Source organism: Kitasatospora sp. NPDC001175 (assembly GCF_053598215.1).
Map to the genome: position 1 here is coordinate 173015 of NZ_JBSFJU010000005.1, position 50786 is coordinate 223800.

Annotated in this window: 44 protein-coding genes, 4 tRNA genes and 1 pseudogene (1 of these 49 cut by a window edge); 23 read left to right on the plus strand and 26 right to left on the minus strand. The window is 72.0% G+C overall.

Annotated elements, in window-relative coordinates:
• Nucleotides 1-1115, minus strand: the 5' portion of a protein-coding gene (locus ACWDAK_RS06105; protein ID WP_344634372.1) for an FGGY family carbohydrate kinase. 322 nt of this gene lie to the left of the window's left edge; the window shows 1115 of its 1437 coding nt (coding positions 1-1115); it begins with the start codon at nucleotides 1113-1115; the stop codon falls past the left edge of the window.
• Between the two features lie 223 nt (nucleotides 1116-1338).
• Nucleotides 1339-1623, minus strand: coding sequence for a hypothetical protein (locus tag ACWDAK_RS06110; protein WP_344634371.1), 285 nt, complete (start codon nucleotides 1621-1623; stop codon nucleotides 1339-1341).
• A 300-nt stretch (nucleotides 1624-1923) separates the two neighbouring features.
• Between ACWDAK_RS06110 and ACWDAK_RS06115 the strand changes: the two genes are divergently transcribed.
• A tRNA-Asn gene (locus ACWDAK_RS06115) sits at nucleotides 1924-1996 on the plus strand.
• Between the two features lie 37 nt (nucleotides 1997-2033).
• Nucleotides 2034-2106: transfer RNA gene (locus tag ACWDAK_RS06120), tRNA-Asn, on the plus strand.
• A gap of 170 nt (nucleotides 2107-2276) precedes the next feature.
• Here ACWDAK_RS06120 and ACWDAK_RS06125 read toward each other — a convergent pair.
• Nucleotides 2277-3059 (minus strand): trypsin-like serine peptidase, encoded by a 783-nt coding sequence (locus ACWDAK_RS06125; RefSeq protein WP_344634370.1) that lies wholly within the window; start codon nucleotides 3057-3059, stop codon nucleotides 2277-2279.
• Between the two features lie 76 nt (nucleotides 3060-3135).
• Entirely contained in the window at nucleotides 3136-4011 is an 876-nt protein-coding gene (locus ACWDAK_RS06130) for a trypsin-like serine peptidase (RefSeq protein WP_344634369.1), read from the minus strand.
• Between the two features lie 245 nt (nucleotides 4012-4256).
• Here ACWDAK_RS06130 and ACWDAK_RS06135 point away from each other — a divergent pair.
• Nucleotides 4257-4330 (plus strand) — tRNA-Ile (locus ACWDAK_RS06135).
• A 350-nt stretch (nucleotides 4331-4680) separates the two neighbouring features.
• On the opposite strand, the gene ACWDAK_RS06140 is transcribed toward ACWDAK_RS06135, so the two are convergent.
• Nucleotides 4681-5445, minus strand: a complete 765-nt coding sequence (locus ACWDAK_RS06140) for a polysaccharide deacetylase family protein (RefSeq protein WP_427392906.1) — start codon at nucleotides 5443-5445, stop codon at nucleotides 4681-4683.
• A gap of 288 nt (nucleotides 5446-5733) precedes the next feature.
• Between ACWDAK_RS06140 and ACWDAK_RS06145 the strand changes: the two genes are divergently transcribed.
• The 3 genes from ACWDAK_RS06145 to ACWDAK_RS06155 all read left to right on the plus strand — a co-directional run bounded on the left by ACWDAK_RS06145 (nucleotide 5734) and on the right by ACWDAK_RS06155 (nucleotide 7932).
• A complete protein-coding gene (locus tag ACWDAK_RS06145; RefSeq protein ID WP_344634367.1) occupies nucleotides 5734-6108 on the plus strand; it encodes a hypothetical protein in 375 nt (124 codons plus the stop codon).
• Nucleotides 6109-6255: 147 nt separating this feature from the next.
• Nucleotides 6256-6984: a class F sortase gene (locus tag ACWDAK_RS06150; RefSeq protein WP_427392907.1), complete on the plus strand. Its 729-nt coding sequence runs from the start codon at nucleotides 6256-6258 to the stop codon at nucleotides 6982-6984.
• A 39-nt stretch (nucleotides 6985-7023) separates the two neighbouring features.
• Nucleotides 7024-7932 (plus strand): 1-aminocyclopropane-1-carboxylate deaminase/D-cysteine desulfhydrase, encoded by a 909-nt coding sequence (locus ACWDAK_RS06155; protein WP_427392908.1) that lies wholly within the window; start codon nucleotides 7024-7026, stop codon nucleotides 7930-7932.
• A gap of 41 nt (nucleotides 7933-7973) precedes the next feature.
• Here ACWDAK_RS06155 and ACWDAK_RS06160 read toward each other — a convergent pair whose 3' ends face one another.
• Complete coding sequence (locus ACWDAK_RS06160; RefSeq protein ID WP_344634364.1) at nucleotides 7974-9473, minus strand: LCP family protein; 1500 nt, start codon at nucleotides 9471-9473, stop codon at nucleotides 7974-7976.
• 156 nt (nucleotides 9474-9629) lie between these two features.
• Complete coding sequence (locus ACWDAK_RS06165; protein WP_344634363.1) at nucleotides 9630-10127, minus strand: MarR family winged helix-turn-helix transcriptional regulator; 498 nt, start codon at nucleotides 10125-10127, stop codon at nucleotides 9630-9632.
• A gap of 114 nt (nucleotides 10128-10241) precedes the next feature.
• Between ACWDAK_RS06165 and ACWDAK_RS06170 the strand changes: the two genes are divergently transcribed.
• Nucleotides 10242-11282 carry an NADP-dependent oxidoreductase gene (locus ACWDAK_RS06170; protein WP_427392909.1) on the plus strand — a complete coding sequence of 347 codons (1041 nt, stop codon included), beginning with the start codon at nucleotides 10242-10244 and terminating at the stop codon, nucleotides 11280-11282.
• Nucleotides 11283-11644: 362 nt separating this feature from the next.
• Nucleotides 11645-12139, plus strand: coding sequence for a DUF3145 domain-containing protein (locus tag ACWDAK_RS06175; RefSeq protein WP_344634361.1), 495 nt, complete (start codon nucleotides 11645-11647; stop codon nucleotides 12137-12139).
• 176 nt (nucleotides 12140-12315) lie between these two features.
• On the opposite strand, the gene fabF is transcribed toward ACWDAK_RS06175, so the two are convergent.
• From fabF to ACWDAK_RS06200, 5 genes are all read right to left on the minus strand, one after another.
• Entirely contained in the window at nucleotides 12316-13581 is a 1266-nt protein-coding gene (gene fabF / locus ACWDAK_RS06180; protein WP_344634360.1) for a beta-ketoacyl-ACP synthase II, read from the minus strand.
• 146 nt (nucleotides 13582-13727) lie between these two features.
• Nucleotides 13728-13970: an acyl carrier protein gene (locus ACWDAK_RS06185; protein ID WP_425557505.1), complete on the minus strand. Its 243-nt coding sequence runs from the start codon at nucleotides 13968-13970 to the stop codon at nucleotides 13728-13730.
• 115 nt (nucleotides 13971-14085) lie between these two features.
• Complete coding sequence (locus ACWDAK_RS06190) at nucleotides 14086-15117, minus strand: beta-ketoacyl-ACP synthase III (RefSeq protein ID WP_344634359.1); 1032 nt, start codon at nucleotides 15115-15117, stop codon at nucleotides 14086-14088.
• The gene (locus ACWDAK_RS06195) at nucleotides 15114-16058 is read right to left on the minus strand and encodes an ACP S-malonyltransferase (RefSeq protein WP_344634358.1); all 945 of its coding nucleotides are present in this window, start codon (nucleotides 16056-16058) and stop codon (nucleotides 15114-15116) included. Before ACWDAK_RS06195 ends, ACWDAK_RS06190 begins: the two co-directional genes overlap by 4 nt.
• A gap of 93 nt (nucleotides 16059-16151) precedes the next feature.
• The gene (locus ACWDAK_RS06200) at nucleotides 16152-17327 is read right to left on the minus strand and encodes a PucR family transcriptional regulator (protein ID WP_425557515.1); all 1176 of its coding nucleotides are present in this window, start codon (nucleotides 17325-17327) and stop codon (nucleotides 16152-16154) included.
• Nucleotides 17328-17633: 306 nt separating this feature from the next.
• Between ACWDAK_RS06200 and ACWDAK_RS06205 the strand changes: the two genes are divergently transcribed.
• Nucleotides 17634-18410, plus strand: coding sequence for a pirin family protein (locus tag ACWDAK_RS06205; RefSeq protein WP_344634357.1), 777 nt, complete (start codon nucleotides 17634-17636; stop codon nucleotides 18408-18410).
• A gap of 438 nt (nucleotides 18411-18848) precedes the next feature.
• On the plus strand, nucleotides 18849-20336 hold the full coding sequence (locus ACWDAK_RS06210) for a serine hydrolase domain-containing protein (RefSeq protein ID WP_344634356.1): 1488 nt from the start codon (nucleotides 18849-18851) through the stop codon (nucleotides 20334-20336).
• Between the two features lie 79 nt (nucleotides 20337-20415).
• Here ACWDAK_RS06210 and ACWDAK_RS06215 read toward each other — a convergent pair whose 3' ends face one another.
• Nucleotides 20416-21249: a serine hydrolase domain-containing protein gene (locus tag ACWDAK_RS06215; RefSeq protein ID WP_427392911.1), complete on the minus strand. Its 834-nt coding sequence runs from the start codon at nucleotides 21247-21249 to the stop codon at nucleotides 20416-20418.
• Between the two features lie 109 nt (nucleotides 21250-21358).
• On the opposite strand from ACWDAK_RS06215, the gene ACWDAK_RS06220 reads away from it, so the two are divergent.
• Nucleotides 21359-21904 (plus strand): MerR family transcriptional regulator, encoded by a 546-nt coding sequence (locus ACWDAK_RS06220; RefSeq protein ID WP_427392912.1) that lies wholly within the window; start codon nucleotides 21359-21361, stop codon nucleotides 21902-21904.
• Complete coding sequence (locus ACWDAK_RS06225) at nucleotides 21901-22905, plus strand: aldo/keto reductase (RefSeq protein ID WP_427392913.1); 1005 nt, start codon at nucleotides 21901-21903, stop codon at nucleotides 22903-22905. Before ACWDAK_RS06220 ends, ACWDAK_RS06225 begins: the two co-directional genes overlap by 4 nt.
• A gap of 85 nt (nucleotides 22906-22990) precedes the next feature.
• On the opposite strand, the gene ACWDAK_RS06230 is transcribed toward ACWDAK_RS06225, so the two are convergent.
• From ACWDAK_RS06230 to ACWDAK_RS06260, 7 genes are all read right to left on the minus strand, one after another.
• Nucleotides 22991-24223, minus strand: coding sequence for an alpha/beta hydrolase (locus ACWDAK_RS06230; protein ID WP_427392914.1), 1233 nt, complete (start codon nucleotides 24221-24223; stop codon nucleotides 22991-22993).
• 203 nt (nucleotides 24224-24426) lie between these two features.
• A complete protein-coding gene (locus ACWDAK_RS06235; protein ID WP_427392915.1) occupies nucleotides 24427-24720 on the minus strand; it encodes an MmcQ/YjbR family DNA-binding protein in 294 nt (97 codons plus the stop codon).
• A gap of 56 nt (nucleotides 24721-24776) precedes the next feature.
• The gene (locus ACWDAK_RS06240; protein ID WP_427392916.1) at nucleotides 24777-26024 is read right to left on the minus strand and encodes an acyltransferase family protein; all 1248 of its coding nucleotides are present in this window, start codon (nucleotides 26022-26024) and stop codon (nucleotides 24777-24779) included.
• The gene (locus tag ACWDAK_RS06245) at nucleotides 26014-27168 is read right to left on the minus strand and encodes an alpha/beta hydrolase (protein ID WP_427392917.1); all 1155 of its coding nucleotides are present in this window, start codon (nucleotides 27166-27168) and stop codon (nucleotides 26014-26016) included. The genes ACWDAK_RS06240 and ACWDAK_RS06245 overlap by 11 nt, the downstream gene beginning before the upstream one ends.
• A 302-nt stretch (nucleotides 27169-27470) precedes the next feature.
• A complete protein-coding gene (locus ACWDAK_RS06250; protein WP_344634348.1) occupies nucleotides 27471-28145 on the minus strand; it encodes a response regulator transcription factor in 675 nt (224 codons plus the stop codon).
• A complete protein-coding gene (locus ACWDAK_RS06255; RefSeq protein WP_344634347.1) occupies nucleotides 28142-29473 on the minus strand; it encodes a sensor histidine kinase in 1332 nt (443 codons plus the stop codon). Before ACWDAK_RS06255 ends, ACWDAK_RS06250 begins: the two co-directional genes overlap by 4 nt.
• 112 nt (nucleotides 29474-29585) lie before the next feature.
• Entirely contained in the window at nucleotides 29586-30266 is a 681-nt protein-coding gene (locus ACWDAK_RS06260) for a TetR/AcrR family transcriptional regulator (protein WP_427392918.1), read from the minus strand.
• Nucleotides 30267-30472: 206 nt separating this feature from the next.
• Here ACWDAK_RS06260 and ACWDAK_RS06265 point away from each other — a divergent pair, with 206 nt between their 5' ends.
• On the plus strand, nucleotides 30473-32083 hold the full coding sequence (locus tag ACWDAK_RS06265) for an MFS transporter (protein WP_427392919.1): 1611 nt from the start codon (nucleotides 30473-30475) through the stop codon (nucleotides 32081-32083).
• A gap of 251 nt (nucleotides 32084-32334) precedes the next feature.
• On the opposite strand, the gene ACWDAK_RS06270 is transcribed toward ACWDAK_RS06265, so the two are convergent.
• The gene (locus ACWDAK_RS06270; RefSeq protein WP_344634344.1) at nucleotides 32335-32547 is read right to left on the minus strand and encodes a hypothetical protein; all 213 of its coding nucleotides are present in this window, start codon (nucleotides 32545-32547) and stop codon (nucleotides 32335-32337) included.
• A gap of 169 nt (nucleotides 32548-32716) precedes the next feature.
• Nucleotides 32717-35467 carry a pyruvate dehydrogenase (acetyl-transferring), homodimeric type gene (gene aceE / locus ACWDAK_RS06275; RefSeq protein WP_344634343.1) on the minus strand — a complete coding sequence of 917 codons (2751 nt, stop codon included), beginning with the start codon at nucleotides 35465-35467 and terminating at the stop codon, nucleotides 32717-32719.
• Between the two features lie 530 nt (nucleotides 35468-35997).
• On the opposite strand from aceE, the gene ACWDAK_RS06280 reads away from it, so the two are divergent.
• From ACWDAK_RS06280 to ACWDAK_RS06300, 5 genes are all read left to right on the plus strand, one after another.
• On the plus strand, nucleotides 35998-36435 hold the full coding sequence (locus tag ACWDAK_RS06280; protein ID WP_344634342.1) for a DUF3052 domain-containing protein: 438 nt from the start codon (nucleotides 35998-36000) through the stop codon (nucleotides 36433-36435).
• Between the two features lie 461 nt (nucleotides 36436-36896).
• On the plus strand, nucleotides 36897-37355 hold the full coding sequence (locus tag ACWDAK_RS06285; protein WP_344634341.1) for a peroxiredoxin: 459 nt from the start codon (nucleotides 36897-36899) through the stop codon (nucleotides 37353-37355).
• Between the two features lie 138 nt (nucleotides 37356-37493).
• Nucleotides 37494-38069, plus strand: a complete 576-nt coding sequence (locus ACWDAK_RS06290) for a TerD family protein (protein WP_344634340.1) — start codon at nucleotides 37494-37496, stop codon at nucleotides 38067-38069.
• Nucleotides 38070-38357: 288 nt separating this feature from the next.
• Nucleotides 38358-38933, plus strand: coding sequence for a TerD family protein (locus ACWDAK_RS06295; RefSeq protein WP_344634339.1), 576 nt, complete (start codon nucleotides 38358-38360; stop codon nucleotides 38931-38933).
• 37 nt (nucleotides 38934-38970) lie between these two features.
• Complete coding sequence (locus ACWDAK_RS06300; RefSeq protein ID WP_344634338.1) at nucleotides 38971-40050, plus strand: DUF475 domain-containing protein; 1080 nt, start codon at nucleotides 38971-38973, stop codon at nucleotides 40048-40050.
• A gap of 65 nt (nucleotides 40051-40115) precedes the next feature.
• Here the strand turns inward: ACWDAK_RS06300 and ACWDAK_RS06305 are convergent, their stop codons facing one another.
• A complete protein-coding gene (locus tag ACWDAK_RS06305; RefSeq protein WP_344634337.1) occupies nucleotides 40116-41171 on the minus strand; it encodes a DUF2637 domain-containing protein in 1056 nt (351 codons plus the stop codon).
• A gap of 326 nt (nucleotides 41172-41497) precedes the next feature.
• Here ACWDAK_RS06305 and ACWDAK_RS06310 point away from each other — a divergent pair, with 326 nt between their 5' ends.
• Nucleotides 41498-42241, plus strand: a complete 744-nt coding sequence (locus ACWDAK_RS06310; RefSeq protein WP_427392920.1) for a Tellurium resistance — start codon at nucleotides 41498-41500, stop codon at nucleotides 42239-42241.
• 48 nt (nucleotides 42242-42289) lie between these two features.
• Here the strand turns inward: ACWDAK_RS06310 and ACWDAK_RS06315 are convergent, their stop codons facing one another.
• A complete protein-coding gene (locus ACWDAK_RS06315; RefSeq protein ID WP_427392921.1) occupies nucleotides 42290-43381 on the minus strand; it encodes a TerD family protein in 1092 nt (363 codons plus the stop codon).
• A gap of 302 nt (nucleotides 43382-43683) precedes the next feature.
• On the opposite strand from ACWDAK_RS06315, the gene ACWDAK_RS06320 reads away from it, so the two are divergent.
• The 3 genes and pseudogenes from ACWDAK_RS06320 (at nucleotide 43684) to ACWDAK_RS06330 (ending at nucleotide 48594) form a co-directional block, all read left to right on the plus strand.
• Nucleotides 43684-44886 carry an HpcH/HpaI aldolase/citrate lyase family protein gene (locus ACWDAK_RS06320; RefSeq protein WP_427392982.1) on the plus strand — a complete coding sequence of 401 codons (1203 nt, stop codon included), beginning with the start codon at nucleotides 43684-43686 and terminating at the stop codon, nucleotides 44884-44886.
• A 102-nt stretch (nucleotides 44887-44988) separates the two neighbouring features.
• Nucleotides 44989-47544 (plus strand): annotated as a pseudogene (locus ACWDAK_RS06325) (phosphoribosyltransferase); the annotation flags it as partial.
• A gap of 180 nt (nucleotides 47545-47724) precedes the next feature.
• Entirely contained in the window at nucleotides 47725-48594 is an 870-nt protein-coding gene (locus ACWDAK_RS06330) for an HAD family hydrolase (protein ID WP_425557514.1), read from the plus strand.
• Nucleotides 48595-48735: 141 nt separating this feature from the next.
• Here ACWDAK_RS06330 and ACWDAK_RS06335 read toward each other — a convergent pair whose 3' ends face one another.
• The gene (locus ACWDAK_RS06335; protein ID WP_344634334.1) at nucleotides 48736-48951 is read right to left on the minus strand and encodes an FmdB family zinc ribbon protein; all 216 of its coding nucleotides are present in this window, start codon (nucleotides 48949-48951) and stop codon (nucleotides 48736-48738) included.
• Nucleotides 48952-49217: 266 nt separating this feature from the next.
• A complete protein-coding gene (locus tag ACWDAK_RS06340) occupies nucleotides 49218-50414 on the minus strand; it encodes a coiled-coil domain-containing protein (RefSeq protein WP_344634333.1) in 1197 nt (398 codons plus the stop codon).
• A 248-nt stretch (nucleotides 50415-50662) separates the two neighbouring features.
• Between ACWDAK_RS06340 and ACWDAK_RS06345 the strand changes: the two genes are divergently transcribed.
• Nucleotides 50663-50734 (plus strand) — tRNA-Val (locus tag ACWDAK_RS06345).
• Nucleotides 50735-50786 lie beyond the last annotated feature (52 nt).

The window sequence follows — 50786 nt, forward strand, 5'->3', positions numbered from 1 at the left end:
AACGCGTCCGCGATGTTGCAGAGCATGCCTTCGACGGCGGCCCGGGCCAGGTGCTGGGGGGCCATCGACTCGGCCCGGAGCCCGGTCAGGGTGCCGGTGGCGTGCGGCAGTCGGGGCGTCCGCTCGCCGTCCAGGTACGGCAGGAGCACCAGCCCGTACGAGCCGGGGGAGGACTGCAGGGCCAGCTCGCTCAGCCCGGCCAGGTCGCAGCCGAGCATGGCGGCCATCGAACGCAACACCTGGGCAGCGTTGAGGGTGCCGGCCATCGGCAGGTGCCGGCCGGTGGCGTCGGCGTACGAGGAAACGGCTCCGGAGGTGTCCACCACGGCCTGGTCGTGGACCGCGAAGATGGTGCCGTTGCCGCCGAGTGAGACCACGGCGTCACCCGGGAGCAGGCCCAGGCCCAGGGCGGCGGCCATGTTGTCGCCGGTGCCGGCCGAGATCAGCAGGCCCTCGGGGGTGTGTCCGGCGGGTTCGGCGGGACCGAGCACATCGGGCACCCGCAGTTCGTGGCCGAGGGCGAGCTTGATGAGGTCCTGGCGGTACTCGCCGGTGAGCGGTGACCAGTAGCCGGTGCCGGAGGCGTCGCCCCGGTCGGTGGTCCGGCGCTTGGAATGGCGGCCGAGCAGCTGCCAGGTCAGCCAGTCGTGCGGGAGCAGCACCTCGGCGATCCGCTTCGCCGAGGCGGGCTCGAACTCGGCCAGCCAGCGCAGCTTGGCGATGGTGTAGGTCGGCAGCGGGACCGAGCCGATCGCCTCCACCCACGGGGTGGGGCCGCCGAGCGCGTCGATCAGCGCGGCGGCGGCACCGGCCGAACGGGGGTCGTTCCACAACAGTGCGGGGCGGACCAGGACACCGCCGGCGTCCAGGCCGATCAAACCGTGCTGCTGGGCCGAGACACCGATCGCCCGGACGCCCTCCAGCAGCCCGCCGGTGGCCGCCTCGCCGAGCGAGTGCAGCCAGTTCTGCGGATCGGTCTCGGTGGTTCTGGCGTCCGCGCCCTCGGGCAGCGGATGGGGTGCCCGGCCGTCCCGCAGTACGGCGCCGGTCTCGGCGTCGCACGCGACGATCCTGGTGCGAGTGGTGGAGCTGTCGATCCCCGCGACGATAGCCATGCCGAGATCATGCCTCAGCGGCTACCCCGTCCGGAGCCTGCCCACCCAAGTGTTGCCCACTCGGCGTGGTCCGCCGGCCGCGGACCGGCCCCTCGGGGCGGCCGGTGGCCGCTCGGTGGTGTGCGGACCGGATGAGAGGCCGGCGGGTGGTGCGACTCACACGGGCGGGTCCACGCGGACACGGACGCCTCCCGCTGCCGGCTTCGCGGGCCCGCCGGCCGCGCTACGGCCGGACGGTGCCCCAGCTGTCGTCCTCGACGCGATGCCGGTTCAGGTACGGGACCCGGTCGGTGAGGGCGTCGGGCAGCCGGTCACCGACCCGCTCGGCCACCGCGCCCGCGGCCTTCCCGGCCACTGCGCCGGCCTGCTGCCTGGCCTTGCAGGCCACGTCCTGGACCCGGGGGTTCTGGGCGATCTGCCTGGCCGTCTTGGCGATCTGCTCGTAGCGCTGCCGTCCGGCGCGTGCGCCCAGGACGTACCCGAGCCCGACCCCCACGACCAACGTCACCTTCCACATGCTCGGCCTCCACCCTTCCTCGCGGTTCCTGCCGCGTTGCCCTACCCGTCCTGCCCGGCGGCGAACCGCGCGGGCGATGGCGGGTCCGGGCCAGCCGTGCCCGCCGTGCACCAGCATCCCCCGGTGGTCCGTACCGCCGCGCGCCGGGCGCGTCGGAGCGGGTAGCGCGCCGGGTACCGGGAGGGGTGCGCGGTATCGATTGGCGGACCACCCCCCTGAGTGCGCTAATGTATGTCCCGCAGCGAGCGCCGAGAGGTCCGGGGGAGTCCGGAAGTCAAGGCGGAAGCTCATTCCCCCATAGCTCAATTGGCAGAGCAGCCGACTGTTAATCGGCAGGTTATTGGTTCGAGTCCAATTGGGGGAGCTCGGACGGCCCACCAAGGCAGTCCTGCTGTGGACATTCCCCCATAGCTCAATTGGCAGAGCAGCCGACTGTTAATCGGCAGGTTATTGGTTCGAGTCCAATTGGGGGAGCTTCACCGTCAGTTGAGGTGAGTAGCGCAGAGCGAGGGCCCTCCGGTCGCCGGGGGGCTTTCGTGTTGTCCCGGGACCCCGCCGGATGGCGGACCGCCCCTCACCGAGCCGGTTCGCTCCCCGGGCGGAGCTCGAAGCCCTCTCTCGGGCCGGACCGGGATCCGGTCCGGCTACCCGGTGGCCTTCCGGTACAGATTCGCGACCCGCTGGTCGAAGGTGATGCTGTACGAGGTCTGGTCGGTGTCCCCGCCCTGCTGGTAGCCGCCGATCACGCCTATCACCTTGCCGGCCGCGGTCAGCCAGGGGCTGCCGCTGGTGCCGTTGGTGTAGCCGCCGCAGTCGAAGCGCTCCTGGGTGTCGGTGAACTTCTTGGTGGGGGCGGTGCAGGTGATCGGGTCCTGGTGGTCGTTCGGGTAGCCGGTGACCGAGACCGGGACGTCGAAGCCCTGGTCGGTGCTGATCGGGTTGCCGCCGAGGGCGTCCTCGATCTGCTTGCCGTTCACGGGGGCCACCGTGACGAAGGCGACGTCGTACTCCGGATCCTCGTCGCTGGTCCAGTGCGGGTCCGTGGTGATCGACTCGAGCGTCCAAGCGCCGTAGGGGGCACGGCCGTTGCGGTAGCCGGGGGCGAAGACCATGTTGTCGAGCCGGCCGAGTTCGCTGGTGTAGACGCAGTGCGCCGCGGTGACCAGCAGGTTGCGGTGCGGGCTGTCCACGACGCTGGCGGTGCAGGCCCGTTGGCCGTCCAGGTCGCCGACGAAGAGCGCGCCGATCCGGTTGTTGAGCTCGCCGTCGGGGGCGGGCCGGGAGGAGGGGATGTTGCCGTTGTCCTCGGGGGCTATACCGGCGCTGGGCGTGCAGCCCGTGGCGGCCAGCAGTACGGCCAGCAGCGCGGCAGGCCCGCCGGGACCTCGCCGAGCGATCGTGCTGCCGGACTGCCGTACACGTGCCATGAACCGGTCTTTCTCGCCAGGGCCCGCCGTCGTGAGGCCTCGGGAGCAAGATCTACCAGGCGAGGAGCCCGATGCGCTAGCCGGTGGCCCGATCGTAGAGGGACCTGACCTGCGGACCGAAATAGCTGGTGTACGAGACGTCGGGGGTGTTCCCGCCCTGCTGGTAGCCGCCGATCACACCGACGATGGTGCCGGTTCCGCTGGCGGCGTCGGGTTCGGTGATCCACGGGCTGCCGCTGGTACCGCCGGTGTAGGCGGGGCACTCGATCCGGAGCTGGGTGGGGCTCTGCTCGGTGGTGTTGTTGGCGCAGGTGATCGGGGCGTCGCCGCTGCTGGGGTAGCCGGTGATCCGGACCGGCAGCTGGTATCCCTTGCCGATCCCCAGGGTGCTGGCGCCGAGCACCTGCTGGATCTGCATGCCGCTCTGCGGCTGGACGATCGCGAAGGCCACGTCCATGTCCTCGTTCCCGCTGTCCTTCCAGCTCTGGTCGACGGTGATCGACACCAGCGGCCACACCCCGTTGGGCGCCTCGCCGTTGCGGTAGCCGGGGACGAAGACCAGGTCGCTGCGCTGGCCGGTCGTCGGGTCGTAGACGCAGTGCGCGGCGGTCACGATCAGGTTCTGGCCGGCGCTGTCGACCACGCTGGCGGTGCAGAAGTGGTCACCCTCCGCGTTGTGCGTGAAGACGGCTCCGACCTGGGCGTTGAGCGGGTTGGCGCGGGCGGTGTGGGTCGTACCGGGGTGCTTGGTGATCGCGGCGAGCAGGCGCTTGCGGCTCCAGCCGTGGGCGGCGGCGCTCCCGCTCGGGCTCGCCGCGCGGCTGCCGGAGGAGGCCGCCGACCGGCTCGGCCCGCCGGTCGGGGCCGTGGAGGACGTGCAGCCGGTCGCGGCCAGCCCGAGGACGCTGACGGCCGCGCACACCCGCCGGCCGATCCGTCTGCGAACCGCCACCTGTCCACCGCCCTGGTCCGCCCGTGCTATCGGATCACCCGTACTGCCCCGTGTCGATTTCCCGGCCTCACCCATCGGGCGGATTGCCGCCAGGTCGGCCCACCCGGAGGGGGTGGCGCACACCTCGGCATACTCGGATGCGGCCCCGGGCGCGCATCAGGACTGATCGACCAGCTATGCTGCCGGGGACGCCCTGAAGGGCTGTCTGCTGCTGCACCGGCTGCTGCCCGGCTGCGCGGCGAACCGGGGCGGTAGCTCAGCCGGTTAGAGCAGGGGACTCATAATCCCTTGGTCGTGGGTTCGAGTCCCACCCGCCCCACCGTTCGATATGACTGGCTGTTCGAAAAAAACTGCCGCTGACCTGCGGGAACATATGAACCGCCTGTGAGAACTGTAAGGGCATGACTACCCATCAGGCGCGGTGACATGCCAGGGTTCACCCGCTTGGGGGCATCTTGGTGTCATCGCGTTGACGGGTGTGCCGGTGCCGGGCTCCGGCAGGTGGCCATGGCGTGGCGCGGCCGGTCCGCTCCCGGGTGAGCGGTGCGACCGACCGAGGTCCTCCCGCCGGGGCTGTGGAAGCCCGCCGGTCCGATCGGCTCGACCGGCCTGATCGCCTCGCGGGTGAACGCCGTACCGGTGCTGTGCCGGTGTCCGATGGGCTGCGGCTCATCGGGGCGTGGTGAAGCGGTAGCCCTCGCCGAGCAGGACCGGCAGGTAGCCGCGCAGGGCGGCGATGGTCTGCGAGCGGTCGCCGCCTCCGTCGTGGTTGAGCACGATGGCGCCGGGACGGATGCCCTCCAGTACCCGGCTGGTGATCGCCTCGGTGCCCGGACAGGCCCAGTCGCGAGGGTCGACGGACCAGCCCATCGGGCGCATCCCGAGCTCCGCGCAGGTCCGCAGCGCGACGTCCGACCAGTCGCCGCCGGGAGCACGGAACCAGGCGACGGGCTTGCCGGTGGTCTGTTGGAGCAGGTCCGAGGTGCGCTCCAGCTCGCTGCGAACCCGGGAATCGGGCAGGTGTCGCAGGTCGGGGTGGGTCCAGGTGTGGTTGGCGACGTGGTGGCCCGCGCCGGCGATGGCCCGGACGAGGTCGGGGTGCTGGGCCGCGTTCTCGCCGATCAGGAAGAAGGTGGCCTGGATCCCGTGCTGGTGGAGCAGCTCCAGCACCTCGGGGGTGTGGGTGGGGTGCGGACCGTCGTCGAGGGTGAGGGCGACCACGCGGTCCGACGCCCCCAGCTCGAAGAGCGGATCGGCGGTGGGGCGCGCCTGGTGGGTGGCCGGGGGCGGGCCGGGTACCGCCGCCGGTGAGCGGGTGCCGGCGGGCGGCGGGCCGGAGGGGGTGGCGGTGCTCCGGTCCCCGGCGGACGGTCCGCAGGAACCGGACGACAGTACGGCGACTCCGGCGATGCCCAGAAGCATCCTGCGGGACACGATCTGATGATGCGACAACATGGCCGGATCTTTTCCTCGGTCCCGGCGACGCCACGCCGACCGGCGGCCGTACCGGCCCCCGATGCCACCCTGACAGCTGAACCGGAGTCAGCTGCAATCGGCCGTCCGTGGGCGCGCCGGACACCCGGGAGGCGAACCCTCACCCGGATGAGAGCCAGCGGTGGCGAGTGTCCGTCAGGTGACTGACGGTGATGGGAGCGTGAGTCCGCGAATCCCCGAGCCGGTGACCGAGCCGCAGTCGTCCGGACCCGCCGGAAGGATCATCCCATGCGTGTGCAGCCCACCACCCTCGCCGGGGTGGCCGTCGCCGTCGTCCTCGCCGTCGGTGCTCCGGCCGCCCACGCGGTGGGCGGCTCGGAGGCGCCGTCCGACCGGAAGGCGGCCCCGGGCGACCCCGCGGCCGTCATCGGCCAGCAGATCCGGGCGGACGGGGGCGTCGAGGACGGAGGGAAGAGCGGCGGCTCCCACAAGGAGCGCTCCCGTGAGGAGGGGCGCAAGTCGCGCGGCTCGGCCCACACCGGCGGTGGCGGCCTGGCGGTCCCCGGTGGCGGCCTGGCCTCCGGTACGGCGCTGATGGGTGCAGGTCTGGTCCTGGGGGCATACGCCCTGCGCCTGCGCAGGGCCGCGGGTGGCGCGAGCTGATGGCTCGGAAACCCCTGTCCCGCCATGGCGGGCGCGTGGGCGGACGGGGTCCGGCGGGGCCCGGTCGACGTCGACTTCCGGATGCTTCCGACCCCGTGAGCCTTCCCGGACCGGGGCGGACCAGAGATGAGAGAGGTGCCAACGCCGATGGACGACGGGACCACCCCGCCCGAGGCCGGAGAGCCGGCCAGGTGCGGCCGGGACGGCAATCAGCGGCTCCTCAAGTGGGCGATGGGCGCGGCGGCGCTGGGGGTGGTGGTGATCTACCAGTCCGTCAACCCGCACACGGTCACCCTGCCGCCGCCGACCGCCGCCGTGGCGGTGCCCCCGACCGCCGCACCGCCGGCCGCCGGTGCGCCCGCGGCGAAGTCCCCCGGAGCCCCGGCTGCCGTCAACACGACACCCTCGCTCGGCCGCTCCAAGCCGACCAAGATCAAGATCCCCCGGCTGCGCGTCGAGGCGCCCTTCACCGAACTCGGCCTGGACAAGGCGGGCGCACTGGAAGTCCCGCCCGCCGACAACCCCAACCTGGTCGGCTGGTTCCGCGAGGGGCCCACGCCGGGTGAGCGCGGCGCCGCGCTGCTCGTCGGGCACGTGGACACCACCAAGGGCCCCGCGGTCTTCCTGATGGTGCGCACACTGGCCCCCGGCGACACCGTGGAGATCACCAGGGCCGACCGCACCGTGGCGGTCTTCGCGGTGGACGCGGTGAAGACCTATCCGAAGAACGGCTTCCCGGACAACGAGGTGTACGCGGACGCCCCTGACGCCCAGCTGCGCCTGATCACCTGTGGCGGCACTTACAACCGCAAGACGAAGGACTACTCCGAGAACATCGTCGCCTTCGCCCACCTCCAGTCCTCCCGGAAGGCCTGAGCCGCCGGACCGGGGTCGTCGCTTCCGTATGCTGGCCGGATGCTCAGCCCCGCCGCCCTGCCGACCCCGCTACAGGTCCTGACCGACCCCGTGCTCGCCCGGGCGGGCATCGAGCTGCGGCTGAAGCGGGACGACCTGGCGCACCCGACCGTCCCCGGCAACAAGTGGCGAAAGCTGGCCCCGAACCTGGCGCGGGCCCTCGCCGACGGGCACACCAGGCTGCTCACGTTCGGCGGCGCGTACTCGACGCACGTACGGGCGGTGGCGGCGGCCGCCCAGGCGCTGGGGCTGTCCGCGGTGGGGGTGATCCGGGGCGAGGAGCTGGCGGCGGCGCCGCGGAACTGGTCGCTGCGGGCCGCCGAGGCGTCAGGGATGGAGCTGGAGTTCGTCTCCCGCTCGACGTACCGGGGCCTGGTGACCGGGGAGCACCAGGGGTACGGGGAACTGCTGGAACGCTGGGGGCGCTGTCTGGTGCTGCCGGAGGGCGGGTCCAACGCCCTGGCGGTCCGAGGGGCGGCGCAGATCCCGGCGGAGATCCCCGGGCTGGGGGAGCGCGACGTCCTCTGCTGCCCGGTCGGCACCGGCGGCACACTCGCCGGGATCGCCGCCGGGTTGCCGGTCGGTGCGCGGGCGCTCGGGGTGGCCGTGCTGCGCGGCGAGGGCTACCTGGAGCGCGAGGTGATGCAGCTTCATAAGGATTCCCATGGGCGGGAGTTCGGCAACTGGCGGATCCACCATGGTCACCACGGCGGCGGCTACGGGAAGGTCCCGGCCGAAGTGGAGGAGTTCGCCGTGGAGTTCGAGCGGCGGCACCGGGTTGCGGTGGAGCGGCGGTACGTGGCCAAGACGCTGCTCGCCGTCCACGACCTGGCCGCGGCAGGGGAGTTGGTGCCGGGGACCAGAGTGACCGTGGTGGTCACCGGGTTGCCCGATCCCGTGAGTCCCTAGGCGGGGACGCGGGTCTGCGCGCGAGCCGCGCGCCGTGGGCCTCACCCGAAGGAGAGGTCGGAGCAGAGGTCGCTGTCGGCGGCTCGGGTGTTCTCGGTGATGGTGGTCGGGATGGTGGTGGGCAGGGCGCTGGGGGCGGCGGCCGGGTTGTAGTCGCGGCCCAGGGTGACGGTGATGCCATCGGCGGACGAGTCCGCCCTGAGGGTGGCTCCGGGGAAGTACTGGGCGAGCTGCTGGGCGGCGCCCTGCTGGTCCGGGGCGTATTTGAGCAGCGTGGTGTCGCGGCCGTCGGCGTCCGGACCGAGGCTGACGTTCTGGTAGCCCTTCGCCTTGAGGGCGTCGGCCGCCTGTCGGGCGATACCGCCGCTCCCGGAGCCGTTGACGACGGTCACCGGCAGATCGGCGGTGGTCGCGGCGGTGGCGGGAGCCGAGGCGGACGGGGAGGCGGAAGGGCCGGCCGACGGGGTGGTCGAGGAGGACGCGGCCGCGCCGGTCTGACCGGTGCTTCTGCCATCGAGGGTCTTGTCCTGCCGCAGCAGGTTCCACAGCTGCTCGGCGTCGGGATGGACGAGCGCGACCCGCTCGCCCGAGTAACGCCACGGCACCGTGACGAAGTTGAGGTCCTTGAGCTTGATGTTCTGCAGCGACTGCGCGAAGTCGGCGAGCTTCATCGCGGTGCCCAGCTCGGGGTCGACGGTCAGTGACTTGGTGGCGGCGTCGGCCAGCGGGAGCAGGGTGGCCGGGTTGAGGCCCTCGCCCTGGACCTTTTTGACCAGCGAGGAGACGAATGCCTGCTGGCGCTTCATCCGGCCTATGTCGGAGCCGTCGCCGAAACCGTGCCGCGCCCTGACGTAGTCCAGCGCCTGCTGCCCCGAGAGGGACTGGCGGCCCTTGGTGAGCTTTATCCCGTACGAGTCGACGTCGCCCGGAACGCAGACGTCCACGCCGTGCACGGCGTCGGTCATCGCGGCGAAGCCCTTGAAGTCCACCACGACGGTGTGGTCGACCCGCAGGCCGGTGAGCGCCTCGACGGTGTTCTGGGTGCAGGCGGGGTTGCCCTGCGGGAACTCGCCGACGGTGAACGCCGAGTTGAACATCTGGTTGGCGTGCGCGGTGGTCCATCTGCCGTCGGGCAGCTTGCACGGCGGTATCGTCACCAGGGTGTCGCGGGGTATGGACACCCCGACGGCGTGCCGGTGGTCGCCGTAGATGTGCAGCAGTATCGCGGTGTCGGAGTGACCGACCCCCAGATCGCCGCCGCCGAGGGAGTCGTTGCCGTTGTCCCGGCTGTCGGAGCCGAGCAGCAGCACGTTGACCGGCTGCCCGCCGCCGGGCGCGGGATGCGCGACCGGGGGTCGGCTGGGGGCGATGCCGCCCGCATCGAAGGTGCTGATGTTGTGGTCGATGTGCCAGTAGAACCAGGCGCCGCCGCCAGCGGTGGCCAGCAGTAGGACGGCGGCCGTGGCTCCGGCGGCCCGGGCCAGTCGCACCCGGAGGGAGCCGGGAGTGCCGTTCGCGGGGCGGCTCTTGGCGTCGGTCATCATCAGCGCTCTCTGTGCGGCCGCCCGGGTGCTCCGGCAGGCTGGTGCGGGTTCTCACTCGTCAGACGGTTCGGCGAGGGCGTCCGGTTACACGAGTGCGCACCCTAGCAAGGGAGACCCGCACGGCTGCGATCCCCCCGGCGGCGAGAGAGCACATCAGGAGTGCGCTTGTTCCACGGCATTGGCCGGAGTGCGGCGCTCCGGGTCCGCGCCTTCGAGCATCCGGCGCAGCAGGTCGCGCAGCTGCGCCCGCTCGTCCTCGGCGAGGGCGGCCAGCGGCTCGCGGGCGAAGTTGAGGGACTCGCGCAGCTCCTCGGAGGCGTCCCTGCCGGTGTCGGTGGCAGCGACCAGCTTGACCCGGCGGTCCTGTGGATCGGCCTCACGGGTGACGAACCCGCGGTTCTCCAGCCGGTCCACGATGCCGGTGATGTTGGATGGCTCGCAGCTCAGCGTCTGGGCGATGTGGCGCATCGGCATGGGGCCGCGTCTCAGCAGCGCGAGCACCTTGGCCTGGGCGCCGGTGAGCGATCGGGCGGCGGCGGCCTCCTCGTACTCCCGGTGGAAGAGCGCGACCAGGCTCGCCATGAGGTCCACGACCTCGCGGGTGATCGCGTCGGCTGGCGGCGGGGCGACCGGATTCGGTGGCATCTCCATGCCGTCCAGTGTAGCTGGAAAGTTGACAACGTGAACCTTTCATGTCCACGATTGCTTTAGTAGGTCAACCTTTCAGGGTGGCCGGTTCAGGGACGACACAGTGGGAGTGCAGCCATGTCAGAGCAGGCGGCAACGGAGCGGGCGGTACCCACCACGGGCCGTGAGTGGCACCTGGTGGCCAGGCCGGAGGGCTGGCCGAAGCCCGGCGACTTCGCTCTGGTGGAGGCCGGGGTCAGGCAGCCGGGGCCGGGTGAGGTCCTGGTCCGCAACGTTTACATGTCGGTCGACCCCTACATGCGCGGGCGGATGAACGATGTCCGGTCCTATGTCCCGCCGTTCCAGCTCGGTGCGGTGATGGAGGGCGGCGCGGTCGGCTACGTGGTGGCCTCGCAGGCCGAGGGCTTCGAGGTGGGCGACGCGGTGCTGCACGGCCTCGGCTGGCGCGAGTACGCCACCGTCGACGCCAAGCACGCGGTCAAGGTCGACTCCGAACTCGCCCCGCTCTCCTACTACCTGGGCATCCTCGGCATGCCAGGCCTGACCGCCTATGCCGGTCTGCTCGAGGTCGCGAGCTTCAAGCCGGGCGACTCCGTCTTCGTCTCCGGTGCGGCCGGCGCGGTCGGCTCGCTGGTCGGCCAGATCGCCAGGCTCAAGGGCGCGGGCCGGGTGATCGGTTCGGCCGGCTCGGCCGAGAAGGTGGCCAAGCTGGTGGGCGACTACGGCTTCGACGCGGCCTTCAACTACAAGGACGGACCGGTCCACGACCAGCTGACCGAGGCCGCACCCGACGGTATCGACGTCTACTTCGACAACGTCGGCGGCGACCACCTGGAGGCCGCGATCGCCGCACTCAAGGTGCACGGCCGGGTCACCCTGTGCGGCGCGATCTCGCAGTACAACGCCACCAGCGCCCCGAAGGGCCCGCGCAACCTGGCGCTGGCCATCGGCAAGCGGCTGCGCCTGCAGGGCATGCTGGTCCGCGACCACGCCGCGCTCCAGTCGCAGTTCGTCGCCGAGATGGCGGGCTGGCTGAAGGACGGCAGCCTGCACTACGACGAGACCGTGGTGGACGGCGTGGAGAACGCCGCCGAGGCCTTCCTCGGCATGCTGCGCGGTGACAACACCGGCAAGATGGTGGTCAAGCTGGCTCCATGACGGATCGTCGAGAAGTCTGAGCGCCCCTGCGGACCTGTTCCGCGGGGGCGCTTCGCATGCCGTCCGGGGGCGTTCTGCGTGCGGATCCCGCCTTTTCGGCGGAGCGTCAGGTTCGGGGTGCGGCGGCACGATTGCGGTTTTCGGATGGGGCCGTTCGGGGGAGAGATTCGGAAAGGGGTAGACCTCGTGGCGGATCTGGCTAGCATTGAGCGAGAGCTTGTCCGTTTTGCTCAACTTGATGACCTAATGTCGAATGAGTTGGGCGCCACGGGGGCAGGAACTGGTCAGGCAGTGAGGCCGGGCCGGTGGCGGGTACGAGGCAGCTGGGGAAGGCGACCCTCGTCCACAGCCTGGAGGTCCCGGTGACGACTCGTGGAGTCCTGTACATCCACTCCGCGCCCCGCGCGCTGTGCCCGCACGTCGAGTGGGCGGTCGCAGGCGTACTCGGTGTGCGGGTGAGCCTCGACTGGATCCGCCAGCCGGCCGCACCCGGTCACTGGCGTGCCGAGTTCTCCTGGCAGGGTGAGCCCGGCACCGCGTCGAAGCTGGCATCCGCCCTGCGCGGCTGGCAGCTGATCCGGTACGAGGTGACCAGTGAGCCCTGCGCCACCGCGGAGGGAGAGCGCTACAGCAGCACGCCGGCGCTCGGTATCTTCCACGCGGTCACCGGCATCCACGGGGACATCCTGATTCCGGAGGACCGGCTGCGGGCGGTGCTGCTGCGGGCCAAGACGGAGGGTGGCAACCTGGAGGCCGAGCTGGCGCGGCTGCTCGGCAAGCCGTGGGACGACGAGCTCGAACCCTTCCGCTACGCCGGTGAGGGGGCCCCGGTGCGCTGGCTGCACCAGGTGGTCTAGCCGCGCTTCAGGGGGTCGCGGCCTGCCGACTCCCCGTACCTCTGGGGGCAGCCCGCAGCCCCGGAAGCAGCGCACGTCCCAGATGCCCGGAGGTCCGCCCGTACGGGGATACGGCGTGCCGAACGCCCGAGGGCCGTACCGGTGATCCGGTACGGCCCTCGAGTGCTGGCGATGCGTCAGACGGTGCGGAAGGCGAGGACCACGTTGTGGCCGCCGAAGCCGAAGGAGTTGTTGAGGGCGGCGATGCGGCCCTCGGGGAGCTTGCGGGGCTCACCGCGCACGATGTCCGCGTCGACGTCGTCGTCCAGGTCGTCGACGTTGACGGTCGGCGGGGCGAGGCGGTTGTGCAGCGCGAGCACGGTGGCCACGGTCTCGATACCGCCGGCACCGCCCAGCAGGTGGCCGGTCATCGACTTGGTGGCCGAGATGGCGATGTGGTCGACGTGCTCGCCGAGTTCCTTGCGCAGCGCCTTGATCTCGGCGACGTCACCCTGCGGGGTCGAGGTGGCGTGCGCGTTGACGTGCACGACCTCGGCCTTGTCCAGGTCGGTCTGCTCGAACAGGCCGGCCAGCGCCTGGGCGATACCGGCACCGGTCGGCTCCGGCTGCGCGATGTGGTGGGCATCGGAGGAGAGGCCCTGGCCGACGGCCTCGCAGTAGACGCGGGCACCGCGGGCGGCGGCGTGCTCGGCCGACTCCAGCACGACCACACCGGCACCCTCGCCGAGCACGAAGCCGTCGCGGGCCTTGTCGTACGGGCGGGAGGCGCGCTGCGGCTCCTCGTTGTTCTTGGACATCGCCATCATGTTGGCGAACGCGACGATCGGCAGCGGGTGGATCGCCGCCTCGGTGCCACCGGCGACCACGACGTCGGCGCGGCCGCTGCGGATCATCTCGATCGCGTAGCCGATCGCCTCGGCGCCGGAAGCGCAGGCGGAGACGGGGGTGTGCACACCAGCGCGGGCGCCGACCTCCAGACCGACGTTGGCCGCCGGGGAGTTGGGCATCAGCATCGGGACGGTGTGCGGGGAGACCTTGCGGACGCCCTTCTCCTTCAGTACGTCGTACTGGTCGAGCAGGGTCGTCACGCCGCCGATGCCGGAGGCGATCACGGTGCCCAGGCGCTCGGGGGTCAGCTTGGAGGACTCGTCGGTGGCGGGGGCCTCGTAGCCGGCGTCGGCCCAGGCCTCGCGGGCCGCGATCACGGCGAACTGCGCCGAGCGGTCCAGCTTGCGGGCCAGCGGACGGGGGAGGACCTCGGCCGGGTCCACGGCGGTGCGCGCGGCGATCCGGACGGGCAGCTCGGCGGCCCACTCCTCGGTCAGCTCGACCACACCGGAACGGCCCTCGAGCAGGCCCTCCCAGAACGAGGCGGCGGTGCCGCCCAGCGGCGTGAAGGCGCCGATACCTGTGACGACCACGGTGCGATTTTCAGCGGTCACTGGTTTCTTCTTCTCTCACGTTGTGCGGGGAGGGTGGGCCGGGCCGGGGATGGGGCCGAAAGTCGGGGCCCTGGGGGGCGGGTGGCCGGCCGGGACGCGTGCGGCGCCCCGGCCGGCGGGTTCGGTCAGCGAAGACCGAAGGTTGATCAGGCGTTGGCCAGGATGTAGTCCACGGCGTCGCCGACGGTCTTCAGGTCCTTGACCTTGTCGTCCGGGATCTTCACCTCGAACTTCTCCTCGGCGGCCACGACGACCTCGACCATGGAGAGCGAGTCGACGTCCAGGTCGTCGGTGAAGGACTTGTCGAGCTCGACGTCCTCGGTCGGGATGCCGGCGATCTCGTTGACGATCTCGGCGAGACCTTCCAGGACCTCGTCCTTGGTAGCCATAATCGGCTGCTCCTCTTCACTGTGGATTGCCAACCGCCCGGCGGACGGTCGGCAGGTTTTCGGTGCCGTACCCCACGGATGCGGGTCACGGTGGTGCAACTGGCGGTGATGTTGCCTAGGGGAGAGTAACGACTGCCGCCGCGTAGACCAGACCCGCCCCGAAGCCGATGATCAGGGCGAGGTCGCCGCTCCTGGCCTCACCGGCCTCCAGCATCCGCTCCATGGCGAGCGGAATGGAGGCGGCGGAGGTGTTGCCGGTCTCGACGATGTCCCGGGCGACCGGGACCGAGTCGGGCAACTTGAGCGCCTTGATCATGGCGTCGGTGATCCGCATGTTGGCCTGGTGCGGGATGAACGCGCCGAGCTGGTCGGCGGTGATCCCGGCCGCGTCCAGCGCCTGCTGGGCGACCTTGGCCATCTCCCACACGGCCCAGCGGAAGACCTTCTGGCCCTCCATCCGCAGCGCGGGCCACCTGACTTCGTCACCGGCGCCGTTGACGGCGTCGGCCTTGCCGAAGGCGGTGTCCCAGGCCTGGGTCTGCGAGATGACGTCCTTCTGGGAGCTGTCCGAACCCCAGATGACCTTGCCGATCCCGGGAGTCTCGGACGGGCCGACGATGGCCGCGCCAGCGCCGTCCCCGAAGATGAAGGCGGTCGACCGGTCCGAGGTGTCGGTCAGGTCGCTGAGCCGCTCCACGCCGATCACCAGCACGTACTCGGCGCTGCCGCCGCGCACCATGCCGTCGGCCAGGCTCAGGCCGTAGCCGAAGCCCGCGCACGCGGCCGAGATGTCGAAGGCCGGGGCGGTGCCGCAGCCGAGTCGTTCGGCGATCTCGGTGGCGATGGCCGGGGTCTGCTTGAGGTGCGAGACGGTGGCGACGATCACGCCGCCGATCTGCGCCGGGTCGATCCCGGCCTGCTTGATCGCCTTCTCGGCCGCCTGGACCGACATCTCGCTGACGGTCTCCTCCGGACCCGCCCAGCGGCGCTCGGCGATCCCGCTGCGGGTGCGGATCCACTCGTCGGAGGAGTCGATCCAATTCAGTACCTCGGCGTTCGGGATCACCCGGACCGGGCGGTAGCCGCCCACTCCGTGGATCCGCGAGTACGCGGCGCCGACCTGGGGGCGGATCTGCGGGACGGTCATGCGTTCTGCTCCTGACCGCTGTGCTCCGCGACCAGCGCGCGTGCCTTGTCGAGATCGGCGGGGGTCTTGAGGGCCAGCGTCGCCACGCCCTTGATGTTGCGCTTGACCAGGTTGGTGAGGGTGCCGGCCGGGGAGAGCTCGATCACCGCGGTGGCGCCGAGCTGCCGCAGGGTCTCCATGCACAGGTCCCAGCGGACCGGGTTGGACACCTGCGACACCAGGCGCGCCAGCACCTCGGCACCGGAGGTCACGACCTCGCCGTCCTTGTTGGAGACGTACGAAACCACCGGGTCGGACACCGTCAGGGTGGGCGCCAGCTTGGCCAGGCGCTCCACGCCCGGGGCCATGTGCTCGGTGTGGAAGGCACCGGCCACCTTGAGCGGGATCAGCCGGGCGCCGGCCGGCGGGTCGGCCTTGAGCGCGGCCAGCTGCTCCAGCGTGCCGGCCGCGACGATCTGCCCGCCGCCGTTGTTGTTGGCGGCCGTCAGGCCGTGCTCGGCCAGCTTGGCGGCCACCGCCTCGGGGTCGCCACCGAGCAGCGCGGCCATCCCGGTCGCGGTCCGGGCGGCGGCCTCGGCCATGGCCAGGCTGCGCTCGCGGACGAAGGTCAGCGCGTCCTCGGCGCTCAGCACCCCGGCACCGGCGGCAGCGGTGATCTCGCCGACGCTGTGGCCGGCGACCGCGCCGACCAGCTTGCGGGCCTCGGCCGCGTCGGGGAACAGGGCACGGGCGGTGAGCAGGCCGGCCGCGACCAGGAGCGGCTGGGCGACGGCGGTGTCCTTGATCTCTTCCTCGCCCGCCTCGGTGCCGAAGCGGACCAGGTCGATCCCGGCCACGGCGGACCAGCGCTGCAGCCGGTCGGCAGCGCCGTCCAGCTCCAGCCAGGGGCTGAGGAAGCCGGGGGTCTGGGCACCCTGTCCAGGGGCGACGATTACGAGCACGGTTCAACCCTCTCTCGCCAGGCACCCGGGGGCGGGTAGGCGACGGTAACGAAGAAAAGCACGCGGGATTGTGGAGTCCCTACAGGGCGGGGGTCAGCCCTGCTCGGCGACCGATCCGAGACGGCCCAGCGCAAGAGCGATGCGCAGGGTGAACGCCGACCGTACGTCGGACGGAGCATAGCCGGTGACGTCGGTCACACGGCGCAGTCGGTAGCGCACGGTGTTCGGGTGGACGAAGAGCATCCTGGCGGCTCCCTCCAAAGAGGAGGCTTGTTCGAGGTAGACACTCAGGGTCTCCAACAGCGCCGAGCCGGCCTCGTCGAGCGGTGTGTAGATCTCCTCCACCAGCTGCCGCCTGGCGGCCTGGTCGCCGGCGAGCGCCCGCTCGGGCAGCAGGTCGTCCGCCAGCACCGGGCGCGGGGCGTCCGGCCAGGCGGCGCAGGCCCGAAGTCCGGCGGCCGCGGCGGCCGCGGACCTGGTCGCGGAGAGCAGGTCGGGCACGGTCGGGCCGACCACCACCGGGCCCGGCGCGAACTGGCCGATCAGCGCCCTGGCGGCGTGCACCGGCTCCTTGTCGCCGCCCACCACCACGACCAGACGCTTGCCCAGCACACCGGTCAGCACGTGCAGCTTGGCGTACCTGGCGGCCCGGCGGATCGCCTCCACCACCAGTTCGCTGTCCCCGTCCGGGGCGCTGCCCATCACCACCCGGACCTGGGTCGGCTGACCCCAGCCCAGCGCGGCCGCCCGGGAGAGCACTCCCTCGTCCGCGTCACCGGAGAGCAGCGAGTTGACGACCAGCGCCTCCAGTCGCGCGTCCCACGCACCGCGCGCCTCCGCCGCCTGGGCGTACACCTGGGCGGTGGCGAAGGCGATCTCGCGTGCGTAGACCAGCACCGACTCGCGCATCCCGGCCTCGTCGCCGGGGGCGGCCACCTCCTCGATGGCCTCCTCCATCACCTCGATGGTGGTGCGGATCAGCTCCACGGTCTGGCGCAGGGTGATCGCCCTGGTCAGTTCGCGCGGTGCGGTGCCGAAGACGTCCGTGGAGATCGCCTGCGGGGCCTCCGGGTGGCGGTACCACTCGGTGAAGGCCGCGATACCCGCCTGGGCCACCAGACCGATCCAGGACCGGTGCTCCGGCGGCATCCGCCGGTACCAGCCCAGTTGGTCGTCCATCCGCGCGATCGCGGCACTGGCCAGCTTGCCCGCCGACTTCTCCAGCCGCTTGAGCGTCGCGGCCCGCAGCTCGGCCCGTTCGGCGGCCAACTTGCGCTCCTGCGCGGTCAGCCGCCCGGGCCTGCCGTTGCGCGGACGCTCGGCGGACTTGGCCGGGGACTTGGCGGCAGCCTTCGCCGGCGCCTGCGCCGGCCCGGTGTCCTCGGGGTCTGGCGCTGTCACCGCGGCTCCACCGGTCGCGGCCTTCACGGGTGCGACCTTGGTGGCCCCGGACTTCTTGTCGGAATTCGCTGAAGCGGCTGGCACAGGACAAGCCTGCCTCACGCCGGTCGGTGCTCGTGCACACCCCCACCGGTTGCGGCGGTGGCCCCGGTCACACCGGCTACGGTGTCAGTCGTGACTGACGCCGCCACCCGCCCCCGTGCCGACCTGCGCCGAGCGCCCGAGCGCTACCGCTCCACGCCGGCCGAAGGCATCGAAACCAGGCACGCCTTCTCCTTCGCCGGGCACTACGACCCGAAGAACACCCACTTCGGCGCGCTGCTCGCCTGCAACGAGGAGACCCTGGCCCCCGGCGCAGGCTTCGACGAGCACCGCCACCGCGACACCGAGATCCTCACCTGGGTCGTCGAGGGCGCCCTGGCCCACCGGGACGGCGACGGCCACGCGGGCGTGGTCCGCCCCGGCATGGTCCAGCACGTCAGTGCGGGTTCCGGCGTCAGCCACACCGAGCGCAACGTCGGCGGGGCCGAGGTGCCGGTGCGGTTCGTCCAGATGTGGCTGCAGCCGGATTCGTTCGACACCCCGCCCGCGTACGGGCTGCGCCGGGTCGAACCGGCCGCGGACGGGCTGACGTTGCTCGCGTCCGGTCTGGAGCGGGACGCCGGTACGGACGCGCTCCGGCTGCGGCGCAGTGACGCCGCGCTCTACCTGGTCACGGCCGGGCCCTGGCAGCCGCTGCCGGCACTGCCGCAGGCGCCCTACCGGTACGTGCACCTGACGGCGGGTTCGCTCGGGTACCGGACCGTGCCCGGGCCGAAGGGCAGCGGGCGGTCGATGGCGGCGGGGGACAGCGTCCGGGTCACCGGGAACGCGTTCGCCGACCCGACCGCGGGGGAGGACGGGGTGGAGCTGCTGTTCTGGGAGATGCACTCGGAGCTGAAGTACGGGTGAGGGCCTCCCCGCGAGGGCGCGGACGGCCAAGTGTGCTGGGTGCCGAATGACTTGGGCCTGACCGGGGCCGGGCGGACGGCTGCGGGTCGCGGCCTTCCGGTGGGGCGGTTCAGCTCGCCCCGGGAGGCTCGGTGGGGCAGGGGGCTTCTGCGGCGCGCGGTTCCCCGGGCCCCGGGGGGCAACCCGCTTGCGCCGAGGGCCAGTCGGGCCGCGCCGGGGATCAGCCGGCCCCTGCCGAGGGGAGTCGGCCCGCGCGGAGGAGTTCCGCCGGCCTGAGCTCGAACGGGTCAACGGGAGCGGCGATGCGGTCGGTGGCGGCTTACGTTGGCGATGGCCCGTACCGCCCCGTCGTCGCGGGGCCGCGGTCGTGGGCCGCGTCCCCGTGCTCCCGGCCCAGAGAGGCGCTTCGACATGGCCGACCCCTCCCAGCAACGGTGTGTGAACGGATCGCGGCGCAGGATATGCCTGGCCGGTCTCGTCGTTGCGGCCCTCCTGGCGGGCGCGGGCTGCTCCCCCGTCGATCCGGAGGCCGTCGCCCCGGATACCGGTACCCCGAACGTCGGCTCCGCGTCCGCCTCGGCGCCGGACACCGGCTCCGCGTCCACCTCCGGTAGCCCTCCGGTGCAGCTGAGCCCGGCGGTGACCGCGCAACTCGACGCGGCGGTCGGGCAGGTGATGCAGAAGGCCAATGTGCCCGGCGTGATCGTCGGGCTCTCGATCCCCGGCAACGGCACCTACACCAAGGCCTTCGGGGTCGCCGACCGCAGCAGCAACACGCCCATGACCACCGACCTGAACATGCGGATCGGCAGCGTGACGAAGACCTTCACCGTCACCGCGCTGCTGCGCCTGGTGGACGCGGGCAAGGTGGGGCTGGACGATCCGGTCGGGAAGTACGTCTCCGGGGTGCCGGGCGGGGACCGGATCAGCCTGCGGCAGCTGGCGGACATGCGCAGCGGCCTCTACCCGTACAGCTCGGACCAGGACTTCGTGAACGCCCTGATCGGCAATCCCGCCAGGTCGTTCACCCCGCAGGAACTGCTCGCATACAGCTTCAGGCACCCGGTGGCCTTCGAGCCGGGCAGCCAGTACCAGTACTCCAACACCAACACCATCCTGCTCGGCATGGTGGTGGAGAAGGCCGCCGGGCAGCCGCTCCAGGACTACCTGCAGCAGCAGGTGTTCGTCCCCGCGGGCCTGCAGCGCACGGTGTTCCCGACCGACGCGTCCTTCCCGGACCCGCACGCGCACGGCTACACCAACCAGACACCGGCCGGCTCGAGCGCGGACGCGACCGACTGGAACCCGTCCTGGGCCTGGGCGGCCGGGGCCGTGATCTCCAACCTCACCGACATGCAGCACTGGGCCGCTCTGCTGGCCACGGGTTCGCTGCTCAACCCCGGGACCCAGACGCAGCGGCTGCAGACGCTGCCCACCGGCTACCCCAACACCGGTTACGGGCTGGGGCTGTTCACCGACAACGGGTGGGTCGGGCACAACGGCTCGATCCCCGGCTACCAGAGCCTCGTGCTGTACCTGCCGTCAGCGAGGGCCAGCCTGGTGGTGCTCAGCAACACCGATGCGAACTACCAGGGTTCGGAGAACTCGACGCTGTTCGGTGAGGAGATCACCCGGATCGTGACACCGGGGAACGTGTACTCGCTGCCGGCGATGCCGACGGTGACCACGTCGCCGAGCGCGTCGGGGGCGTCCGCTCCGCCCTCCGCGTCCCAGTCCTCCTCCGGGTCGCCCACGGGTTCGCCGTCCGGACCGCCCACAGGTTCGCCGTCCGGACCGCCCTCGGGCCCGGCGGGCACGTCCGCGTCGTCCTCGGCGGTGCCGCCGTCCGCGGTGCCGTCCGGCGTGCCGTCGGTGACCTCGCCGTTCGCGTCCGTCACCGGGCTGCCCGGTGCCGGGGCGAGCTGACCGCGCTGGCTGGGATCCGGGTCGGCGCGGGCGGGCCGGGGCGCGCGCCGACCCGGATCCGGGCGCCGGTGGGCGGCGGTCAGCCGCGAAGTTCGGCGAGGACGGCGTCGTTGAACTGCGGCCAGACCTCGGCGGCCCACGGCCCGAAGTCGCGGTCGGTGAGGGCGACACAGGCGACGCCCGCGACCGGGTCGACCCACAGGAAGGTGCCGGACTGGCCGAAGTGGCCGAAGGTCTCGGGGGAGTTGGCGGTGCCGGTCCAGTGCGGAGACTTCTCGCCGCGGATCTCGAAGCCGAGGCCCCAGTCGTTGGGCCGGCGGTGGCCGAAGCCCGGCAGGACGCCGCTCACTCCTGGGTACGCGACCTCGCGGGTCGCGGTGCGCACCGTGGACGGATCCAGCAGCGTGGGCGCCTGCAACTCGGCCGCGAAGCGGGCCAGATCGGCCACGGTGGAGAGGCCGCCCGCACCGGCGGGCGAGCGGTGGGCGGTGTTGATCAGCGTGGCCCGCATGCCCAGCGGCTCGAACACCGCCTCGGCGGCGTACTGCGCGAAGTCGATCCCGGCTGCCTTGGTCAGGGTGTCCGCCAGCACGTCGAAGCCGGCGTTGGAGTAGAGTCGCCGGTTGCCCGGCTCGGCCATCGTCCGGTGCTCGTCGAAGGCCAGCCCCGAGGTGTGCGCCAGCAGGTGCCGGACGGTCGAACCCTCCGGTCCCGCCGGGTCGTCCAGCTCGAAGACCCCTTCCTCGACCGCGACCAGCACGGCGTACGAGGTGAGCAGCTTGGTCACCGACGCCAGCGGGAACAGCCACTCCTGCGGCCCGTGTTCGCCCAGCACGACGCCGTCCGCGCCCCGTACCACGGCGGTTGCCGCGTTCGGCACCGGCCAGTCCTCGATCATCCGCAAGCTCTGCATGCGCCGACTCTAACGAGCCGCGCGGCAGGGCGGCGTGGCGGGCTTGCTTGGAGTGCGCTCCAACTCAGTAACTTCGTAGTCATCGCCGACCGACCGGGGGGTCCACTCGATGGCAACGACCGCACGGATCAACTCCGATCTGCTGAGCTGTTCGGAGGCCTACCGGACGGCGAGCGCGGAGGCCGACCGCACCCCGCGGCACAGCATCAGCGCCGTCGCGGCGGTCAGCGGGCTGACCGCCCACACGCTGCGCTGGTACGAGCGGATCGGCCTGCTGGACCCGATCGACCGCTCGTACTCCGGCCAGCGGCGGTACAGCGACGCCGACCTGAACCGGCTGGGTTTCCTCAGCCGGCTCCGGCTGACCGGGATGCCGGTCGCCGACATGCTCCGCTACGTGGAGCTCGCCCGGGCCGGTGACGACACCGTCGAGGCCCGCCGCGAGATCCTCGTCCAGCACCGGGAGGAGGTCCGGCAGAAGATCGCCGATCTGCACGCGACCCTCGCGGTGCTCGACTACAAGATCGACATCTACTCGGAGAACCGGCAGCAGGTCCCGGACCACCGGTACGAGCCGCCCGCCCGAGCCGGCCGGCCCGGGCGGTACGAGCAGCAGCAGTACGACCAGATCGACAGGAAGAAGCAGAGCGCATGACTCTCCCCACCACCGTCCTCGGCACCAACGGCCCCGTGGTCGGCACCCAGGGCCTCGGCTGCATGGGCATGAGCGAGTTCTACGGGCCGACCGACACCGCGGAGGCGCTGGCCACCCTGGACGCGGCCCTCGACCTCGGCGTCACCCTGTTCGACACCGCCGACATCTACGGCTCCGGCAAGAACGAGGAGCTGATCGGCCCGTTCGTCCGGGCCAACCGCGACCGGGTCGTCCTCGCGACCAAGTTCGCCATCGAGCGCCGGGCCGACGACCCCGAGTACCGGGGCGTACGGAACGACCCGGCGTACATCCGCACCGCCGTGGACGCCTCGCTGCGCCGCCTCGGGGTGGACGTCATCGACCTGTACTACATGCACCGCCGCGACCCGGGGGTCCCGCTGGCCGAGTCGGTCGGCGCGATGGCCGAGCTGGTACGGGCGGGGAAGGTGCGGCACCTGGGGCTCTCCGAGGTAACCGGGGCGGAGCTGCGCGAGGCGCACGCCGTGCACCCGATCGCCGCGCTGCAGTCGGAGTGGTCGCTCTTCTCCCGGGACGTCGAGCACAGCGCGGTGCCCGCCGCCGCCGAGCTCGGGGTCGCCCTCGTCCCGTACTCGCCGCTCGGGCGGGGTTTTCTGACCGGGGCCTTCCAGGCCGCCGAGCAGCTCTCGGCGGATGACTTCCGGCGGAGCCAGCCGCGGTTCAGCGGGGAGAACGCGGCTCGGAACGCCGCACTGGTCGAGCCGATCCAGAAGATCGCCGCCGGGCGCGGGGCCACCGCGGCCCAGGTGGCCCTCGCCTGGGTGCACCAGCGGGCCGAGGTGCACGGACTGACCGTGGTGCCGATCCCCGGCACCCGCAAGCGCTCCCGGCTGGCGGAGAACGCCGCGGCCGCGACGCTGCGGCTCACGCCGGAGGAGCTCGCCGAGCTGGAGCCGATCGCCGGGCGCGTGACGGGGCAGCGGTACACGGACATGAGCCTCACCTCCGGCGCCCGGGAGTAGGCGCACCGGCAGGGGCCGGGGCTCTGCTCGGGAGAGCCGAACCCCGGCCCCGGGAAGACCTGCCGCCGCCCGTCCCGGGACGGTGTCAGGAGGTGGCCGGCGGGTGGGTGACGCTCGCGTACCTGCCGAGCGCGATGTCGCCGAAGTTGTGCAGGCTGGCGGTGTTCGGCGCGAAGTAGCCGGTGTGGCCGGCCGCGCCGGCGGAGGAGACCCGGATCGCCCCGAAGCCCTCGCCGGTCGGGTCGGCGCCGTGGCCGAGACCGCCGACCTCCAGGTACGGGACGTTGCCGATCCAGTCGGTGGGGTTGCGGGCCGCCCAGACCCGGACGCCGTCACCCAGCCCGGAGGCGTTCTGCACACCCATCCCCGGGCTGCCGAAGACCACCAGGTCGGTGGGCCGGTCCTCGTGGATCTTCGGCGCGGCGATGCCGCAGACCACCGAACCGTAGGAGTGGCAGAACAGCGCCGGCGGGGTCTCCGGGTGGCTGGTCGCGCCCAGGCCGTCGAGCAGGCGCTCCAGTCGAGGGGCGCCGACCTCGGCGAGCCGCGAGGTGACCGCGTCGGGGCCGAGGCCCAGCGGGGTGACGTAGCCCGTCCAGGCGATCACGGCGGTGCGGGTGCCGGGGGACTGCCGGTGCTCCTCGTCGAAGAGCGCGCGGGCCATCCCGGACGGGGAGCGCAGCGGGTCCGAGGGCTGGTCGAAGTGGGCGAGGTCGGCGTCCGAGCCGGGGACCAGCACGGCGACCTTCTGGGCCGAGGCGAGGTCACCGTAGACCTCGCTGACCAGGCCGCGGCCGCGCGGGTCGAAGGCCAGGACCTGGCGGCCGGGGGCCAGCAGCTCCTCGGTGTTGTCGGCGCGCAGCCTGGCGGCGGAGCGGTCGTTCGCGGTGAGCTTCGGGTCGTCGGCGCGAAAGCGCCACCTGTCGGCCTCGGCCCTGATCGCCAGCCGGTTGGCCTGGTAGCGCAGCTTGACCGGCGCGCCGTCGAGGTTGCCGACCACCAGCGGGTACCGGGCCACCAGACGGGTGGCCTGCTCGGGCGTGAGCGAGGCGAAGAAGGCGGCGACCGTGCGCGCGTCGGCGGTGGCCGGGTCGGGCAGCGACCGGCCCAGGGAGTGGTCGGCTGCCCACTCGGTGCTGCCGGCCGGCGGGGTGGAGATGGCCAACTGCTCGGTGGCGGCGGCGGCCTGGGCCGCTGCGGCTCCGGCGTCCACCAGCACGGCGCAACCCGCGAACGCCCCTATCAGGGCACGCTTGATCCGCCTGCGGCGTGCCGCCGTGTACTGGCTGAGCCTGCGCTTCGTCAGCCTGCGCTGCAAGGCCTCAACTCCCTCGGACCCGTGACCGTCACAGCGGGCGGGGCCCGATGGTGGTACGACCGCCAACTACTCGTCAGCCAGGGTAGGGGCTCGGAGCACGGCCCGTGCAGGCTCCAAACTGTGCGATGAATCACACCATGCCGTCATGGCCCGTCTGCCTTCGTCTCGAATTCCTTGATCAGGTACTTCGGGGCGATGCTGCGTCACGCCTCCGTCAGCAGATTGTTCAGCTCGCCCGCGGCCACTGTGGCGAGGCTCACCTCCACCCAGCCGTGCCGGCCGACGCGGAACGCCGCCGAGTACGTCCGTGGGGCGGCGGCCGGCAGCTCGGCCTGCTCTCCCTTGCCCGCCTTGACGCGGGCCGAGCCGTCCTCGGGGGTGCTCATGGCGAAGATCCTCTCGCCGAGCCGGAGCGTCGCCTTCGTCTCCCGGGTGAGCCGCTCGGCGGTCTGCGGGAGGGCCGGGCCCATGGCCAGGAACTGATCGAACGTCACCATGCCGCCAGGGTGGGGCGGGGCGGCGACCTCGACCGGGCCCAGCACCCCGGCCGAGGTCACACCACTCCGAGGGCGTACGCCGCGAAGAGCGCAGCGGCCGCGCCCGCCACCGCCCTGAGCGGTCCGCGCAGGCCCCAGGGCCCGTCGAAGCGCCGGGCGTACCGTGCGACCGCCACCAGGGCCATTCCGAAGACCGGCAGCCAGATCAGCCGGGCCGCCACCCAGTCCGGCGAGTTCGGCGCGGTGGTCAGGCCGGGGACGGCACCCAGCCGGGAGAAGGTCAGGGCCACCGAGTACATCGCCGTCTGGTGCCAGCAGAAGATGGTCATCGCGGAGAGGTTGACCACCACTACCGGCAGCCAGAGCAGCGGACGGCGGAGCAGGTGCGCGATCCGGTCCCGCAGCAGCATCGCGGCACCGCACTGGACGGCCGCCAGCGCGAGCACCAGCAGGGACGGCGGGTGCGAGTTGGTGCGCGCCTGGCCCGGCACGCCCACCATGCTGGCCGGGTAGTGGAAGATCAGCAGCAGCACGGCGAACAGTGCGGCCCCGCCCAGCAGCAGCGTCCGGGCCCCGGCCCGCCCGATCCGGCCCTGTGCCCAGGAGACGCCCAACTGGTAGCCGAACATCCACCCCGGCACCAGGTTCACCAGGGCCAGCCAGGACGGTACCGACCCGGCCCACGGCCCGTACCGCAGCAGGTCGACCAGTGCGACGGTGGCCAGCAGCGGCGCCGCGGCCCAGCCGCCCAGGCGGCGTCCGGCGGCCACGCAGTACGGGGTGAGTGCGGTCAGCACCAGATACACGCCGATGTACCAGAGCGGTTGCACCACCAGGACCGCACCGGTCCGTACGGTGCCCTGCGGCACGCCGAGCGCCTGCAGCAGCGGGATCAGCACCGCCCACACTGCGGCCACTCCCAGCACCGGGCGCAGTAGCCGGACCGAGCGGGCGCGCAGCCAGGCCGTGGTGCTCGCCCCGCGTGCCCTGGCCCGCTCCAGCGAGCGGACCGAGGAGCATCCGCCGACCAGGAAGAACACGCCGAGCAGTTGCAGGCCCCAGCTGAGCGGGGCGAAGAAGCCGAGTGAGGTGAGCGGGCTGGCGTTGTGCAGCACCCCGCCTTGGAGGGTGAGCCCGCCGAGCAGCCAGTGGCCGACCGGGACGGCGAGCAGGGCGAGCGCGCGCAGGCCGTCCAGGGCGCGGTCGCGGTCGGCGGGGGTCCGGTCCGCGACCCGGTCGGCGGTCCGGCGCAGGCGGTGGGCGAAGGGGGCTCGGGTGACGGGGCAGGGACTGTCAGCGGGCATCACGGCACTCCTGGTTCGGGTCGGCGCACTGGATGTGCGAGTGGTCGCCGAGTGCGATGGCGGCGAAGGAGGCGAGCGAGGAGGTGCCGGGGGCGAAGTAGCCGCTGTGGCCGTGCGAGCCGGCCGAACTGACCACCCGGGCACCGAAGTCGGCGGCGGTCGGATCGGCGCCGTGGCCGAGGCCGAGCACCGAGACGTGCGGGACGTCGCCGATCCAGTCGGAGCCGTTGCGCTCGGCGGCCCAGAGCGGCACCCGCAGGGCCCGCGCGTCGGGGACGTCCATCCCGGGCGAGCCCAGGACCACCAGGTCGGACACCTGCTCCGGGCGCGGGTCGGCCAGCCCGCAGACCGCCGATCCGTAGCTGTGGCAGAACAGCGCCACCGGGCCGGTGACCGGCGCGAGGGCGGCCAGGAAGCGGTCCAGCCGGCCCGCACCCGCCCGGGCCAGATCGGCGGTTGCCGCGTCGAGGCCGACCCCGACGGGCGTGGTGTAGCCGGCCCAGGCGACGACGGCGACCCGGTCGCCGGTGGCGTGCCGCAGTGAGCGCGCCATCCCGGCCGGGGTGCCGTACGGGTCGTTCGTGCGGTCGAAGGACATCAGGTCGACGTCCGAGCCGGGCACCACCACCGCGGTGCGGGTCGCCGTGGCGAGATCTCCGTACACCTCGGCGATCTGGCCGCGGCCGCGCGGATCGAAGGCAAGAACCTGACGACCCATCAGAGATGCGCAACGGTCGGCACGTTCGGCCGCCGAGCGCTGCTGGTCGGGGGTGACGGCCGGATCGGCGGCGCGAGCGAGTTCGCGCTCGCGCTCCTCGGCCAGGGCGAGCGCGTTGGCGCGGTAGCGCAGCTTGACCGGCGCGCCGTCGAGGTTGCCGACCACCAGTGGGTGGCGGGCGGCCAGGGTGTCCTGCTGCGCCGCCGTGAGGCCGGCGAAGAACCGGGCCACCTCGGCGGCCGGGGCCGTGGCGGGATCCGGCAGCCGCACCCCCAGTGAGCCGTCGGCCGCCCAGGCCGCACTTCCCTCCGGTGGACCGGTCACCGGCGTCTGGATGTCCGCCGCTGCCGCCCATCCGCCGGCTCCTGCCAGCACCGCGACCATCGCCGCGGCCGCCACCAGCCCCCGCCCGAACCGTCCTGCCATCTCCTGCTCCTCCTCCACGACTTGGACGGGGAGGAAGGTAGGGAGGAGGTGCCCCGACGGACGTCACACCGCGGGGCCAACTGCGGCGTCATACCGTGGTGCCAGGGGTACGCCTGCTGGGGATGGGGAGGTGCCACTCCCGCGGTTTCGTCCGCGCGTCACGGGCACGGGAGAGGGAGGCGCCCGGCGGCGGGGCCGGGGCGGGCCTGGGCGTCCGGGACGCGGATGAGCGACCCCGTGCGCACGGCGCACGGGGTCAGGGCGGCGGACCGGAGACGGCCGACCCGCCGCGGCGGAGTCCGTTACTGGCCCGGGGTGACCAGGCCGGACTCGTAGGCGAGGACCACGGCCTGGGCGCGGTCGCGGAGGTCGAGCTTGGCCAGGATGCGGCCGATGTGGGTCTTGACGGTCTGTTCGGCGACGATCAGGCGGTCGGCGATCTGCTGGTTGGAGAGGCCGCGGGCGATCAGTTCGAGCACTTCGGTCTCGCGCGGGGTGAGGCCGCCCAGGCGCAGCCGGGGGTCGCGGCGGGGCGCGGGCCGGGTGCGGGCGAAGTCCTCGATCAGCCGGCGGGTGACCGAGGGGGCCAGCAGGGCCTCGCCGGCCGCGACGACCCGGACGGCGGAGATCAGGTCGGCGGGCGGGGCGTCCTTGAGCAGGAAGCCGCTGGCCCCGGCGCGCAGCGCCTCGTACACGTAGTCGTCGACGTCGAAGGTGGTCAGCATCAGCACCTTGGGGCGGTGGACGACCCCGACCGGGGGGTCGAGCAGCCGGCGGGCCGCCTCCAGGCCGTCCATCTCGGGCATCCGGACGTCCATCAGCACCACATCGGGGTGGGTGCGCCCGCTGACCTCCAGTGCCTGCCTGCCGTCGGCGGCGTCGCCGACCACGTCGATGTCGCTCTGCGCGCCCAGCAGCGCCGCGAATCCGGCCCGGACCATCGCCTGGTCGTCGACGATGACTACGCGGATGGTCATGTGCTGGGCTCCTCGGGCTGGTTGACGGGCAGGACGGCGGCCACGCGGAATCCGCCGTCGGGCAGCGGTCCGGTGTCCAGCCTGCCACCGAGCAGCCGCACGCGTTCACGCATTCCCACCAGCCCGTGCCCGGTGCCCTCGGAGGACTCGATGCCCGTGCGGTCCTGCCCGCCCGGCGGGCCGGTGTCGACCACGGTGATCCGCAGGGCCTCGTCCTCGGCGGCGATCGAGACCCAGACCTGGGCGCGGGGCGCGTGGCGGACCACGTTGGCCAGCGCCTCCTGGACGATCCGGTACGTGGACAGGCCGACCGCCTGCGGCAGTTCGCCCAGGGCGTGGACCTCCTCGGTGACGGCCAGCTCGGCCCGGACGCCGGCCTGGGCGACCGTGTCGACCAGTTCGGGAACCTGGTCCAGACCGGGCTGCGGGGTGCGGTCCGCGGCGCTCTCCTCGCTGCGCAGCACGCCGAGCAGCCGGCGCATCTCGGTCAGCGAGCTGCGGGCGGCGGCGGCGATGGTGCCGAACTCCTCGACGGCCTCGGCCGGCAGGCCGCCGATCCGGTACGGCGCGCTGTCCGCCTGGACGGTGATCACCGACATGTGGTGCGCCACCACGTCGTGCAGCTCGCGGGCGATCCTGGCGCGTTCCTCCAGCAGCGTGCGCCGTCCGCGTTCGGCCTCGCTGATCTGCTCCTGCTCGGCGAGCAACCGCCTCGCCTCGCCACGTCCGCGCAGACTCCAGCCGAGCAGCAGCACGGCACCGCTGAGCACGATCGGCAGCGGGGCGCCGGCGTCCCCGGACCGGGTGAAGGCCGCTCCCGCCCCGGCGGTGGCCAGCCCGGTGGCCATCCAGACGGCGAGCAGGGTCCGCCCGCTCTCCCGCACGGCCAGCGCCAGCATCAGGAACAGGTAGCCGATCAGCGTGGTCACCGACCAGGGCCAGGGGCCCGCGCCGTGCGGGGTGTCCAGAGTCAGCACGGCCCCGGCGACGGAGGCCGGGAACACCACCCACCAGACGGCCAGTGGTCGGGTGACCGCCACCAGCAGCGGCGCGGTCTGGGCGACCACCAGCGCCGCCGCGGTCGGGACCGGCAGTTCGTACGAGGTGTGCAGATGGACGGTGCCGGTCGGGATCAGGGCCGCGTTGAGTGCGCCCGCGATCACGTACGGCAGGCTGCGCACCCAGCGGTGGCGGGAGCCGCCGAGCAGCGGCTCGGCACCGCCGGTCGGGGTGATCAGGGCGTGCCCGAGGGAGACCGCGAGCGCGCGCAGCTCGGGCAGGGCCGAGCGCAGGTCGGACAGGACGTTGGCGGGCGGTCGGATCTTCATCCCGGCCCAGGCTAGGGGCCGGGGAGTGCGCCGGCATCGTACGCAGGAGCTGTTCCGTGCGTAGTACCTGGGTATGACGTGGAGCCGGGCCCTGCGCGGCGGGACGCCGGGCTCAGGGCCGCCAGGAACCGGACAGGGCGGGCCCGAGCTGGTCGAAGTGGCGCTCGAGCGTGGCGATCATGCCGTCGGGGCCGACCTGGTGGGCGGCGGCGTCCGTGGTCCAGGAGAGGTGGGAGAGCCGGACGACCGCGCCGAAGACGGCGGCCAGCAGCCGGGGGCGCAGGTCGGTGGCCGGGTCCAGGCCCTCGCGTTCGGACAGGATGGCGGCGATCTGGCGCTCCTGCTCGGCGGTGTGTCGCAGGTGGGCGGCGAGCAGGGTGGGCGTGGACTCGATGAGTTCGAGCAGTTCCAGGGCGGCGGTGACACTGCCGGGGCCGGCGTGCTCCACGCTGCCGAGGCTGCGCCAGGACTCGGTGATGGCGGCGCGCATGGCCGTCAGCGGTTCCTCCTCGGCGGGGCGCCGGCGCAGGCACTCGATGAAGAAGCCCTCGGCGTCGGCCATGACGGCCAGGGCGACCTGCTCCTTGTTCTCGAAGTAGCGGAAGAAGGTGCGCTGGGAGACGTCCACGGCGGCGGCGATCTCGTCCACCGTGGTGCGGCCGTAGCCGTGGACGAGGAAGAGCCGGTGCGCCGCTTCGACCAGGGAGTCCCTGGTACGCCGCTTCTTCCGCTCACGGAGCCCGAGGACCCGGCAGGCGGGGTCGGTGGTCGCTTCGGCGAGCTGTGCGGCCATACGAGGGGCCTTTCGAGGGAGGAGTGGTCGGTATCACCACGATAGCGCTCTGACATATGTCATCAATGCGCACAAGTCACCGTTTGCCGAATGTCAGCGACTGCCATAATGTCGTGAGTCAGTGGCGTCCGTCGGGCTGGACAACCGTGGGGACGGGTGGGCCGGGGCGCCACTCGCCATGTCGTTCGGGCTCCGGAGGGCCAGTTATGAGTCAGTCCGTCGTCAACAAGGGGAAGGCGGACCTGCCGCCGCAGCGCAGCGGTCCGCCGGGGGAGCGGAACGGCCTGAAGGGCCATCCGTGGCTGACCCTGCTCACCGTGGCGGTCGGCGTGATGATGGTCGCCCTGGACGGCACCGTCGTCGCCATCGCCAACCCGGTCATCCAGACCGACCTCGGCGCCTCGCCCGCCGACATCCAGTGGGTCACCAGCGGCTACCTGCTGGCACTCGCGGTCTTCCTGATCACCGCGGGGAAGATCGGCGACCGCTTCGGCCACAAGGCGACCTTCCTGGTCGGCGCGACCGGCTTCGCCGCCACCTCGGCCGCGATCGGCTTCGCCGGCAACATCCAGACGGTGATCGCCTTCCGGGTGCTGCAGGGCCTGTTCGGCGCGCTGCTCCAGCCCGCCGCGCTCGGCCTGCTGCGCGGAGCCTTCCCGGCGGAGAAGCTGAACATGGCGATCGGCATCTGGGCCGGTGTGATCGGCGCCTCCACCGCCGCCGGGCCCATCGTCGGCGGCCTGCTGGTCGAGCACGTCAGCTGGCAGTCGGTCTTCTTCATCAACGTCCCGGTCGGCGCGGCGGCCCTGCTGCTCGGCCTGTGGATCCTGCGCGACGTACGGGCCGAGAACGCGGCCAAGTCCTTCGACATCCCCGGCATCGTGCTGCTGTCGGCGGCGATGTTCGCGCTGGTCTGGGGCATCATCAAGGCCCCGAGCTGGGGCTGGGGCGACACCCGCACGCTGCTGTTCCTCGGCGGCGCGCTGCTCGCCATGGTGCTCTTCGCGCTCTGGCAGGCCCGTGCCAAGGAGCCGCTGATCCCGCTCAGCCTGTTCCGCTCCGTGCCGCTCTCGGCGGGCACGCTGCTGATGATCCTGATGGCCTTCGCCTTCTTCGGCGCGATCTTCTTCGTCACCTTCTACCTGCAGAACGTGCACGGGATGACCCCGGTCCAGGCCGGTGTCCACCTGCTGCCGATGACCGGCATGATGATCATCGGCGCGCCGGCGGCCGGTGCCGCGATCGGCAAGGTCGGACCGCGGATCCCGATCGTCGCGGGCATGCTGCTCACCACGCTCGCCATGTACGGGATGTCCACGCTGGACACCCACTCGGGGGCGGGCGTCATGTCGCTCTGGTTCGTGCTGATGGGGCTGGGCATCAGCCCGGTCATGGTCGGCGCCACCGAGGTCATCGTCGGCAACGCCCCGATGGAGCTGTCCGGGGTGGCAGGCGGTCTGCAGCAGTCCGCGATGCAGGTCGGCGGCAGCCTGGGTACGGCCGTGCTCGGCGCGGTGATGGCCTCCAAGGTCAGTAGTGCGCTGCCCGGCAACTGGGCCAAGGCGGGGCTGCCGCCGGTCGAGGGCGCGCAGGGGGCGCAGCTCAAGCAGGCCGCCCAGCTCGGCATCGCGCCGCCGGCTCCGCAGGGCACGCCCGAGCAGGCGGTGCACGCGATGGCGGAGGCGGTGCACAGCTCCTTCGTCAGCGGGATGTCGATGGCCTTCGGGGTCGCCGCGGTGATCGCCTTCGCGGCGGCGCTCCTGGGCCTGCTGACCAAGCGGGGCAGCAACGACGCGGGGCCCGCGGTGCACATCTAGCACCGGCGGCAACCCGCTTGGCCCCGGCGGCGGTCCGCTGCCGGGAGAGCGCCTTCAGGGACGCGGGGCGGTGCGCTTGACCAACCGCACGCGCGACCGGCCCGGTCATGCGTGCAGGGGTCTCCCCCAGCCTTCGGGCGGGGGAGACCCCTCCGCTCGCTTGTCGCTCGTCCCCGCGGCGGAGCCGCAGATCGACATCGTCGGCGCCGGCGCGCCCTTCGGCTCAGCGCCCCTTGCGCTTTCGAGGATGGTCAGCCGGAGGAATCCACTGCGCTGCACGGCTGCTCACGCGGTTCCCCACCTCCCGGGGGAGTCGCCCGCCGGGCCGCGGTGCGGATGTACCTGGCCCGCTCCTCCAGTTCCAACTCCGGGAACCAGTACCGCAGTTGTGTCTGCGCCTCGCCGGGTGAGAGGCGGAGCTCGGTGAGCAGGAACTCCGCTCTGGCGATGATCTCCTCGTGCATGGCGTCCTCCGTCGGCGTCGGGTGAGCCCGGAACGATTCTGCAACCGCCCCGGTGGCCGGGCTTCCGCTGTTGCGCCTACCGGGCGTCCCGGGCGCGCCGCCAGGGCCAGGAAACGCCCGAGGGCCGGGCTCCAGAGAGGAGCCCGGCCCTCGGGGCCGCTGGTACGGATCAGGCGTCGCCGCCGGCCGCGCCCGGGTCGGCCGCGGCCACGTCGAGCAGCTGGTAGCGGTCGATCGCGTCCTTCAGTACGTGACGCTCGATCTTGCCCTGCTTGGCGAGCTCGGTGAGCACGCTGAGGACGACCGACTGCGCGTCGATGTGGAAGAAGCGACGGGCCGCGCCGCGGGTGTCGGCGAAGCCGAAGCCGTCGGCACCCAGCGACTGGTACTGGCCCGGCACCCAGCGCGAGATCTGGTCCGGCACCGCGCGCATCCAGTCGGACACGGCGACGAACGGTCCCTCGGCGCCCTGGAGCTTGGCGGTCACGTACGGGACGCGCTGCGGCTCCTCCGGGTGCAGCAGGTTGAACTCCTCGGCCTCGACCGCGTCGCGCCGCAGCTCGTTCCAGGAGGTCGCCGACCAGACGTCCGCCTTGACGTTCCACTCCTCGGCGAGGATGCGCTGGGCCTCCAGGGCCCACGGCACCGCGACACCGGAGGCGAGGATCTGCGCCGGGATCTGGCCGGCCTCGCCGTCCTTGTACTTGTACAGACCCTTGAGGATGCCGTCGACGTCGACGCCCGCAGGCTCGGCCGGCATCTGGATCGGCTCGTTGTACACGGTGAGGTAGTAGAAGACGTCCTCGCCGTGCGGGTGCTCGGCGCTGGAGCCGTACATCCGGCGCAGACCGTCCTGCATGATGTGCGCGATCTCGTAACCGAACGCCGGGTCGTACGCGACGACGCCCGGGTTGGTCGAGGCGAGCAGCTGCGAGTGGCCGTCCGCGTGCTGGAGACCCTCACCGGTCAGCGTGGTGCGGCCGGCGGTGGCGCCGATCACGAAGCCGCGGGCCAGCTGGTCGGCCATCTGCCAGAACTGGTCGCCGGTGCGCTGGAACCCGAACATCGAGTAGAAGACGTAGACCGGGATCAGCGGCTCGCCGTGAGTGGCGTAGGACGAACCGGCGGCGATCAGCGAGGCGGTGCAGCCGGCCTCGGAGATGCCGTCGTGCAGCATCTGGCCGGTCGGGGACTCCTTGTACGCCAGCAGCAGCTCGCGGTCGACCGACTCGTAGGTCTGGCCGAGCGGGTTGTAGATCTTGGCGGACGGGAAGAGCGAGTCCATGCCGAAGGTGCGGTACTCGTCCGGCGCGATCGGCACGAAGCGGTTGCCGATGCCCTTGTCGCGCATCAGGTCCTTGAGCACCCGGACGAACGCCATGGTGGTGGCGATGGTCTGGTTGCCGGAACCCTTCTTGACGCCCTTGTAGGCGTCGTCGCCGGGCAGCACCAGCTGGCGCGGCCGCACCTTGCGGGTCGGCACGTAGCCGCCGAGCTCACGCCGGCGGTCGTGCATGTACTGGATCTCCTCGGAGTCCTTGCCCGGGTGGTAGTAGGGCGGGTAGCCCTCTTCCAGCTGCTTGTCGGTGATCGGCAGGTGCAGCCGGTCGCGGAAGCGCTTCAGGTCCTCGACCGTCAGCTTCTTCATCTGGTGGGTGGCGTTGCGGCCCTCGAAGTTGGGGCCCAGCGTCCAGCCCTTGACGGTCTGGGCGAGGATGACGGTCGGCTGGCCCTTGTGCTCGCGGGCGGCCTTGAACGCGGCGTAGATCTTCCGGTGGTCGTGGCCGCCGCGACCCAGGTGCTGGATCTGCTGGTCGGTCATGTTCTCGACCATGGCGCGCAGGCGCAGGTCGCCGCCGAAGAAGTGCTCGCGGATGTACTCGCCGGTCTCGGTGGCGTAGGTCTGGAACTGGCCGTCCGGGGTCGAGTTCAGCTTGTTGACCAGGACGCCGTCGCGGTCCTGGGCCAGCAGCGGGTCCCAGGTGCGGTCCCAGATCAGCTTGATGACGTTCCAGCCGGCGCCGCGGAACTGCGACTCCAGCTCCTGGATGATCTTGCCGTTGCCGCGGACCGGGCCGTCGAGGCGCTGCAGGTTGCAGTTGACCACGAAGGTCAGGTTGTCCAGGCCCTCGCGCGCGGCGAGCGACAGCTGGCCGAGCGACTCCGGCTCGTCCATCTCGCCGTCGCCGAGGAAGGCGTAGACCTGCGAGTCGGAGGTGTCCTTGATGCCGCGGTGCTCCAGGTAGCGGTTCATCCGCGCCTGGTAGATCGCGCCGAGCGGGCCGAGGCCCATCGAGACGGTCGGGAACTCCCAGAAGTCCGGCATCAGCCGCGGGTGCGGGTAGCTGGACAGGCCGTACGGGGCCTTCGACTTCTCCTGGCGGAAGGCGTCGAGCTGCTGCTCGCTCAGTCGGTCCAGCAGGAAGGCGCGAGCGTAGATGCCGGGGGAGGCGTGACCCTGGAAGAAGATCTGGTCGCCGGACTCACCCTCGGCGTCCTTGCCCCGGAAGAAGTAGTTGAAGCCCACGTCGTACAGGGACGCGGAGGAGGCGAAGGTGGCGATGTGGCCACCGACGCCGATGCCCGGACGCTGGGCCCGGGAGACCATCACGGCCGCGTTCCACCGGGTCGCGTTCAGGATCTTGCGCTCGATCTCCTCGTTGCCGGGGAAGAACGGCTCGTCCTTGGTCGCGATGGTGTTGACGTAGTCCGTGCTGCGCATCTCGGGCACGGCGACACGCTTCTCGCGGGCGCGCTCGATCAGCCGCAGCATCAGGTAGCGGGCACGCTCGCGCCCCCGCTCGTCGATGGCCGCGTCAAGCGACTCAAGCCATTCCGCGGTCTCCTCGGGATCGAAGTCCGGGACCTGACTCGGAAGGCCGCCAATGATGATCGGGTTGCGATCGGATCCGGAAGCCACGCTGTTCCTTCACTGTCGGACGTAACTGAGGTGTGTCGCGCCGCCTCCATCGTGTACCGCAACTCGGAGATCCGTCATCTCTACCGATCGGTAACCATTCCGTACCAGGGCTTGCTTTTCCCTGGTGCGGTCAGGTCGGATGGTGTGTGACATGGGCATCGCTGCCGCCGTCGCGCACCACCGGTTGTTACGAAGAGGTGGTCCGACCTTGATGTCCGACCGCCCGGAGGCGGCCGGTCGGGGGTGAGGGCCAACAGGAGACTCTACGCCCGCCGGAGTGGTTACCCCGAAATGCGTTCGCATCCCGGGCGCTTTCCGGCCTGCGCGGCCGCCCGCCCGCAGCATCCCTGGGGGGTGCAGAAAAGGGCAAATCGGTGTGATTACCGACACATTCCACGGCGTGTCCCGCCGCGACACGTCAACCTTTGGGTGGGATCGGGGGGCGGGTACTTGCGCGAACCGCCGCGCACGTGTGGACTACGGCCACAGCCTCGGCATGAATGCCGAGCCGAATACTGGAGGTTATTCCCGTGAGCGCGACCGCGGACCCCGCGGACAAGTCCAACCCGGCGCACCGTCTGGGCTTCGAAGAGGGCCAGATCGTCCAGGAGCTCGGGTACGACGAAGACTGTGACCAGGAGCTCCGCGAGGGCATCGAGGACATCACTGGCGCCGAGCTCGTCGATGAGGACTACGACGACGTCGCCGACGGCGTCGTGCTGTGGCACCGCGAGGAGGACGGGGATCTCACCGACGCCCTCGTCGATGCACTGGAGTACCTGGCGGAGGGCGGCCTGGTTTGGCTGCTGACCCCGAAGACGGGTCGGGACGGCCACGTCGAGGCGCACGAGATCAACGACGCCGCCCGGACCGCCGGCCTCTCCCAGACCAGCTCGGTGAGCGTGGCCAAGGACTGGATGGGCACCCGCCTCGCCTCGCCGAAGGCTGCCAAGAGCGGCCGCCGCTGACCTCGGCCGCGAGCGGCGGGCACCGGCCGTGGCGCCGGGCCTGGGTGCCGCTTGCGTCCCGGACCCCGCCGGAGCTTCCTCCGGCGGGGTCCGGCCGTTTTCGGGGCGGTGATTCGGTCCGCTCGCCTCCGGGCGCTCCGGCCCGGTGTCGACACTCGCCCTCCTCGCCCGCCCACGGGCGGGGGTGCCCATCCCCCTGCCCTCGGCCGGCGGCCCCAAGTCGAAGGCCGGGGCCAGGGGCCCCGCTCCGGCGCCACCTCCTTCATCGGTCGCCCGTCGTTCTCGGCGCTGGTGCACCATTCGGCGCGGGGGCATCCGGGGTGCTGTTCACCCAGGGCGAAACCCGGCCCGGGTGGTGGTACGGCACCCACCCGCACGGCCGAAGCGGGCCGCGCGGATGCAAGGATGCCGGTAGTCGCGCGGCCGTCTGGGCCGTGGCATCCGGTTAGGAAGGTCTCAGCATGGCCATCGAGGTCGGCACCAAGGCTCCGGACTTCGAGCTGAAGAACCAGCACGGCGAGCTGGTCAAGCTCTCCGACTTCCAGGGCGAGAAGAACGTCGTCCTGGTCTTCTACCCGTTCGCGTTCACCGGTGTCTGCACCGGCGAGGTGTGCGAGATCCAGAAGGAGCTGCCCCGCCTGCAGAACGACTCGGTGCAGGTCCTCGCGGTCTCCATCGACTCGCCGTTCACCCTGCGGGTCTTCGGCGACAAGGAGGGCCTGGAGTACCCGCTGCTGTCGGACTTCTGGCCGCACGGCGAGGTCTCCCAGGCGTACGGCGTCTTCGACGAGGAGAAGGGCTGCGCGGTGCGCGGCACCTTCGTGATCGACAAGACCGGCGTGGTGCGCTGGTCGATCGTCAACGGCCTGCCGGACGCCCGGGACACCAAGGAGTACCTGGCCGCGATCGACGCGCTCTGACACGAGCGCTCCGCTTGGGCCGTCGAGCCCTCCCGGCCCGGCGCGTTCGCTGACGCGCCGGGCCGGATGGCCGCGTCGGGCGGGAACCCGTCCTACGATCGGGCCGTTGACGGAGAAAGCACGATTCTTGGAGGACCAGTGGGTGTCAGCCTGAGCAAGGGTGGCAATGTCTCGCTCACCAAGGAGGCCCCGGGCCTCACCGCCGTGGTCGTCGGCCTCGGCTGGGACGTCCGCACCACCACCGGCGCCGACTTCGACCTGGACGCCAGCGCGCTGCTCTGCAACGAGGCGGGCAAGGTCGGCTCGGACAGCAACTTCGTGTTCTTCAACAACCTGAAGAGCCCGGACGGTTCGGTCGAGCACACCGGTGACAACCTGACCGGTGAGGGCGAGGGCGACGACGAGGCGATCAAGGTCAACCTGGCCACCGTCCCGGCCGACGTCGCGAAGATCGTCTTCCCGGTCTCGATCTACGACGCGGACACCCGCCAGCAGAACTTCGGTCAGGTCCGCAACGCCTACATCCGCGTGGTGAACCAGAACGGCGGTGCCGAGATCGCCCGTTACGACCTCTCGGAGGACGCCTCCACCGAGACCGCGATGGTCTTCGGCGAGCTCTACCGCAACGGCGCGGAGTGGAAGTTCCGTGCCATCGGCCAGGGTTACGCCTCCGGCCTGCGCGGCATCGCCCAGGACTTCGGGGTGAACGTCTGACCCGGGCTCGGGTGTGTGCCCGGCGGGGAGCCGGGTGAATAATCTTGGGGCCGGGGTCGGCGGGAGTTTCGCTCCCGCCGACCCCGGCCCTTGCTGTTCCCGGGTCAGATGCTCCGTGCGGTACCGAACCGGAGTTCAGCAAGTTCAGTGGGTCAGGAGCACCCGCTGCGGGCCGCGAGGGCGTACATCTTTTAACGCGCCCGGCCGGCGGCCCCGTGCGCTGCGCGAAATCCCGTGCAGCGTGCCGGACACAGCCCCGGGAACGGGGACTAGGGAGGAAGAACAGCCATGAGCGTCACGCTCGCCAAGGGTGGCAATGTCTCGCTGACCAAGGCCGCGCCGAACCTGACGCGGGTCCAGATCGGCCTGGGCTGGGACGCCCGCTCCACCACCGGTGCGCCCTTCGACCTGGACGCCAGCGCCCTGCTCTGCGCCGGCGGCCGGGTGATGGGCGACGAGTACTTCGTGTTCTACAACAACCTCCGCAGCCCCGAGGGTTCGGTCGAGCACCTGGGCGACAACCTCACCGGTGGTGCCGAGGGCGACGACGAGGTGGTCGTGGTCAACCTCGAACTCGTCCCGCCGCAGGTCGACAAGGTGGTCTTCCCGGTCTCGATCTACGACGCCGACGCCCGGATGCAGAACTTCGGACAGGTCGGCAACGCGTTCATCCGGGTGGTGAACATGACGGACGACCAGGAGATCGCCCGCTACGACCTGACCGAGGACGCCTCCACCGAGACGGCGATGATCTTCGGTGAGCTCTACCGCTACCAGGGTGAATGGAAGTTCCGTGCGGTGGGCCAGGGTTACGCGTCCGGGCTGCGCGGAATTGCTCTCGAATTCGGCGTAAACGTAGAGTAAAGCAGCTCTACATACAGTATTTGAAAGGTACTAACCCGTGTTCCTCCGTACATTCGGATGGTCATTCGCCATAACGATCGCCGGTCTGCTCGCTGCCGGCCTGCTCTGGGGTGCCGAGGGCTTCGGCGTCGTGCTGATCCTCTCGGTCCTGGAGATCTCGCTGTCCTTCGACAACGCGGTCGTCAACGCCACCGTCCTGAAGCGGATGAACCCGTTCTGGCAGAAGATCTTCCTCACCGTCGGTGTGCTGATCGCTGTCTTCGGCATGCGGTTGGTCTTCCCGCTGGCGGTGGTCGCGTTGACCGCGCACCTCAACCCGGCCACCGTCGTGGAGTTGGCGCTCGACTCCGGCAAGACCCATGACGGTCACACCTACGGCCAGTACCTGGAGCTGGCCAACCCCGCCATCGCGGCCTTCGGCGGCATCTTCCTGCTGATGATCTTCCTCGACTTCGTGCTGGAGGAGAAGGAGTTCAACTGGCTGAACTGGATAGAGAGGCCGCTGGAGAAGATCGGCAAGCTGGAGGCGCTCTCCTCGGTGATCGCCCTGGTGGCCCTCGCGCTGGCGGCCAACCTCTTCGCCGGTGCGCACGCCGAGACCGTGCTGCTGGCCGGTCTGCTGGGTCTGGCCACCTACCTCGCGGTGGGCGGGCTCTCCGGCGTCTTCGAGTCCGGTCTGGAGGAGCAGGAGGAGGCCGAGGAAGCCGCCGAGCGCAGCGGGAAGTCGCTGGTCCAGGTCGGCGGCAAGGCCGCCTTCTTCCTCTTCCTCTACCTGGAGGTGCTGGACGCCTCGTTCTCCTTCGACGGTGTGGTCGGCGCCTTCGCCATCTCCCAGGACATCTTCATGATCACCCTGGGTCTGGGCATCGGCGCGATGTACATCCGCTCGCTGACGGTCTTCCTGGTCCGCAAGGGCACCCTGGACGACTACGTCTACCTGGAGCACGGTGCGCACTACGCGATCGGTGCGCTGGCGCTGATCCTGCTGGCCTCGATCAAGTACCACATCCCGGAGATCGTCACCGGCCTGATCGGTGTGGCCTTCATCGGTGCCGCACTGGTCTCCTCGATGCTGCGCAACCGGCGCGAGCAGGCGCTGGAGGGCGCCACGGGCTGATCCCCCGACGAAGAACGCCGAACGGTCCCCGGAACCCTGCTCCGGGGACCGTTCGCGTTCAGTGGTCAGCCGAGTTGCTTCTCGAGGGCGCGCAGCTTGCGCTCCAGCGAGTCCAGCTTGGGCATGGCGAGGGTGTCGTCCTCGGGGGTCAGGTCGACGGCCGGGAGCGCCTGGAAGGCGGGGGACTTCGCCACGGCGGAGGGCTGCTCGACGGCCGGGGCGCTCTCGACGGTGAGGGCGGTGTTCCCCGCTGGTGCAGGCTCCGTAGCGGTCTGGCCGTCGCCGGCCCGGGCGGCGGCCAGGGCCGGGACCTGCCGGCCGCCCCGGGCCCGGGAGAGCAGGCTGCCCTGGCGGGCGATGGCCTTGAGTTCGGCCCGCTCGCGGCGATCGGCGCTGCGGGCACGGGCCTTGGCCTCCAGCTTGGCCTGCCGCTCCTCGCGGACCTCCTCGACCGCGTCGTCCAGGCTGCGGACGTTCTCCAGCAGCATCAGCGACCAGGCCGCGTAGGTCTCGCGCGGTGCGCGCAGCCAGCGGACGATCCGGATCTGCGGCAGCGGGCGCGGGATCAGGCCCTGCTCGCGCAGTGCGGCCCGACGGGTCTGCTTGAGCGCGCGGTCGAACAGCACCGCCGCCGAGATGGACATGCCCGCGAAGAACTGCGGCGCGCCGTCGTGGCCGCCGCCGCGCGGGGCGTGCACCCAGTTGAACCAGGCCGAGGCGATGGCGAACAGCCAGACCAGCAGCCGGGATCCGAGCGCCGCGTCACCGTGGCTGGCCTCGCGGACCGCGAGCACCGAGCAGAACATGGCCGCGCCGTCCAGACCGAACGGGACCAGGTACTCCCAGCCGCCGGAGAGTCCGAGGTTCTGCTCGCCGAAGCCGACCAGGCCGTGGAAGGAGAGCGCGGCCGCGACGCCCGCGCAGCAGAACAGCAGCACATAGGAGGCGATCCCGTACACCGCCTCCTTCCGTCGGCGGCGCTCCTCGCTGCGCTCCCAGGAGTCCCCGCCGTCACCGGACTTGGTGCCCCTGAAGCGCAGGACGGCGAACAGGACGGCGGCGAACAGCAGCGCTGCGGTGCCGACGACGGCCCAGACCAGCTGTATCGGGGAGAGGTTCATTGCGGCGGGGGCCTCGGCTTTCCGCAGGTCGGTGCAGTTTGGTGCAGCAACGGGGAAACGGAACGGGACGGACAGGGCAGGTTCACCTGTGCGGCTGAACGATATCGCGTCCCAGGACCGTTCATGGTACGGAAGTTGACGTACCGTCGGATGCGCACGGTCGGAGCCGGACCCCGGGTGGCGGGTGCGCTGCTGCCTGCGATGTCGCGCGGCTGGGTAGGGATGTATGGCGACGGCGGGCCTGCTTCGGGCACGATGGGCCCGTCGGGTGGTGAATGGATCGGCCGGGTCCGGATGAGGGCCCGGCGGGGTGTGGGGAGGACGGGATGGTCTCGGTCTGGGAGTTCCTGCGCGGGGACCGCATGACCTTCGACACCGGCGGCGGTCAGTACAAGGTCACACTGACCAAGTCCCAACCGCAGCACGCGATCACCGGCCCCGCCGCCACCACCGGATACCTCTACGTCAACCTGCACTGGACGGCCCGGACGGCTTCGCGTGCCGCCGCCAGGAGCGCGCTGCGCCGGCTCTTCGACCCCCGCATCCTGCGCCCGATGGAGCCCGCCTCCTACCAGTCCGAGCAGGTCAACGTGGACCTCGACCTCGCCTGCATGTACGAACTCGCCGACGGCACCAGGGGCGTGGTGCAGCCGCTCGGCAAGTACTTCGGCGACCTGCAGCGCCCGCCGTACATCAAGCTGAGCGGCGACGACGTCTACGGCGCGCCCTCCGGCGAGACGATGTACATCAACCTGGAGAAGAAGGACCAGTTCCGGCGCCTGCTGATCTTCGTGTACATCTACGACGACACGCCCGCCTTCGACAGCACGCACGCGACGCTCACCATCGTGCCGCAGAGCGGGCCGCGGATCGAGATCAGCCTCGACGAGCGTGCGCCGCAGGCCCGTTCGTGCGCCGTGGTGCTGATCGAGAACGACGGTGACAACCAGCTGACGATCCGCCGTGAGGTGCGGTACGTGCACGGCTTCCAGTCGGACCTGGATCGGCTGTACGGCTTCGGGATGCAGTGGCAGCGCGGCTACAAGACACCGGCCGCGGGCTCCGAGTAGTGCGCGGCGCGGCCGGTGCCGTGGTGTCGCGGTGTCGCGGGTGCGGCGTCAGCGGGGCTGGAACTGCGGGCCCTGCGGCGGGAGCGTGAACGCCTGCGGCGGGGCGGGCGGTTGCTGGGGTTGCTGGTGCGGCAGCGGCGGCTGGTGCGGCTGCTGCGGGTAGGCCGGGGCCTGCGGATAGCCGTACCCGCCCGGCTGGGTCTGCTGCGGTGGCGGGTAGCCGTACCCGGGCTGCGGCGGCACGGATGACGGATAGCCGTAGCCGACGGTCTGGTTGGCCGGGTACGGCTGCTGCGGGTGGCCGTACGTCGGCTGAGGAGCGGGCTGCGGCGGGTAGCCGTAACCGGGCTGCTGCGGCGCGTGCTGGGGCGGCGGTGTCGTGGGCGGCAGGGGCTGCTGCGCCACCGTCGTGGGCGAGGGCGCGGCGGTGGGCATCGGAGGCACCGCCGGCGCCGGTGCCGGCGGTACCGGCAGCGGCGTGGCGGGTGCCAGCGTCCAGCTGTCGGGTTCGTCGTCCGTCTCGGCCCGGGGGGCGGCCGGGGGAGCCTTCGGTGCCGGGGGAGTGGCGGCGGGCGGCTCCTGCGGGGAGTCGTCCGATTCCTCCACGGCGACCCCGAACTCGGTGGCCAGCGCGGCGAGGCCGGCCGCGTACCCCTGGCCGACCGCCCGGAACTTCCAGGTGCCGTTGCGCCGGTACAGCTCGGCGACCACCAGTGCCGTGACCTCGCCGGTGTCGGTCACGCTGAACTCGGCGACCGGCGCCGACTCCGCCGCGGCGGAGTCGTGCAGCACCAGGCGCAGGTCGGGGACGGCCGGGAAGGCCCCGCCCTCCGCCGACCCGGCCAGCACCACCCGGTCCACCTCGGGCGGCAGCTGCGCGAGGTCGACCTCGACGGTGTCCCAGATCGCGCCGCCGTCCGGCGTCTGCTGCTTGGGCTGGTGCCGCACCGTGCCCGTCGGGTGGTCGGGCTGGTTGTAGAAGACGAAGTCGGCGTCCGAGCGGACCCTGCCGTCCGGCCCGAGCAGCAGCGCGGAGGCGTCCACGTCGGGTGTCCCCGGTCGCGTGCTCCAGTGCAGCACGGCGCGCACGGCGGCGGCCGTCAGCGGGATGTTGGCGCCTTTGGCCATCACGTGCGTCATAACGCACCATCCTGCCGCTTCTCCGCACTCCGGGACAACGCGGGTGCGCCGTGCCGTCCCGCAGGGCGGGCCGGCTGCGGTGGTGTCCCGGTGGCGATACGGTCAGGGCCCAGGGGAGTTCCGCGCTTTACGGCCGGGGCTGGCCGAATCCGTCCGTACGATGGTCGGCCAACGGGCCCCGCCCGTGCGGAGAGCGCCGACCCGGGGTCGCGAACTTTCCGACCGGGTGGACCGTCTACTAGATGCGATTATCACCACGACCCCCGGGTCCGCCGCCGTTTTGCCCACCCATGGAGAGCATTTTGCGCCATTTCGGCCACCTCGCCGACGACGTACGCGACCGGCTCTTCCTGCGGCAGCCGGCCTCCTTCGACCGGGACAGCGACGCGGCGGTGCTCGCCACCGCGCTCGGCGGGACGCTCTACAGCCCGGCCACCAGGCCGACCCTGGTCGCCGACATCCGGAAGCAGGCGGCGCGCGGAGTGGTCTCGATGGTGCTCTGCCTGGAGGACGCGATAGCCGACCACGAGGTGCCCGACGCGGAGGCGAACCTGGTCGGCCAGCTCACCGGGCTGCGCTCGGACGGAGCGGCCGGCTCCCCGCTGCTCTTCGTCCGGGTCCGCACCCCCGGGCAGCTCACCGACCTCACCAGTCGGCTCGGTCCGGCGATCGACCTGCTCACCGGCTATGTGCTGCCCAAGTTCACCGAGGAGAGCGGCGGCCCCTTCCTGGAGGCGCTCACCGAGGCGGAGCAGCTCTGCGGCCGGCGGCTGTTCGCGATGCCCGTCCTGGAATCCCCCGAGCTGGCCCACCTGGAGTCCCGCCGCGAGCAACTCTTCGGCATAGAGCGGCTGCTGGACAAGTTCCGGGACCGGATCCTGGCGGTCCGGCTCGGTGTCACCGACCTGTGCTCCGCGTACGGGCTGCGCCGCTCGCCCGACCTGACCGCCTACGACGTGGCGCTGGTGGCCGGGGTGATCGGCGACGTGGTCAACGTCCTCGGCCGCGCCGACGGCACCGGGCACACCGTGACCGGACCGGTGTGGGAGTACTTCCCCGTCCAGGAGCGGATGTTCAAGCCGCAGCTGCGCCGCACCCCCTTCCTGGCGGCGGACCCGCTCCCGGCCTCCGGCCGGGGGGAGCCCCTCGGCGGCCTCGGTGTCCGGCAGCAGCTCATCGAGCACGACCTGGACGGTCTGCTCCGGGAGATCGAACTGGACCGCGCCAACGGCCTGTTGGGCAAGACCTGCATCCACCCCAGCCATGTCCCCGCGGTGCACGCCCTCTCGGTGGTCACGCACGAGGAGTACTCGGACGCCCTGGACATCCTCGACCGGCACCGGGACGGCGGCGGGGTCTCCCGCTCCGCGTACACCAACAAGATGAACGAGGCCAAGCCGCACCGGGCCTGGGCGGAGCGGGTCCTGCTGCGCGCGGAGGCGTTCGGCGTCGCCCGGGAGGACGTGAGCTTCGCCGAGCTGCTGGGCGCGGCGATCCGGGGCTGAACCCGCACGCGCGCGCTCCGTGGCCGAACCCCCGAACCCTTGCACAGCTGCCCGGCGGTTGAACCCGCCGTTCCCGAAGTGCCCTTGAAAGTAGGAGACTTGATCGCAGTACCGCACGTCGAGCCCGCCCCCTGGACCGGCCGGTGGGTCACCGACCGGCTCGGCCTCGGACTCACCGGCTCGCCCGCGCTGCCCGGACTGATCGGCCTCGCCCTGCGGGCGAACAACCCCCGGCGCGCCCACCTGCTGGTCTCCCAGGTGCTCGGCAAGCACGTTCCGCAGCACCCCACCACGGTGCACGCGGCAGGTGTCGAACTGGGCCGCAGGGTGCGGGAGCTGCTCGGCGAGGAGGAAGCCGGGCGGGCGGTCGTGCTCGGCTACGCGGAGACCGCCACCGCACTCGGGCACAGCGTCGCCGACGGCCTCGGCGCCCCGTACCTGCACTCCACCCGGCGCCCGGTCGAGGGCGTGACACCGCTCGGCGGCTTCGAGGAGGAGCACTCGCACGCCACCTCGCACCTGCTGCTCCCCGAGGACCCGGACTTCCTCGCGGGCGACGGCCCACTGGTGCTGGTGGACGACGAGTTCTCCACCGGCAGGACCGTGCTCAACACCATCCGCGCCCTGCACGCCGACCACCCGCGCCCGCGCTACGTCGTGGTCGCCCTGGTCGACCTGCGGACCGAGGCCGACCGGGCCGCCCTGGCCGCGGCGGCCGCCGAACTCGGCACCCGGGTCGACCTGGTGGCCACCGCCGTCGGCGGCGTCGAGCTGCCCGCCGACCTGCTGCCCAGGGCCCAGGCCCTGATCACCGCCGCCGACCCCGGCGACAGCCTGCCCGACGGCCCGCCCGCACCGGTCGTCCGCGCCCGGCTCGACTGGCCCGAGGGCCTGCCGGAAGGCGGCCGCCACGGCTTCACCCGCGAACACCGCCGGTCGCTGGAGACGGCGCTGCCCGAACTCGCGGCCGAGCTGGCGCCGCTGCTGGACGGACACCGGCGGATCCTGGTGCTCGGCTTCGAGGAGTTGATGTACGTTCCGCTCCGGCTGGCCGGCCAACTCGCCGTCCACCTGGGAGCGGAGACGCGGATCCGGTTCTCCACGACCACCCGCTCGCCCGTACTGCCCGTGGACGACCCCGGTTATCCGATCCGCACCCGGCTCGCGTTCCCCGCGCACGACGACCCCGCCGACCGTTCGACGGAGCGTTACGCCTACAACGTCGCCCCCGGGAGCGACCCGGACCGCCGTTTCGACGCCATCGTCCTGGTGGTCGACGAGCAGGCCGACACCCCCACCCTGCACCAGGGCGAGCGGGCACTGCTCCAGCAACTGCGCCGGGTCACCGACCAGGTGGTGCTCGCCGTTCTGCCCTCGTACCGCCCCCGGACACCGTGATGACGCCCCACTGCCCGACGATCGACCCGTACACCCCCTCCTGAGGCTCTGATGTCTGCTGCCGGCCCACTGCTCGGAACACCGTCCGTACCTGGAACCCTGATCGGTCCCGGGACACCGCCCGCCGCGCGTCCGCTGTTCGGACCCGCCTTCTCCTCGTACTCCGCCGAGGAGGTCGCCTGGTTGCTCAAGGACCTCTCCGAAGTCCGGCTGGAGGCGCCGACGGAGGAGCGGGAGGAGGCGGTGCAGTCGGGCGGCGCGCACTACGCCGAATCGCTGCCGGTCGAGTACCAACCGAGCCCCGAGTACCAGGAGCTGTTCCGGCAGGCGCTGGCCGCCTCGGCCCGCCGGGTCGCGCTGGCCGTCGGCACGGTCGCCGAGACCCTGGTACGCGAGCGCGGCCGGGACCTGGTCCTCGCCTCGCTCGCCCGGGCCGGCACCCCCGTGGGCATCCTGATCCGCCGTTGGCTGGCCTTCGCCCACGGCCTGGACACCCGGCACTACACGATCTCCATCGTGCGCGGCCGGGGCATCGACCAGGTCGCGCTGCGCCACCTCGCCGCCCACCACGACCCGGCGGCCGTGGTGTTCGTGGACGGCTGGACCGGCAAGGGCGCCATCACCCGCGAACTCGCCGCGGCTGTGGAGGGCACGCCTTTCAACCCAGACCTCGCCGTACTCGCCGACCCCGGTCGCTGCGTGCGCACCTTCGGCACCCGCGAGGACTACCTGATCCCCTCGGCCTGCCTCAACTCCACGGTCTCCGGCCTGGTCTCACGCACCGTGCTGCGCGCCGACCTGATCGGACCGGACGAGTTCCACGGCGCGAAGTTCTACCGCGAGCTGGCCTGTGCCGACGTCTCGTCGGACTTCCTCGCCGTCGTGACCGGGCACTTCACCGCCGTCCGGGCCGAGGCCGAGGCCGCGGCCGCACGCCTCGCCGCCGCGGATGACGACCGCACACCGGACTGGGCCGGCTGGGCCGCGGTCGAGCGGATCAGCGCCGAGTACGGCATCGGCGACGTCAACCTGGTCAAGCCCGGCGTCGGCGAGACCACGCGGGTCATGCTCCGCCGCGTCCCGTGGCGGGTCCTCGCACGGCGCGGAGCCGGTCCGGACCTGGACCACGTACGGCTGCTCGCGGACCAGCGCGGCGTACCCGTCGAGGAGGTGGACGAGCTCCCGTACAGCTGTGTCGGGCTGATCCACCCCCGGTTCAGCCGCGGTGCGACCGGCGCCGAAGGCACGGCGGTCCGTGCGGCGGCCGGGGCGGCCAGGAGTGCGGTTCCTGGTGTGGCGGTGGGGGCGGCCGGCAGTGCGGTTACCGGTGTGGCGGTGGGGGCAGCCGGCAGGGTGGTAACCGGTGCGGCAGTCAATGCGGAGGATGTCTGAATGAGCAGCCCGATGAGCACGCCGATGAGCAGTGCGGTGAGCAGCGCGATGAGCAGCGCCGAGAGTCCGGCGACTCCTCGGTTCCTGGTCGCCAGCGACCTCGACCGGACCCTGATCTACTCCAACCGGGCCCTCGCCCTGGACGTCCCCGACCGCCTGGCACCCCGGCTGATCTCGGTCGAGGTGCACGAGGGACGCGCGATCTCCTTCATGACCGAGCAGTCTGCCCGGCTCCTCGCCGAACTCACCGGGTCGGCGCTCTTCGTACCCGCCACCACCCGCACCAGGGCCCAGTACGAACGGGTCAACCTGCCCGGGCCGACGCCCGGTTGGATTCCCGCGTACGCGATCTGCGCCAACGGCGGCCAGTTGCTGGTGAACGGTGTGCCCGACCGGGACTGGCGGACCGAGGTGGAGTCCCGACTCGACTCCGGCAGCGCGCCGTTGGACGAGGTGGTGCGACACCTCGCCGTCGTCGCCGACCCAGAGTGGACCCACAAGCGCCGCACCGCCGACCACCTCTTCGCCTACCTGGTGGTCGAGCGCGCCGAACTGCCCGACGGCTGGCTGGCGGAACTCACCGGCTGGTGCGCCGAACGCGGCTGGACGGTCTCCCTCCAGGGCCGCAAGGTGTACGCGGTGCCCGCTCCGCTCACCAAGAGCGCCGCCCTCGCCGAGGTCGGGCGCCGGACCGGTGCCGCGACCGTCCTCACCGCCGGCGACTCCCTGCTCGACGCCGACCTCCTGCTCGCCGCGGACCAGGCCTGGCGCCCCGGCCACGGCGAACTCGCGGACACCGGCTGGACCGCCCCGCACGTCACCGCCCTCACCCAGGCCGGGGTGGCGGCCGGCGAGGAGATCGTCCGCCGGTTCCTGGGCCGGGTCCGGACCGGGGCGGGGGTGACCGTCGGAGGGTGAGCACGGCAGTCCGCGGTGGGGCTGACGAGGTTGCCACGGTCGAGGTCGCGAGGCCGCGAGGCCGCGAGGTTCGCGGCGGGCGGCGCTACGGCGAGCCTCGGCCGCGGCAGCCCGGAGGAGGCGCGCCGCCGGTCGACCGGCTCAGCCGCAGCAGCCTCCGCCGCAGCACCCGCCGCCCCCGGCGGACGGCCTCGGTGCGGCGGCGGCCGAACCACCCGTCACCGCAACGGTGGAGAGCAGCTTGACGGTGTCCGTGTGCCCTTCCGGGCAGACGGCCGGGTCATTGGCCTGCGCCATGGTGCGCCGGAGTTCGAAGGTGGCCCCGCAGGAGCGGCAGCGGAAGTCGTAGCGTGGCATACCCCGCAGCGTACCGAGCCGGGCGTCCTGGCCGCAGTCCTGCGCGGCGCCGGTCCCGCGTCCCTGCCGGGCCGCCCGCTCGGATCGGCAGGGACGCGGGCCTCCGGGCCCCGGTCTCCGGAACGCCCCTTACCCGATTACGCGGTTGCCCGGTCGGTTCGATCGGCGGCTGCCCATCCCGGGAGCCTGCCCGATCGTCCGCCGAGCCTGGCCGGCGGCTGCCCTGGACAGCAGGCGTCCCGGGGTCGGCCCGGCCGGTGGATGCCTCAGTGGCTGCCCCGGATCATCGCCACCACCTGGGCGGCGGTCTCACGCACCCCCGCCAGCTCGGTGAGGAAACGCCAGTAGTCCGGGTGCCGTCCGGAAGCCTCCAGCGTCGCCACAGCACGGTCCAGCCGTACCACCGCGGCATCCAGCGGACCGGCGTGCCGGGGGTCCGGGGCTTGCCGCCCGGCCATCGCCAGCCGCTGGGCGTCGCGCAGCGCGAACCGGCTCCGCTCGACCTCCCGCTGCGGATCGGCCGACACCTCGTTCAGCTGCCGCAGCCGGTCGTGCACCATCGCCACCGAGCCGTCCGCCGTCTCCAGCAGTGACCGCACCGTACCGATCGCCGCGGTCGCGTCCGCCCAGCGCTGCTCCTCCCGGGCCCGGACCGCCTCGGCCAGCTTCTGCTGTGCTGCCCGTACCGCCTCGGCCGTCCCGTCCGGCACCCGCTGCAGGTCCTGCCAGCACTCACTGCTGAACCGCCGCCGCAGCTCGCTCAGCACCGGCCCGACCGTGCCCGCCCGGGTCTCCAGCGCCTGGATCCTGGTCCGCAGGCTGGCCACCCGCTGGTCGATCTCCCGGGCCTTCGCCGGCCGTTGCTCGGCCGAGGAGCGGATCGCGTCCGCGCGCAGCGCCACGTCCTCCGCCCGCTGCAGCGTCGCCGCCACCCCGTGCCGGGCGGCCCCCTCGTTGAGCCGGGTCAGCTCGGGCGCGAGCTCGGCCAGCAGTGCCGCCAGATCGTCCGCGCGCAGCCCCGCCGCCTGTACGGCCTCCAGCGCATTGGTCGCCGCAAGCAGGGACTGCTTGGCCCTGCCGACCGCCGGGGTGACCCGGACCAGCTGCTCCTCGGCCTGCTGGAGCAGCGGCTGCACCCGCCCCAGATACCTGGCCAGTTCGGCCCGCTCACCGTCGATCCGGCGGTGCGCCTGCTCCAGCACCTGGCGAGCCCGGGCAGCGGTGGCGGCGTCCAGACCCTCGGCGTCCAGGTCGTACGCGTCAAGCGCCGCCAGATACTCGGCGCTCACCTCATTCACCTGCGCGGAGATCTGCCGGTACTCGGTGAGCGCCTGCTGCGCGGCCTGCCCTTCTCCGACCGCTCGCACCGTCTCCACGGCCAGCTCGACCTCGCGCTGCGCCGTGTCCAGCTCGTAGAACGCCTCCTGCGCAGCGTCCCGGGCCGCCCTGGCCTCCTCACGCACGCTGTCGCTCCGCCGCCACCAGCTGCCTCGCCCGCCGCCACCGCCGGCCACCCTCACGCCACCGCTCCCTGCTCAGCACCGAACGCCCGATCCACCTCATTCTTGCGGATCACCACAGCCCCCCATCACCCCCCTGCCACCCCTCTCCATCCCCCTCCCGCGCGAAGCCTGCGGCGAACCACCCCGAGAACGGGGTATTCTTGTCTTTCGTCGTACGCCTCCGGGCCACCCGGTGCGCGTCATGGCACGGGTGCATAGCTCAGCGGTAGAGCGCTGCTCTTACAAAGCAGATGTCGGCGGTTCGAAACCGTCTGCGCCCACCTCGTAGAGCAGTACTGATACAGGAAACGGCCCAGGTCAGGGGATATCCCA

Bases quoted from the DNA above. Each gene is read 5' to 3' on its own strand.
- ACWDAK_RS06245 (WP_427392917.1), bottom strand. From the start codon at position 27,168: ATGGCAGGACGGTTCGGGCGGGGGCTGGTGGCGGCCGCGGCGATGGTC.
- ACWDAK_RS06185 (WP_425557505.1), bottom strand. From the start codon at position 13,970: ATGGCTACCAAGGACGAGGTCCTGGAAGGTCTCGCCGAGATCGTCAAC.
- ACWDAK_RS06225 (WP_427392913.1), top strand. From the start codon at position 21,901: ATGACTCTCCCCACCACCGTCCTCGGCACCAACGGCCCCGTGGTCGGC.
- ACWDAK_RS06145 (WP_344634367.1), top strand. From the start codon at position 5,734: ATGCGTGTGCAGCCCACCACCCTCGCCGGGGTGGCCGTCGCCGTCGTC.
- ACWDAK_RS06220 (WP_427392912.1), top strand. From the start codon at position 21,359: ATGGCAACGACCGCACGGATCAACTCCGATCTGCTGAGCTGTTCGGAG.
- ACWDAK_RS06295 (WP_344634339.1), top strand. From the start codon at position 38,358: ATGAGCGTCACGCTCGCCAAGGGTGGCAATGTCTCGCTGACCAAGGCC.
- ACWDAK_RS06335 (WP_344634334.1), bottom strand. From the start codon at position 48,951: ATGCCACGCTACGACTTCCGCTGCCGCTCCTGCGGGGCCACCTTCGAA.
- ACWDAK_RS06305 (WP_344634337.1), bottom strand. From the start codon at position 41,171: ATGAACCTCTCCCCGATACAGCTGGTCTGGGCCGTCGTCGGCACCGCA.
- ACWDAK_RS06270 (WP_344634344.1), bottom strand. From the start codon at position 32,547: ATGCACGAGGAGATCATCGCCAGAGCGGAGTTCCTGCTCACCGAGCTC.
- ACWDAK_RS06250 (WP_344634348.1), bottom strand. From the start codon at position 28,145: ATGACCATCCGCGTAGTCATCGTCGACGACCAGGCGATGGTCCGGGCC.
- ACWDAK_RS06255 (WP_344634347.1), bottom strand. From the start codon at position 29,473: ATGAAGATCCGACCGCCCGCCAACGTCCTGTCCGACCTGCGCTCGGCC.
- ACWDAK_RS06310 (WP_427392920.1), top strand. From the start codon at position 41,498: ATGGTCTCGGTCTGGGAGTTCCTGCGCGGGGACCGCATGACCTTCGAC.
- ACWDAK_RS06240 (WP_427392916.1), bottom strand. From the start codon at position 26,024: ATGCCCGCTGACAGTCCCTGCCCCGTCACCCGAGCCCCCTTCGCCCAC.
- ACWDAK_RS06315 (WP_427392921.1), bottom strand. From the start codon at position 43,381: ATGACGCACGTGATGGCCAAAGGCGCCAACATCCCGCTGACGGCCGCC.
- ACWDAK_RS06330 (WP_425557514.1), top strand. From the start codon at position 47,725: ATGAGCAGCGCCGAGAGTCCGGCGACTCCTCGGTTCCTGGTCGCCAGC.
- ACWDAK_RS06155 (WP_427392908.1), top strand. From the start codon at position 7,024: ATGCTCAGCCCCGCCGCCCTGCCGACCCCGCTACAGGTCCTGACCGAC.
- ACWDAK_RS06265 (WP_427392919.1), top strand. From the start codon at position 30,473: ATGAGTCAGTCCGTCGTCAACAAGGGGAAGGCGGACCTGCCGCCGCAG.
- ACWDAK_RS06170 (WP_427392909.1), top strand. From the start codon at position 10,242: ATGTCAGAGCAGGCGGCAACGGAGCGGGCGGTACCCACCACGGGCCGT.
- ACWDAK_RS06190 (WP_344634359.1), bottom strand. From the start codon at position 15,117: ATGACCGTCCCGCAGATCCGCCCCCAGGTCGGCGCCGCGTACTCGCGG.
- ACWDAK_RS06160 (WP_344634364.1), bottom strand. From the start codon at position 9,473: ATGACCGACGCCAAGAGCCGCCCCGCGAACGGCACTCCCGGCTCCCTC.
- ACWDAK_RS06285 (WP_344634341.1), top strand. From the start codon at position 36,897: ATGGCCATCGAGGTCGGCACCAAGGCTCCGGACTTCGAGCTGAAGAAC.
- ACWDAK_RS06125 (WP_344634370.1), bottom strand. From the start codon at position 3,059: ATGGCACGTGTACGGCAGTCCGGCAGCACGATCGCTCGGCGAGGTCCC.
- ACWDAK_RS06150 (WP_427392907.1), top strand. From the start codon at position 6,256: ATGGACGACGGGACCACCCCGCCCGAGGCCGGAGAGCCGGCCAGGTGC.
- ACWDAK_RS06165 (WP_344634363.1), bottom strand. From the start codon at position 10,127: ATGGAGATGCCACCGAATCCGGTCGCCCCGCCGCCAGCCGACGCGATC.
- ACWDAK_RS06235 (WP_427392915.1), bottom strand. From the start codon at position 24,720: ATGGTGACGTTCGATCAGTTCCTGGCCATGGGCCCGGCCCTCCCGCAG.
- ACWDAK_RS06260 (WP_427392918.1), bottom strand. From the start codon at position 30,266: ATGGCCGCACAGCTCGCCGAAGCGACCACCGACCCCGCCTGCCGGGTC.
- ACWDAK_RS06215 (WP_427392911.1), bottom strand. From the start codon at position 21,249: ATGCAGAGCTTGCGGATGATCGAGGACTGGCCGGTGCCGAACGCGGCA.